This window comes from Plantactinospora sp. A48 (assembly GCF_055793945.1).
The window spans coordinates 57,672-99,572 of record NZ_JBTIXF010000019.1 but is presented as its reverse complement, the minus strand read 5'-3'; the positions used below and the strand labels follow the sequence as shown (position 1 = coordinate 99,572).

Sequence of the window (41,901 nt, the reverse complement as noted above, 5' to 3'; positions counted from 1 at the left end):
CACTCCCCAGAGGGGGTTTTTTGGGTGTGTGGGGGCTGGGAAGACCGGGACAGAAAGGAAAGGGACTTGAGAAAGAATTGACTCCCGGGAAGCGTAGACGGACCCCACCGGCGTTACCGCCCCGGTCCGTCGCGTTTACCGCACTCTCCGTGCTCCCGGGCGCCGGGAGCGGCGGGAGGGCGTCCGGCGGCACGGGAAAACGCGAGGTAGTTTTGGATCCGGCTCGGCGCGGCCGGTGAACGCATCGGACGGTTGTGCTCGGCCTCTGTGGTGGGGGCGTGACAATCTCCGGGGGAGCCGTCGTGGCAAAGGCACGGGCCGGTAGGCCGAAGACCGGACCGGCGGGCGACTCGAACGCCGGTCCGAGGAGCGGGTCGGGTGCGGTTCCGAACCAACGCGGCGCGACGCCGGCCGCCGGCGACAGGCCCGGCTCGGTCCGGCGCGGGATGCCGCGGTGGGCCCGGCTCTGCCTGATCTTCGGCATCCTCCTGGTGGTGGTCAGCGGCGGTGCCGTGGTGGGCTCGCGGGCCCTGGTCGCCCGGTACGAGGGCTCGGTGCGGCAGGCCGATCTCTTCGGTGATTCGGCCGCCGGCGCCACGCCCGCGCCGCACACCGACATCCGGGGTCCGGTGGACATCCTGCTGGTCGGCATCGACCCCAGGGCTGGTCAGGTGAACGAGCCACCCCGGTCGGACTCGATCATGGTGCTGCACGTGACCCGGTCGCTGGACCAGGCCTACCTGTTCTCCATCCCGCGCGATCTCGTGGTGGACATTCCCGCCTTCCCGAAGGCCGACTTCCGGGGCAGCCATGGCAAGATCAACGGCGCGATGGCGTACGGCAGCCGGGTGCCCGGCCAGGCCAGGCCCGATCCGGCCCGGGGCTTCGAACTGCTCTCCAAGACCGTCTCGGCGTACACCGGGATCAAACGGTTCGACGCCGGGGCGATCATCGACTTCGGCGGCTTCCAGCGGATCGTCGACGCCATGGGCGGGGTCGACATGTACATCGACACGAACGTCAAGTCCGAGCACCGTCAGCCGGACGGCAGCATGCGTACCCTGCTGCCGGGCGGCGGCCACTACACCGGCCCGCAGGCCACGTACCACAAGGGTCAGGCGCACCTGAAGGGTTGGCAGGCCCTCGACTACGTCCGGCAGCGGTACGGGCTGCCCAACGGCGACTACGACCGCCAGCGGCACCAGCAGCAGTTCGTCCGGGCCATGGTCAGCCAGGCGTTCAGCCGGGGGGTGGTGAGCAACCCCCTCAAGCTCGACGCCGTGCTCAGGGCCGCCGGTCAGTCGCTGATCTTCAGTGGCCGGGGCAACGACGTGGCCGAGTGGGCGCTGGCGCTGCACAGCCTCCGGTCCGACTCGATCGAGATGGTCAAGCTGCCGGGCGAGGGGGTCGGGAAGGGCGCGAGCTATCGCGGCGAGCGGCTGCTGCCGATCGCCCAGGACTTCTTCTCGGCCGTCCGCGCCGACCGGGTCGACGGGTTCCTGGCGAGCCATCCCGAGCTGATCAACAAGGCCCGGTGACGGGCCGGTCGACAAGGCCCGGTGACCGGCCGGTCGACAGGGTCCGGTGACCGGCCGGTCGCAGGGCCCGCTGACGGCCGGGCGAACAGGTGGCCGGATGGTGTCAACGAATGGGTACCCGTGGTGGTGTCAGCGGATTGCCCCTGGGTACCTGCCTTGGGTCACCGAGCCGAGGCCGACTAGACTCGGCCTCACCCCGCCGCTGTAAGGAGAGAGTGTGGCTAAGCAGCTTAACGTCGAGCTGGTATCCGTCGAGGAGAAGCTCTGGACGGGCGAGGCCGAGATGGTGGTAGCCCGGACGACCGAGGGTGAGATCGGCGTACTGCCCGGCCACGCGCCTCTGCTGGGTCTGCTGGCCGAGCCGAGTCAGGTGCGCATCAAGCGCGCGGGCGGGGAGCAGCTGGCTTACGAGGTCACCGGCGGATTCCTCTCGGTGACCGGTGAGGGTGTCACGGTCCTGGCCGAGAGCGCCAGCCCGGTCAGCCCGGCCACCTCCCGCTGATCGGGCGGCGGCAGTGGAGGTCGTAGAGGGAATCGGCATCGGGCTCGCCGTCCTGCTCGTCCTCCTGGTGGTGCTCTTCGTCCGGCGTGCGGTCGTGACCCGCTCCGGCGGGATCATCCGGCTGAGCGTCCGGGTCTCCACGATCCTCAACCAGCGTGGTTGGTCACCCGGCTTCGGCCGGTTCACCGACGACGAACTCCGTTGGTATCGCATGTTCAGTTTGGCCCTGCGGCCCAAACGGGTGTTGGCCCGGCACGGGCTCGCGGTGGAGAGCCGACGGCTCCCCGAGGGCCAGGAGCGGCTGTCGATGCCCCAGAACTGGGTGATCCTCCGCTGCACCAGCCACCACGCGCCGGTGGAGATCGCCATGGCGGATTCCACGGTCACCGGATTTCTCTCCTGGCTTGAGGCCGCCGCGCCCGGGACGGCCTCGCCACGCATGGTCCACCCACAGGACCGTCCGGCCGCCTGAGTCGTCGTCGGTCCCGGGACGGCCTCGCCACGTACGCCGCCACATCGGAGGCGGTGGTTGTCCGTCGACCTGATCACGGTCGTCACCGGGAATCCGCCCCTTGTCGTGACCCTGCATGCTGGGCGTCATGGCGACGTATCCATGCCCCTTCTGCGGCGCACCGGCGGAGTTGGAGTCGGGGTGCAGCGGTTGCGGGCGTCCGCCGTATCCGGACGCGGCGGAGGTGGTGGAACTCAACGCCCGCACCGTGGAGCTGTTCGCCGAGGTGCAGTCGGCACGCGGACGCCTCGATGAGGCCCAGCGCGGGTACGCGGCGGCCACGCAGCGGCTCAGCGCCGTCCAATCGCACCGAGACGCGCTGGCCGCCCGCGTCAAACAGGCCGTCGCCGCCAGCCGGTCCGCCAGCCAGCCAGCCGGCGGTCAGCCGGGAGCCGGGGGACCGGCGGGCCAGCCAACGGCACATCACCAGGCAGCCGGGCAGGCGGAGGCTGAGCCGCGGACCGTGCAGAACGTGCTCTTCGTGCTCGGCGGGTTGCTCCTGGGCAGCGCGGCGGTCGTGTTCGCGGCCGTGGCCTGGGCCAGCTTCGGGGTGCTCGGGCGGGCCGTGATCCTCGCGGGCGTCACCCTCGTGGCGCTCGCCGTGCCACCCGTGGCGCTCCGCCGGGGGCTGCGGGCCACCGCCGAAACATTCGCCGCGCTCGGGCTGCTGCTCGTGCTCCTCGACGGATACGCCGCGTGGTACGTCAACCTCGCTGGGCTGGCCGACGGGACGCGGCCCAGCACGTACGCCGGGGTGGTCTGCGCGGCCAGCGCGGCGATCGGCGCCGGATACGCGGTGGCGACCCGGTTGCGCGGGCCGCGGTTCGCCGCGCTCATCGCGGTCCAGCCCGTGCTGCCGCTGCTCGCCGTCGGTCACGGGTTCGGCCCGGCGGGCTGGGCACTCGTGTTCACCGTGCTCACGGCGGTGAACATCCGGCTCGCCCGTACCGTCGAGGTGTTCGGCTGGCTGCCGGCGGCCGGCGCGGCGCTCGCCGCCTGGTCCCTCACCCTGGTCGCCCTGGCCACCGCGCACGGCGTGGCGGCGGCGGGCCGGGCCAGCGCCACGCTGCTGCTGCTCGCGGCCGTCGGGGTGGTCGCCGGCCTCGCGTACCCCCGCACCACACAGCTCGGGGTCGGTGTCGCGGTCGCCATGACGGCCCTCGCCGGAATCCGGATGGGCGCCGAACTGCTGCCCCACCAGCGGTACCTCGCATTCGCCGCGGTAGCGGTGCTCGTCGCCGCCGCCACGCTGGTGCTGCCGGAGCGGGTCCGGCGCGGCGGTTGGATCGGGGCGCTGGTCGTCGCCGGGGCGCTCGCCGTGCCGGCCGTCGCGACCGCCGTCACCTCGGCCGGCGACGCGGTCGCGCACGCCCTGCCGGCCTGGCGGGCGCACCCGTCGGCGGTCACCGGCCGGCTGTACGGCTGGCAGGTCCCGGCCGCTGTGGCGGTGCTGGCCGGAGCGTTCGGCGTACTCGTCCGGCACCGGATGATCTGGTACGCCGCCGCGGTGCTGCTCGTGTTCACCGCGCCCGGCGCTGCCGCGACACCGCTGACCGTGGTGTCCATCGTGGACGGCCTGCTGCTCGTCGCGCTCACCGCGGTGACGCTGTGGCGGGACCGGACGGCGGCCCTGGCGTTGCCGATCGTCGCGCTGCACCTCGGGCTCGTCGGGCTGGTCACCCCGGCGGCCACCCTCGGGACGTCCACGGTACTGATCGTGCTGTCCGCCGCGATCGCGGTCCGCGCGCCGAGCGCCCACCTGCGCCTGCCGGCCACCGTCGTGGCCATGGCGTACGGGCCCGTCCCGGTCGCCGCCGCGTTCGGTCTCGCCGGGAACGGGGTACGTGCCGCCAACGCCCCGCTACCGCTGGTTGGCGCCCTGGTCGGCCTGGCCCTGTCGACGGCCGCCGGCACGCTGCCGCGCCAGCGAGGAGGCACCGCGAGCGCAGCCGACGCTGTCGCATCCTCTGGCACCGCCGATACCTCCGGCGCTGGCGGGAGTTGGCCGGGCGCGGGTGCCTTCGGCGTCGCCCTGGCCGGTGCTGGCGTGACGGTCGCCGCCGGCTGGGCAGCGGCGGCGGACGGCGGGCGGACGCCGTTCGGGGTGTTCGCCGCCGCCGCGCTGCTGTGCGCCTGGCTCGCCGCGAGCGCGACATCGAGGCGTCCGGCGCGGGTCGTCAACCCGGCGACGCTACCGGCGGTGGTGCCCGCCGTCTCAGCCCTGGTCGCCGTGGCGCCGGCGGTACAGATGCTGCTCTTCCAGCCGTACATGTGGATAACCTCGGTCTGGCACGGCGCTCCCACCCGCGTCGGCCTGGGCCCGGACGGCGACCGGTGGGCGTCCGAGGCCACCGCGTTCGGGCCCGGTCCGGCCGCGCTGGCGCTGGTCCTGCTCGCCGCTCTGGCAGTGCCGCTCGCCCGGCGGCTGGGAGTGCCGGTGTGGACGCTCGCCGGGCCCCCCGTGACGTTCGCCGCGGTGCTTGGCTGCGTGGCCATGGCGGCGCCGTGGCCGACGGTACCGGCGGTGACCCTCGCCGCGGGCCTCACGACCGCGCTCGTCACCGCGCTGCGTCCGACGACCGGCGCAGCCCGGCGGTGGGTCGACCCCGGGGCCGTGACCTGCTGGTTCACCTGCGGCTCAGGGCTCGCCGGCTGCCTGGCCACCCGCGCCGCGACCCTCTCGGCACTCGCCGCGATCGTCGTGGTGGCGGCGGTGATCGGGGTGGCCGGCCGGCGCCCCGGTTCGCGTACCGTCGGCTGGATCTGCGCATCCGTGGCCGCCGGATGGCTCGCGTTCGCCGCCGCCCGGGCCGCGGGCCTGCCGCTGCGCCCGACCGGGTACTGGGTGCTGCTCGCCGCCGCCGTCACGCTGGCGGCGGCCCGGCTCAGCCGCCAGTCGGCCCGGGCGGCGACCGGCACCCGCGCGGCCGAGGTCGTCGCGCACGCGACGGCCGCCGTCGCGCTGCTGCTGACCTTCGGCGACCTCGCCGCCATGGCCGGCATCTGCGCGCTCTGGGGGGTGGCCCTCGGGCTACGGGCGCTGACCGGTGAGCCGCGGTCCGCGTTCGCCGCCGTCGCGGCCGGCGCGGAGATCGTCGCGTACTGGCTGGTGCTCGCCGCACGGGACGTGGCGGTCCCGGAAGCGTACACCGCGCCGGCGGGTGCCCTCGCCGTCGCCGCCGGATGGTTCGTGGCCCGGCGCAACGACCGGTTGAGCAGTTGGATCGGGTACGGACCGGGACTGCTCACCGGGTTCGCGCCGAGCCTCGCGGTCGTCCTGGTGACACCCGGCGAGCCGGGCCGGCGGCTGCTCCTCGGCATCGTCGCGGTTCTCGTGGTCGTCGCCGGAGCGGTGTGGCGCCGGCAGGCGCCGGTGGTCGTCGGGGGCGCCACCCTGGTGGTGCTCGCCGTGCATGAGGTTGCCGTCTACTGGGACCTGCTGCCCCGGTGGGTGCCGCTGGCCATCGCCGGCCTGGTGCTGGTCGCGCTCGCCACCACGTACGAACGCCGCCGCCGCGACCTGATCCGACTGAAGGCCACGGTCAGCGCGATGCGGTGACCTCCAGGAGAAGGTGCCTCTCAGCCCTCGGCTGCGTCCAGCCGGGCGGCCGGGGTCCAGGCGACGAAGCGCTCGTAAAGGGTGCGGGCCCCGGGCATGGTCTCGGCGCTCAGCGCGTGGAAGTCGTGGGCGGCGTCGGTCGCCATCTCGTACATGAAGACGACCAGGCCCATCGGGTCGTCGTGGAACTGGGCGATGAGCAGCCTGCGCGCCTCCAGACAGGGCCACAGCCTGGCGTCCGCCTCACAGATCCAGATCGGCATCAGCGGGGCGTGCGGTCGCGGCTCAGGGCGTTGGGCCGGGTGCGGGCCACGCCGGCCGACTGGGTGCGGGCCGCGCCGGCCGACCGGGTGAGGGTTCCGGCGGTCCCTGGTTGGTTCGCTCACGCTCACAGCCCTCCTTCGGTGCTTCCGGTCTCCGCCGGGGCGCCGTGACGCGAGAACTCGACCGCGATGCGGCGGCGTCGGCCCGACGGATCCGGGCGAATTTCGTTAATAACAGCCTGTGATCGTCCCGCTACTTTGAAAAGACCTGTCGACGTCCGGGGGCGGCGCCGAGCAGGCCAGACACGTCGCTACGAGGGGCGTGGTCGACACGCCGGACGTCGTGGGGGGAGCTGAGCGGGACGTGGGAACAACCACCTGGGAAGTCATCTCGCGGGAACTGCGCGAGGCGCGTAACCGGGCCGGCCTCAGCCAGGAGGACCTGGCCAAGCGCATCAACTATTCGGGCTCGCACATCTCGGGCATCGAGACCGGCCAGCGGGAGCCGAGGCCCGAATATCTGGCGGCCGTGGATGAGGCCCTCGGCACGGGCGGGCTGTTCGTTCGGCTGCTGCGGGGTCTGTCGCACCTGGAGAGCACCCCGCCCTGGTTGCGGGAGTGGATCGACATCGAGCGCGAGGCCCGCCAGCTCCGCTGGTACGAGCCGGCGTATGTGCCGGGTGTGCTCCAGACCGAGGCTTACGCCCGGGCGACGCTGAGCACCGAGCCGTTGCCGGCCGAGGATATCGAGCGGCGGGTCTCGTCCCGGCTCGGTCGACAGGCACTGCTGACCCGGGAGCAGCCGGTCCAGCTCATCGCGGTGATCGACGTCATGGTGCTGCGCCGGTCGATCCACGGATGCCCCGGCACGATGACCGAGCAGCTCGAACACCTGATCAAGGCCGCCGAGCTACCGCAGGTGCAAATCCTTGTGGTGCCGGAGGACGCTGGCTCCTACCCTGGCCTACAGGGAGGCTTCATCCTCGCGACGCTGCCCGACGGCTCGATGACCGCCCACCTGGATCATCAGGTTCGCGCGCAGGTGGTGAACCGGCCCGATGATCTGGCCACCCTCCAGGCCAGGTGGGAGGCGATCAGGGGTGAGGCTCTCCCGCGCAGGCAGTCACTCGACCTGATCAAGAAGGCGGCGCAGACATGGACCTGACCGGCGTGAAGTGGCACAAGTCGACCCGCTCAGGTCCCAACGGCGGATCGTGCGTCGAGGTCGGCGACAACCTGCCCGGCGTGGTGTTCGTGCGCGACACCAAGGACCGCGCGGGCGGCACGCTCAGCTTCGGCCCCGGGGCGTGGCAGGGCTTCGTGAACCTCGCCAAGCAGATCGGCCCGCTGGGCTGATCCCGAGACGCTGATCGGCGACCCGGAACGGGCCCTCGGCATCGCGCCGGGGGCCCGGTTCGATCTCCGGCCAGTCCGCGTGATTGATCTCTGTTCAGTCCGCGGCGACCAGCTCCACCTCGTACCCCTGCCGGTCGGCCAGGTAGCCGGCGTAGTGCTCAGGCCCGCCGGCGTGCGGATGCCGGTCGGGGAACAGCAGCGACCAGCCGTGGTCCGGCGCCGCCGCCACCAGGCGGTCCACCGACGCCCGTGGGCCGGCGTGGAAGGCCAGGTGGTTCAGCCCCGGCGTCCGCCGGTCGTGCCGGAAGCCCGTGAGGGCGGGCGAGCATTCCAGCACCAGGTACGTCGCGTCGTTCCGCCACGAGCGGCCGGCCGGCCAGTCCTGGAACTGCTCCCAGCCCAGCTCGGACAGCAGCCAGCCCCAGTCCGTGATCGCCATGGCCAGATCGGGCACCCACACCTCGACATGGTGCAGTCCACGCGGGGTGGTCTGGCCCGGAGCGTCCGGCCGGGTGTCCGGCTGGCTCGCCAGGGCCGCCGGAGCAGCGCTGGCATCCGTCACCGGTTGGCCCCCGGGACCCATAACACATCACCGTTCGGGTTGGCGGCTCTTGCCAGGATGAACAGCAGATCCGAGAGGCGGTTGAGATACTTTGCCGGGACGGTGCTGGTCCGGTCCGGATCGCTGGCGATCAGCGCCCACGCCGACCGTTCCGCCCGCCGGGCAATGGTCCGGGCGACGTGCAGCAGCGCCGCGCCGGGGGTGCCGCCGGGAAGGATGAAGGAGTCCAGCTTGCCCAGTCGCGCGTTGTACTCGTCGCACCAACCCTCAAGCCGGTTCACGTACTCCTCGGTCACCCGCAGCGGCGGGTACGCCGGCTCGGGCTCCACCGGGTTGCCGAGGTCGGCGCCGACATCGAACAGGTCGTTCTGGATCGTGCCGAGGGTCGCGCGCAACTCGTCCGGGAGCTGCCCGAGGGCCAGCGCCACGCCGATCGCCGCGTTGCACTCGTCGACATCGGCGTACGCGGTGATCCTCGGGTCGGTCTTCGCGACCTCCTCGTTGTTGACCAGCCTGGTCGTGCCGGCGTCGCCGGTCCTGGTGTAAATGCGTGTGAGATGGACCGCCATGGAAAGCAGCCTACGTACCCCGGCGGCGTTCGTCGTGTCACGGTCCCGTCCGACCGGTGGTAAACCGCACCGGACCAGTCCCGGGAGGTGACCATACGATGGCCGACGTGGACGTGATCAGGGTCAGCGGCGGTGCCCGGCTGGACGGCGAGGTACATGTCGTGGGCGCCAAGAACTCGGCGCTCAAACTGATGGCGGCGGCGTTGCTGGCCCCCGGGCGTACCGTGATCACAAATGTGCCCCGGATCACCGATATCGCGATCATGGGCGAGGTGCTCCGCCGGCTCGGCTGCGACGTGACCTTCGGCGACGACGACCCGGCGGCGGACGTACCGGCCGGCGGCCTGGTGGCCGGCACCCTGGTGGCCGGCACCCTGTCCAGCGGCCTGGCGGTCCCGGCCGGCGGCCTGGTGGCCGGCACGCCGGCCGGCGAGCTGGCGGCCGACACCCCACCGGCCGCCGACCTGGCGGTCACGCCGGCCAGCGATGTGGCGGTGTCGCCCGCCCGCGAGATCGCGGCAACCGGCCCGGCCAGTGCTGGGACGCCGGTCGGACCGCCCCGGTCCCGCTCGGTCACCATCGATGTCCCGGACGCCCCCGGTACGGAGGCCGACTACGACCTGGTACGCCGGCTGCGCGCGTCGATCGCCGTACTCGGCCCGTTGCTGGCCCGTCGCGGGTACGTCCGGGTCGCCCACCCCGGTGGCGACGCGATCGGTTCCCGTGGCCTGGACATGCACGTGGCCGGGTTGGCCCGGATGGGCGCCGAGATATCCGGCGAGCACGGCTTCGTGGTGGCCTCGGCACCCAAGGGGCTGCGCGGCGCCACGATCTGGCTGGACTTCCCGAGCGTCGGGGCCACCGAGAACCTGGTCATGGCCGCGGTGCTGGCCGACGGCGTCACGGTGATCGACAACGCCGCCCGGGAACCGGAGATCGTCGACATCTGCATGATGCTGATCGGGATGGGCGCCCAGATCACCGGCGCCGGCACCTCGACCTTGCGAATCGAGGGCGTCGACGCGCTGCGACCGGTCCGGCACGCCTGCGTGGGGGACCGGATCGTCGCCGGCACCTGGGCGTTCGCCGCCGCGATGACCCGGGGGGACGTCACGGTCACCGGGGTGAGCCCGGAGTACCTGGAGATCGCCCTGGACAAGGTCGTCTCGGCCGGTGGTCTGGTGGAGAGCCGGGACGCCGCGTTCCGGGTCCGGATGGACCGCCGGCCGTCCGCGGTGGACGTGGTGACGCTGCCCTTCCCGGGCTTCGCGACCGACCTGTTGCCGATGGCGATCGGGCTGGCCTCGGTCAGCGAGGGGGCGTCGCTGATCACCGAGAACATCTTCGACGGGCGGTTCATGTTCGTGAACGAGATGGCCCGGTTGGGGGCGGAGATCCGGACCGACGGGCACCACGCCGTGGTGCGCGGTCGGGAGCGGTTGTCCGGTGCGCCGGTGCGGGCCACCGACATCCGGGCGGGAGCCGGGCTGGTGATCGCCGGACTCTGCGCGGACGGCATCACCGAGGTCTCGCACATCCACCACATCGACCGGGGTTATCCCGACTTCGTCTCCGACCTGCGCTGCCTCGGGGTGACTGTCGAACGCGCCCTGGCCCCCGAAGAACCCGCCTTCGCCTTCTGACCCGCCCGACCGTCTCGCGTTCCCAGCCCTGCGGGTGGCTGAAGGTTCGTTCAGGGCGGCCGGCTAAGGTGCGGTGAGGGCAGTCCGTACGGTGAGGGAGAGAGCAGATGGCGGGTCGGCTGGTGGTCATCGGTGCGGGTCTGATGGGTTCCGGGATCGCCCAGGTGGCGGCCCAGGCCGGCTGGCAGGTCACACTGCGCGACCTGGATGACTCGGCCACCGCCCGGGGGATCGACGGGATCCGGAAGTCGCTGGAGAAGTTCGCGGCCAAGGGCACGATCGACGCCGCCGACGTGTCGGCCGCGCTCGACCGGATCACCCCGACGACCGACCTGGAGGCCGCGGCCGACGCCGACGTGGTGGTCGAGGCCGTCTTCGAGCGGCTGGACGTGAAGCAAGAGGTCTTCCGGGCGCTGGACCAGATCTGCAAGCCCGGCGCGGTGCTCGCCACCAACACCTCGGCCATCCCGGTGACCCAGATCGCCGCCGTGACCCAGCGGCCGGAGTCGGTGGTGGGAACGCACTTCTTCTCGCCGGTGCCGATGATGAAGCTCTGCGAGCTGGTCCGTGGCTACAAGACCAGTGACGAGACGCTGGCCACCGCCCGCACGTTCGCCGAGGAGATCGGCAAGACCGTGGTCGTGGTCAACCGGGACATCGCCGGCTTCGTCACCACCCGGCTGATCGCCGCGCTGGTGGTCGAGGCGGTCAAACTGGTGGAGTCCGGCGTGATCTCGCCGGAGGATCTGGACACCGCCTGCAAGCTGGGCTTCGGGCACGCCATGGGCCCGCTGGCCACGACCGACCTGACCGGGGCGGACGTGCTGCTGCACGCCACGAAGAACATCTACACCGACACCGGTGACGAGAAGTTCTTCCCGCCCGAACTGCTCCAGCGGATGGTCACGGCGGGCGACCTCGGCCGCAAGACCGGCAAGGGTTTCTACTCGTACTGACCCCGTCAGGGCGACGCCCAGGAACGCACGCCGGGTCGGTGAGACGGCGTCGTCCGTCGTCCGTCGTCCGTCGTCCGTCGTCCGTCGTCCGTTGGCCGTTGGCCGTCGGGTTACTGTGGGTGACAATGTTGGTGGGCGTCAGGTCAATCACACTCGGTAACGACCCGAGAGGTTCGTCCATCGCACTGCTCTTCGCTTTGCAATGCTTCCCTCCAGGCGACACCGATGCCAGGCTGCGGTGATGCTGATTGCCGGTTTCCTTCGGGTCGCAGTGGGGGTTACGCGCTGTGCCTGTCGCTTGGGGGGAAGCATTGCAAAGGCGGCGAAGGTACTGTGGGCTGAGGCGGCCGGTGCTCACCTTCCGTGAGCGGATATCCGGATGATGGGCCAGTGAGCCGGCGCAGGCTTGTGGACAACGCGCTGGGCCCGGACCATCGGGCGGACCAGCCGGGCATGGCCGCGTAGACCGGCCGAGGTTGGCCGCCTGGATCAGACGGGTGTGGCCGCGCGGGTCAGGCGGGTGTGGCCGCGTGGGTCAGGCGGGTGTGGCCGCCATCCGGGTGGCTGCCCGGATCAGGTGACCGCCGGTGCGTCCCAGCTCCGTCCGGCGTGCAGTGGGGTGCTCGGGCCGGTCACCGGCCTTGAGCTGCGTCGGATCGACCTCGCCAGCCTTGAGCTGCGTCGGATCGACCTCGCCGGCCTTGAGTCGCGTCGGATCGGCAGCGCCCGGGAGGAAGTACCGGGTGGCGATGTCGATCGGTGCCAGGTCCGTGATCTCGGTGAAGCCGAGCTGTCCGAGTTCCTCGCTGATCTCCTGGGCGGTGAAGTAGCACTGCCACGGCTCACCGATCGCGGCGACTCGCCGGCTGCTCTCCTCGTGCGACCGTCGGTGCTCGGGCGGCAGTGTCGACGGCGGGTCGGAGTAGTCGAAGACCACTGTGGCGCCGCCCGGCAGGCTCCCGACGTACCGGAGGGTGGCCAGGGCGGCCACGCGGGTGAGGTACGGCACCACGCCGAGCCAGGTGAAGAAGGCCGGACGGTACGGGTCGAACCCGGCCGCGCCGAGTTGATCGGCGAGGAGATCCCGTTCGAAGTCGACCGGGACGAAGCTGAGCGACGGCGGCGGGGTGATGCCCGTTTCGGCCAGCCGCCGCCGTTTCCACTCCTGGGTGGCTGGATGATCCACCTCGAAGACCCGCAGCCCGGCGGCGGCGTGCGGGTTGCGGTAGGCGAAGGTGTCGAGGCCGGCGCCGAGCACCACGAGCTGGCGGGTTCCGGCGGTGACCGCCGCCGCCAGCGAGTCCTCGGCGAACCGGCTGCGCGCCGCGATGAACCGCCCCCGCACCTGACGGCTCAACGAACTGGCCGCCCACTGCTCGGCCAGTTCGGCCGGCTGCGCGCCGAAGATCCGCACGGCCAGCGGGTCGGCGAAGACGCCTCCGCCGTCGACCACCTGGTGCGCGGCCCGGTACCACGCCGCCGCGAACGCCGTCCGGCTCGGCTGCCCAGCTTCCATGCTGAGCGACGGTAGTCGCCCGGTGCCGGGCACCTTCTCCCGGCCCTCGGGGCGACCACCCCGATATGCCCGCACCCGCAGAAAGCGCGCAATTGATCTGCCATCAGTTACGCGACCAGTCAGCCTATCGGCGTTGTGCCGAAATCCGTCGATCCAGTCTTGTCTCCGCAATTTTCTAGATTTACGCCGAAGGCGCCGACCCTGATCGTTCTCTGGATGGAGTTTCCAAATCCCGCCGGCCGCGTGACGGAAAGCCGACTGCATTCTCTTGTAACTCAGCCGACATATCGCCGTGGTCAAATTCCGTTATGACATTCCCCGCTCCGGGAAGGGCGACGCCGAGCGTCTGTCGACCGATCTTGGCGACGATTTCGGTGGTCACAATGGCTGTATCCATGGCAGCTACCCCCGCTGCCGCCCAGGGTCCAGCCGCCGCGCCCGTAACTATGCCCGAATGTGCATGGTCGTCGAAATACGGGGTGACTGGCCTAAATGCCTATTGGCCGGACTCCGCCGCCACCTACTGGTCGACCGTCTATCCGGTGACACCCGGCCTGAAGATTCGACTCTCCGGGGTCTTCCCGGACGCCCGCTACTCATCCTTCAGCGTCTACGACGAAAAGCCCGCCCCCTTCGTCAGTGGCGGAGTCAGTTCCAACGTTCCCGACTACCGCATCACGCCCGACGTGGGCAATGCCAATCCGTGGCAGGTCGTCGGGCAGCCGGGTGGCCGGTTCACCATCACGATCAGCCCGGAGCTGACCACGGACGCGGACGAGCTCAACAAGCTGCCGCAGTCCCGCGAGGACGCCCTGCCCGGCGCGAAGGCATCAGTGATCTTCCGGGTGTATCTGCCCACCGGCGGCGACTCGACAGTGGTCCTGCCGACCGTGACGCTGATCCAGAACGGGGTGTCGAAGACCCTGTCCACCTGCTCCTCCGGACTCGCCGCCAATACCCCGGAGCCCCTCGCCGATCGACCGGACCGTCCCGACCAACCGGATCGCCCTGATCGACCGGATCACCCCGATCGACCCGGTCGCCCCGGTCCGGCCGATGTCGGCGCCAAGCTCTTCATGCGTACGTCGGAGGTGGACAACCTGGCCCCGAACCCGGACAACGCCTATCTGGGCGCCTGGCTCACCCCACCGGGCGCGGATCGGGTGATCGTGATCCGTGGCCGGGGGCCCCGGGCCGCATCCGGCACCCATCCGAGTGTCTGGCCGGCGAAGCGCACCGACGTCCGCTACTGGTCGCTCTGCACAAACCTGGGCGGCCAGGCCAAGCCGGTGGTGATCAACCGGTTCCCCGAGGGGCCGCCGAGCTATGGATGCCGGTACGACGACGAGGCCCAACTCGACTGGCGGGGCAACTACGCCTACGTCATCGGCACGGAGGCGCAGCGGTCGACAATCGAGTCCGTGGGGACAGCCACCTTCCTGCCGTTCTCCACCACGTACCCGACGGCGCCGCACCTGGTCCTGCTCCGGAACCTGCTGCCGACGGAGGGGTTCGCGGAGGCCGTGCAGAACGTGCCGAAGGACAGTCCCGCGGAGACCGCCGCGGAGATCATGGGGCCGTACTACCCGATCGTGACGGTCTGTCCGCTGGCCGCTCTCGTCGCGGAGGGGCCGCGACACTGCGCATCCTGATCGATCCGCTCCGACCGGTCCGGGCGGGGGTTGGCGCGTACCGCGTGCCAGCCCTCGCCGGCGGGAGTCCCGGCGCGCGGTCAGCCGTCGCGCTTGGTGGTCCAGCGGAAGGTGAGCAGGCAGAGCACCAGGCCGATGACGCACCAGGCGGCCAGCACCAGCGCCACCCGGCCCAGTTCGAACGAGCCGGCCGGTTCCCGGGCGGCGAACGTGTCCGGCAGGAAGACAGCGCGCAGCCCCTGGCACATCCACTTGAGCGGAAAGAGCGCGGCGACCTGCTGCATCCAGCGGGGGAGATCGGTGAAGACGAAGAACACCCCGGAGATGAACTGGAGTACCAGCGTCACCGGGGTGACCACGGCCGAACCGCTGCGGGCGGTCCGGGCCAGCGACGAGATGGCGATGCCGCACAGGGTGCAGGCGGTGACGCCGAGCACGGCGACCCAGGCGAACGTCAGCCACCGCCCGACCTCGGTCGGCAGCGACAGACCGAACAGCCCCGCCGAGGCGGCCAGCAGCAGCGCCGTCTCGGCGACGCCGATGACGACCACCATGATGATCTTGCCGGCGAAGTACACCCATTTCGGCATGGGGGTGCCACGCAGCCGCTTGAGCACGCCACGGTCCCGTTCGATCGGGATCCAGATGCCGAGGTTCTGGAAGCTGACGGTCATCAGCCCGCTCGCGATCATCCCGGTGACGAAGTACTGGGTGAACCTCACCCCCGGCGCGATCTGCCCGTCGAAGATCGACGCGAAGATCAGGATCATGATGATCGGGAAGCCCAGCGTGAAGACCACCGATTCCCGGCTGCGCAGGAACTGCCGCAGTTCGAGCCTGCCCTGCCGCAGTGCCAGACCGGCTGGACCGATCCGGCGGTTCGCCGAGGTCGGGGTCGCGGTCCGGACCGTGTCCGTGGTCGTGCTCATCGGTGTCCGATCATCCGCAGGTAGACGTCCTCCAGTGTGGGGCGGGTGACGGTCAGCCCGGGGACCTCGCCGCCGAACCGCGTGGCCAGCTCCGCCACCAGCGCCGTCGGCGTCGCGCTCTCCGCCCGCTCCCAGCCACCTTCCGGGGTACGCCAGGAGACGGTGGCCAGCGCCTCCTGCCGGTTGCCGAGCCGGCTCGGCGGCGCCACCTCGATCAACTGTCCGCCCGCGATCACCCCCACCCGGTCGGCGAGGTTCTCCGCCTCGTCCAGGTAGTGGGTGGTGAGCACGATCGTGGTGCCGGCGGCCGAGAGGTCGCGGATCAACTCCCAGAACTCCCGCCGGGCCTCCGGGTCGAAGCCGGTGGTGGGCTCGTCCAGGAACAGCAGTTCGGGTCGACCGATGATGCCGAGCGCCACGTCCAGCCGCCGCCGTTGCCCGCCGGACAGCGAGTGGGTACGCGCCCGGGCCTTGCCGGTCAGCCCCACCCGCTCGATCACCCTGTCCGGGTCGTCCGCGTCCGGGTAGAAGCCGGCGAAGTGCTCGACCACCTCGCGGACGGTCAGCTCGTCGAACTCGCCGGTGCCCTGGAGCACGATGCCCACCCTGGAGCGCCAGTGCGCGGTGGGGGTCGGGGCGGTGCGCGCGGAACGGGTCCGTGAGCCGCGTGGCGGCCGGAGGGTGGATTCCGGGTCGACGCCGAGCACCCGGACGTCTCCGGCGTCGCGCCGCCGGTAGCCCTCCAGGATCTCCACCGTGGTGGTCTTGCCGGCACCGTTCGGCCCGAGCAGGGCGAACACCTCGCCCCGGTGAACCTCCAGGTCGAGGCCGTCCACCGCGACGGTTCCGCCGTACGACTTGCGCAGGCCGCGTACGTCGATGGCGACTTCGCTGTCCATGCCCCAACTATGCGTCCCGGCCGCCGCCGGGCGCCGGGAGGGGGGGCCCCCGTCACCCCCCCTCCCGTGGGTCCCGCCGCCTTCCCCTTCGCCGGCGGCCCCGCCCCGGCGCGCTTCCCGAACGCCTGGGCCGGGAGCGCGGTGGTCGCCGCGTCGCGCCCGCCGCACCACCACCGCTGGTGCTGCCGCCGGCACTGCCCGCACCACCACCGCTGGTGCTGCCGCCGGCACTGCCGCGGCGACCACCGCGTTGACTACAGATTCCGCCGTACGACGGCGGGCGGCAGTCGCCGATCCGTCCCGGTCGGTTTCCGGACGGTCCATCCGCCGACCGTGGGCCTGCTGTGCGGTTTTTCACCGGCTCATGTGACTCGTCGGTAACTTAGACTCCGGCAATGGACGACACGAGCGCCGGCCGGTTGCCCGAGCGGGACCGCCCGTGGGTGATGCGGACGTACGCCGGGCACTCCTCGGCCGCCGCGACCAACGCGCTGTTCCGGCGCAACCTGGCCAAGGGGCAGACCGGCCTCTCGGTGGCCTTCGACCTGCCCACCCAGACCGGGTACGACCCCGACCACGAACTGGCGGCCGGCGAGGTGGGCCGGGTCGGGGTGCCGATCTCGCACCTGGGCGACATGCGGGCGCTGTTCGACCAGATCCCGCTGGCCGAGGCCAACACCTCGATGACGATCAACGCGACAGCCATGTGGCTGCTCGCCCTGTACGTGGTGGCCGCCGAGGAACAGGGCGCCGCCCCGCGGGCCTTGGCCGGCACGACCCAGAACGACATCATCAAGGAGTACCTGTCCCGGGGGACGTACATCTTCCCGCCCGCGCCGTCGCTGCGGCTGACCACCGACACCATCGCGTGGACCGTGGTGAACGCGCCCCGGTGGAACCCGGTCAACATCTGCTCGTACCACCTCCAGGAGGCCGGCGCCACGCCCGTGCAGGAGGTCGGCTTCGCCCTGGCCACCGCGGTCGCGGTGCTGGACGCGGTACGGGACTCCGGGCAGGTGCCGGCGGAGCGGATCGGCGAGGTGGTGCGGCGGGTCTCCTTCTTCGTCAACGCCGGGGTGCGGTTCGTCGAGGAACTGGCGAAGATGCGGGCCTTCGTCGCGCTGTGGGACGAGATCACCGCGACCCGCTACGGGGTCAGCGACCCGACGGCCCGGCGGTTCCGCTACGGGGTGCAGGTCAACTCGCTGGGTCTGACCGAGGCGCAACCGGAGAACAACGTCCAGCGCATCGTGCTGGAGATGTTGGGCGTGACGCTCTCCCGGGACGCCCGCGCCCGTGCCGTGCAGCTACCGGCCTGGAACGAGGCGCTGGGCCTGCCCCGACCCTGGGACCAGCAGTGGTCGCTGCGCATCCAGCAGGTCCTCGCGTACGAGTCGGACCTGCTGGAATATCCCGACCTGTTCGACGGCTCGCACGTGGTCGGCGCGCTCGTCGCCGACCTCGTGACCGGGGCCCGGGACGAGCTGGACCGGATCCTGAAGCTGGGTGGCGTGGTCGCCGCCGTCGAGTCCGGTTACCTCAAGAGCGCTCTGGTGGCCTCACTGGCCCGGCGGCGCGGCCGGCTGGAGTCCGGCGCCGACGTGGTCGTCGGGGTCAACAGGTTCGTCGAGACCGAGCCGTCACCGCTGACCGAGGCCGGCGCCGAGGCGGTCGAGCGGGTCGATCCGGCGGTGGAGGCGGCGGCCGTGGCGGCCGTACGGGACTGGCGGGCCGGTCGGGATCCGGACGCGGTGTCGGCGGCGCTGGCCCGGTTGCGCGCCGAGGCCGGTACGGACGCCAACCTGATGGACGCCACCCTGGCCTGCGTGCGCGCCGGGGTGACCACCGGCGAGTGGGCCGGTGCCCTGCGCGAGGTGTTCGGCGAGTACCGGGCGCCAACCGGGCTGGGCGCGGCCGGCGGGAGCGCCGTGGACCGTTCGCCGGTCGCCGACCGGTCGCTCGCCGAGGTCCGTGACCGGGCCGCCCGGACCGCTGCCGAGTTGGGCGCCGGCAAGCTGCGCCTGCTGGTCGGCAAGCCGGGGCTGGACGGGCACTCCAACGGCGCCGAACAGATCGCCGTACGCGCCCGGGACGCCGGCTTCGAGGTGATCTACCAGGGGATCCGGCTGACCCCGGCGCAGATCGTGGCGGCGGCGGTGCAGGAGGACGTGGATCTGGTCGGGCTCTCCGTGCTGTCCGGATCGCACCTGGCGGCCGTACCGGCGGTGTTGTCCGGGCTGCGCGCGGCCGGCCGGTCGGACCTGCCGGTGGTGGTCGGCGGGATCATCCCGGCCGGCGACGCCGCCCAGTTGCGGGCGGCCGGCGTGGCCCAGGTGTTCACGCCCAGGGATTTCGCGCTCAGCGGCATCGTCGACGAGCTGGTGACAGTGGTCCGCGAGGCCAACGGCCTGGCCTGACCCGCGGCCTGGCCTGACCCGCGGCCTGCCCTGATCCGCGGCCTGGCCTGACCCCGCCAGCAGGTTCGACGGGGGAGTCAGACCAGCTGCACCGGCGCGTACGTCAGGCAGTCGGCGGCGTCCAGGTCGGGGCCGATGGTGATCTCCGATGCGCGGCAGACCAGCCCCTCGTTGTGTTCGCAGTCGTCCCGCTTGCAGGCCCCGACCTGGGCTGTCGCACCGATCCCGCCCTTGGTCGGCAGGTCGGCGTAGGTCTCGCAGTGTGCCCGGTCGCTGCTGCCCACCGTGATGGCGAAGGCGTGACAGCCCTGCTGGTTGTAGGCGCAGCTGCGGACGGCACAGTCGCGCACCCGCGGCATCTCGGATTCCCTTGCCATCCCGCCGACCTCCACCCGTCGTAGCTCGTACCTCCATGGTATGAGTGTTTTGCGGGGTTTATGCCGAATCTGACCGGACTGGCGTCCAGAGGATGACGTCTCCGGCGGGCGACGGCCACCCGGGGGCGTCGCTGTGCCGGTCGCCGTCGCCCAGCGGGGCCGAGTCAGACCCGCGCCGCCGCGCGGGAGTCGGGTCAGACCCGGTAGCCGGCGGCGCGGGCGGCCAGGCGTTCCCGGCGGCGATCGCGGCGTCGGCGCAGCAACCACACGACGAAGGCCACCATGGCAACCAGGAAGACCAGTACGAGTATCGGCAGGACGATCGCCACCAGCGACATCACGATGCTCGTGAAGTCCTCGGCGGTGCTGGCCACCGGGGCCCCGACGCCGGCGGTGGTCGCGTTGATCACCGGTCGGGCCGCGGCCTTGACACCGTGTACCCCGAACGCGATCAGCACGCCCACCGCGATCGGTACCCACTGTTTCGAGCCGAAGAACTGGCCGGGGTCGCTCACGGTCACGGTCTGCGACTCGGAGCCGGCCCCGAACGCCAGTCCGCCGGCCGTGGGCCGCACCACCGTCTGCACGATGTCGTTGACGTGGTCCACCACGGGTACCTTGTCGGCCACCACCTCGACCGCGAGCAGCGCGGCCAGGATCGCGATGACCCAGCCGTTGCCGAGCCACTGCCAGCCGCCCGGCAGGTCGATCAGATCGGTGTACCGGGACAGCAGTCCCATCAGGAGCAGCGGGATGTAGGCGTTGAGTCCGGCCGAGGCGGCCAGGCCGGTACCGGTGAGGGCTTCGAGCACGAATCCAGGATGGCACCGACGCGCCAGTCCCGCCCGTCGGCGGCCGGCCGGGAGGCTCGACTACCCTGCTGGGGTGCGGTTGGTGATAGCGCGGTGCTCGGTGGACTATGTCGGACGGCTCTCGGCGCATCTGCCGCCGGCCACCCGACTGCTGATGGTGAAGGCCGACGGATCGGTCTCCATCCATGCCGACGATCGGGCGTACAAGCCGCTGAACTGGATGAGCCCGCCGTGCCGGCTCGAAGAGGCGCCCGGCGTCTGGCGCGTGGTCAACAAGGCCGGCGAGGAGTTGCGGATCGCCCTGGAAGAGGTCTTCCAGGACACGTCGTACGAGCTGGGGGTCGACCCCGGCCTGCGTAAGGACGGCGTCGAGGCGCACCTGCAGGAGTTGCTGGCGGCGAACCCCGAGACGTTGGGCGAGGGTTTCACCCTGATCCGGCGCGAGTACATGACCGCGATCGGACCGGTCGATCTACTGTGCCGGGACGGTTCGGCGGGCACCGTTGCGGTCGAGGTGAAGCGGCGGGGCGAGATCGACGGGGTCGAGCAGCTCACCCGGTACCTCGAACTGCTCAACCGCGATCCGCTGCTCGCCCCCGTGGCCGGGGTGTTCGCCGCCCAGGAGATCAAGCCACAGGCCCGGGTGCTGGCCCGGGACCGGGGGATCCGCTGCGTCGTCGTGAACTACGACCGGCTGCGCGGCATCGAGCGCGACGAACTCACCCTCTTCTGACCCCACCTCCGGATCACCCTGGTTGTCTTTTGGGGTGTTCACTGGGCCTTTGTCGGTATCTGCCCGGCGCTCAGCGGCATGCGCTCCGACGGTTCGGGTAGACGGTGGGCGACCCTGCCGCTGCCCGAAAGGAAGGGCCCCCTGTTATCGCATTTCGTATAGGAAGGGCCCCTTCTTAACGCCCTGACGGCTCGACGCTCGGCGGCTCGATGCCTTGACGGCTCGACGCATCGAGGGGCTCGACGGCTCGATGACTCAACGACGGTTTGCTCAGGGAGGACGCCATGGCCAGCTCGCCGACGGCCAACTCACCGATGCCCGAAGCGCGACGGTCCACAGCCGACACCATCATGCTCATCCACGGCCTCTGGATGACTCCGCGCAGTTGGGAGAACTGGGCCGACCGGTACTCCCGGGCCGGTTTCCGGGTGCTCACCCCGGCCTGGCCCGGGATGGAGGCCGAGGTCGAAGAGTTGCGGCGAGATCCGGCGCCGATCGCCGAGTTGACCGCGAACCGCGTGATCGACCACTACGACCGGCTGATCCGCGAGTTGGACCGGCCACCGATCCTGATGGGCCACTCATTCGGCGGGGCGTTCGTCCAGGTACTGCTGGACCGCGGGCTGGGCGCCGCCGGTGTGGCCATCGACCCGGCGTCCGTGCGCGGGGTCGCGCGACTGCCGGTCAGTACGCTCCGGTCCGCCTTCCCGATCCTGCGCAGCCCGGCGAACCGGCACCGGGCCGTACCGGTGACGCCCGAGCAGTTCCACTACACCTTCACCAACACGCTGGACGAGTCCGGCTCGCGTGCGGCGTACGACAGGTACGCCGTACCCGGTTCGGGTGGAGTGTTGTTCGGCGGCGCGCTCGCCAACCTGGAGCGGCACAGTCCGCTCAAGGTGGACTTCGGGAACAACGGGCGGGCCCCGTTGCTGCTGCTGGCGGGCGGCGTCGACCACGTGGCGCCCGCCTCGACCACCCGGGCGGTGGCCAAGCGGCACCGCAAGTCCACGGCGGTGACCGGGTTCCACGAGTTCCCTGGCCGGTCACACTTCACGCTGGGACAGCCCGGCTGGGAAGAGGTGGCCGACTACGCGCTGGAGTGGGCCATCGAGGCCACCTCACCGCACCTGGTCCTGGCCGACTGACCACGACCAACACCGGCCAACTGACCACGACCAACGCGGACCGACTGACCACGACCAACGCCGGCCAACTGACGGTAACTGCGACCGACGCGGGCCGACTGCCCGCGACCAACGCGGGCCGACTGACCACGACCGACGCAGATCTTGGAATTTCGCTACCTCTCCAGGGGGAGCGGAATTCCAAGATCCGAATGGGATCGCCGCGCCGGCCGACAGTGCCGGGTGGCGGCGGGTCAGTCGGGGGACGGCGGGTCGGCCGGGTGGCGGCGGGTCAGTCGGGTGGCGGCGGGTCAGTCGGGTGACGCGGGTGGCGGCTGGCCAGGGGTGGTGGCGGGTCAGGCGGTGACAGCGGGTCGGGCGGTGGTGGCGGCGCCGCGGACGGCGATGAGTGACTTGGGCAGCCCGGCCAGCCGTTCCACCAGGATCCGCGAGCGCGGGAAGTAGTGCCGCATCTGGGCGTGGCCGACCAACTCGGTCCAGAGCACGTCGTGGACGGCGTTGCTCCGCTCCCGGGCCGGGGTGTGGCCCAGCGGCCAGCGGCGGGCGAGCGCGACCCGGACCGGCACCGGCAGGAACTGCATGCCGGGGACGATCCAGTGTGGCTCGACGGGAAAATACCGGTACGGCGTCTGGATCCAGTGCGCGTCCGCGAGGGTGTGTACGGTCTCCGCGAACCGCAGCCGCCGTTCGTGGCCGCCGACATGCTCCAGTACGGAGTTCGAGAAGACGAGATCGTACCGGCGTACGGCGAGGTGTGGTGGCAGGTCGCAGGCGTCCGCCTGGTCCACCTCGGCCCAGTCCGGTACGGGTCCGCCGGCCGGTTCGAGATTGATCAGGTGCAGCCGTTTGGGGCGGACGGGCGCGCGTCGCCAACTGTCCACCCGGCCGCCCAGGTCGAGTACCGACATCTGGTCGAGGTCGGGAAAGCAGCGGACCAGCCAGCCCGCCCGCCGGTCACGGTGCCGCGCTCCCCAGGAGTTGGCGCCGTCGACCAGGCGGAATCGCAGTGAGTGCAGGTCCATTCAACGCAGGGTAATGTAACCCCGACCACGCCGGTATACCGACATGCATGATTTGACGGAATAGCTCACCTATTGCGGCACTGGCCCCAGGTCGCCGGTCTGCCGGGCCGCCAGGTCCCCTGAGCCGCCGATGCGACGAGCTGCGGGTCCGCCGGGCCGCCGATGCGAAGGGCCGCCGGTCACCGGCCGTACAGCCGCTTGACTATCGCGGCGATCCGGGCGACCTGGGCGGGGGTCCGCTCGAAGGTCATGGCGGGCAGCAGCGACGGGCCGCGACGCCGGCTTATCGCCTTGGCCCGGCCGAATTCCCGCAGCCCGTCGTCGCCGTGGATGCGGCCGAACCCGGAGTCGCCCACGCCACCGAACGGCAGCGTGGACATCCCGACGAAGGTCAGGGTCGAGTTGACGGCCGCCATGCCCGAGCGCAGCCGTCGGGCGATCGCCACCGCGCGCCGCCGGCCGAACACCGAGCCACCCAGCCCGTACGGCAGGGCGTTGGCCAGGGCGACGGCCTCGTCCGCGTCCCGGACCTTGCGTACCGTGAGCGTCGGCCCGAACGTCTCCTCCCGGACCGCCGCCGAGTCCTCCGGTACGTCGACCAGCACTGTCGGATGCACGTACGGCGGTCGTACCGCGTCGGGTCCGCCCAGCACGGCGCGTCCGCCCCGGGACACGGCGTCCTCGATGTGCCGGCGGATCGTGTCGAGCTGGGCCGGCATGGTGATCGGGCCGAGGTCCGTGCCGTCGTCGCCCACGGTGAGCCGGCTGGCCTTGGCCACGACCCGGTCCAGGAAGCCGTCGTACACCGATTCGACCGCGTAGACCCGTTCGATCCCGATGCAGGTCTGGCCGGCGTTGGTGAACGCACCCCAGACGCACGCCTCGGCCGCGGCGTCCAGGTCGGCGTCCGCGTCGACGATCATCGCGTCCTTGCCGCCGGCCTCCAGCAGCACCGGGGTCAGCGTCTCCGCGCAGGCCGCCATCACCTTCTTGGCGGTGGCGGTCGAGCCGGTGAAGGCGACCTTGCCGACCCCGGACCGGCACAACTCGGCGCCCACCGCGCCGAGTCCGTGCACCACCTGGAGTACGGGCTGGTCGGGCACGGCCTCGGCGAACGAGTCCGCCAGCCACTGTCCGACGGCCGGGGTGTACTCGCTGGGCTTGTGTACCACGGCGTTGCCGGCGGCGAGCGCGTACGCGATCGAACCCATCGGGGTGAGGACCGGATAGTTCCACGGTCCGATCACGCCCACCACGCCGTACGGCTGGTACTCCAGATATCCGGAGAACTCCGCGACCATCAGTCGGGACCGGACCCGGCGGGGGCCGAGCACCCGGTGGGCGTTCCGGGCGGCCCAGTCGACGTGTTCGATGGCCGAGATGATTTCGACCACGGCGTCGGCGACCGGTTTGCCCCCCTCCAGGTGGCACAGTTCGGCCAGTTCGTCGATCCGGTTCGCCAGCAGCGACCGCCAGCGCAGCAGTCCGGCCTTCCGGTCGGCGAAGCCCAGCCCGGCCCACCAGCCGGCCGCGGTCCGGGCCCGCCCGACCGTGGCGGCGATGTCGGCCGTCCCCGCCACCGGGAAACGTCCGGCCAATGCCCCGGTGGCCGGGTTCGTCGACACCAGCTCGCCGTTCTCGATCACCGGTACGCCGGGGGTCCGCACTGCCGTCATGGCGGGAGTGTAGTCCCGGCCGTTACCCGTCGGTAGGGGGTTGGTGTCGGGGTTGCGGTCGTGGATTTTGCGGCTCGCCCGCCGTGGATTTTGCGGTTCGTCGGGAGTCGATTTTGCGGGTGCTGGGGAGGGATTCCACCGGTGTTCACCTCGGAGTTTCATGTTTGTCGACGCCGGTTCGCCGGATGCGGGGATCGCCTACCGGGTGGAGAAAGTCCGTCCTAGGAGCCGGTAGAGAAGGCGGCCGATCGTTGGCAGGCTGGCAACGAGTCGGTGGTGCGGGCACCGATGACGGGATGTGATCGCATGAGCAACGAACCTGACCTGTTGCCGGTGTTGACGGTGATCAGCGGTGGGTGGCAGGGCGTCAGCTTCCGGCTGCGGTCGGGCAGCTGGTTGCTGGGCCGTGGTGAGGACGCAGACCTGTCGCTGGAGGATCCGAAGGTCAGCCGGGAGCACGCCCGGGTGACCGTCGCCGACGGCGAGGTGGTGTTGACCGATCTCGGCTCCACCAACGGCACCTGGCGAAACGACGAGCGGATCACCGGGCCCACGGTGCTGCGGGACGGCGACCGGCTCCGGATGGGTCACCTGCGGCTGCGGTTCTTCGACCCCGCGATGGCCACCACCGATCCGGTCGGAACGCCGCTGTTCCTGCCGGCCCGATCACTGCCCGGTGTCGGCGCGTCGCTCGGGGCGCGGTCCGACGGGTCGTTCGGGGCGCGGTCCGACGGGTCGCCCGGGGAGCTGCCCGACAACTCCCGCCGGGGGCTGTCCGGCGGGGCGCTCGGGGCGCTGGTGGCGCCGACCCAGGAGTTGGACCAGGCCGTCCGGGTCACCGGCACCCGGGTCGCCGTCCTGATCGCCGGTTGCGCGGCGCTGGTCGGCGGGTTGGCGGTCGCGCACCAGATCCTGGGCTGACCGGATCTGAGGGCGGCCGGGTCTGAGGGCGGCCGGGTCTGAGGGCGGCCGGATCTGAGGACGACCGGATCTGAGGACGACCGGGCCGGAGGGCGGCCGGCGGTCGCGGTGAGATAACCCACCGCACCTCGACAACGGAGTGTCACATGGCAGACTCGCGCGCATAACCTTAGCGGCCGTTCACCGGCCGTCCCGACTTGAGTGGGAGGTCGGCCGTGGCTCGCGAGTTCGCCAGCGTCGGGGTCGTCGGACTGGGCACGATGGGCGCCGGCATCGTCGAGGTGTTCGCGCGCAGCGGGATCGACGTACTCGCCGTGGAGGTGTCGGAGGCTGCCCTGGAGCGGGGGCGGGTCACCCTCACCGGCTCGTGCGACCGGGCCGTGGCCAGGGGCAAGCTCTCGGCCGAGGACCGGGACGCGCTGATGTCCCGGGTCCGGTTCGCGGTCGGCCTGCCCGCGCTGGAGGCGGTGGACCTGGTCGTCGAGGCGGTCCCCGAGCACCTCGACCTCAAGCAGCGGATCTTCGGCGAGCTGGACCGGGTCTGCAAGCCGGACGCCATTCTGGCCACCAACACCTCATCGCTGAGCGTCACCGAAATCTCGGTGGCCACCTCCCGGCCGAACCAGGTCATCGGGATCCACTTCTTCAACCCGGCACCGGTGATGAAGCTGGTCGAGGTGGTCCGCACCGTGGTCACCGCGCCCGAGGTGGTGGCCGACGTCGAGGCGTTGTGCGCGCGGCTCGGCAAGGTCGACGTGACCATCACCGACCGCGCCGGGTTCATCGCCAACGCGCTGCTGTTCGGCTATCTCAACCACGCCGTGGCGATGTACGAGGCCCGGTACGCCAGCCGGGAGGACATCGACGCGGCCATGAAGCTCGGCTGCGGACTGCCGATGGGCCCGCTCGCGCTGATGGACCTGATCGGCGTGGACACCGCGTACGAGATCCTGGACACCATGTACCGGCGCGGTGGCCGGGATCGCCGGCACGCCCCCGTACCGCTGATCAAGCAGATGGTCACGGCGGGCCTGTTGGGTCGCAAGTCCGGGCGCGGCTTCTACACCTACGAGCGGCCGGGATCGCCGAAGGTCGTACCGGACGACCAGACCCCGGCCCCGACGGAGGCCGCGGCGGCCGACGGCACCGCCACCAGGGTCGGGCACGGCGCCGCCGCAGCGCCCGGCCGCGCCGTCACCAAGGTCGGTGTCGTGGGGGCGGGCACCATGGCCACCGGCATCATCGAGGTCTTCGCCCGAGCCGGGTACGAGGTGATCTCGGTGACCCGGGGCGCGGAGAAGTCGGCGGCGGTCTGCGAGGCGGTGAAGACCTCGCTCAACAAGGGCGTGGTCCGGGGCCGGCTCGCCGAGGCCGACCGGGACGCCGCGCTGGGCCGGATCACCTGGTCGGCCACGCTCGACCACCTGGCCGACACGGATCTGGTGGTGGAGGCCGTGGTCGAGGAGTTGAGCGTGAAGAAGGCGCTCTTCGCCAGCCTCGACGAGATCTGCAAGCCGGGCGTGGTGCTGGCGACCACCACCTCCTCGCTGCCGGTGGTGGACATCGCGATGGCCACCCAGCGACCGGCCGACGTGGTGGGCCTGCACTTCTTCAACCCCGCCCCGGTGATGCCGCTGGTCGAGGTGGTGCGGACGATCCGCACCTCGGCCGAGACCGTCGCCACCGCCCGGGGGATCTGCGCCACGCTGGGCAAGACGGCTGTGGTGTGCGCGGACCGGTCCGGGTTCGTCGTCAACGCGCTGCTGTTCCCGTACCTCAACGACGCGGTGAGGATGCTGGAGGCGTCGTACTCGACCGCCGACGACATCGATCACGCGATGAAGCTGGGCTGCGGCTACCCGATGGGGCCGTTCGAACTGCTCGACGTGGTGGGTCTGGACGTCGCGTTGGCCATCCAGCGCGAGCTGTACCTGGAGTTGCGCGAGCCCGGGTTCGCGCCCGCTCCGCTGCTGGAGCACCTGGTGACGGCCGGCTACCTCGGCCGCAAGACCGGCCGGGGCTTCCGCGACCACACCCACCGCTGACAGCGTGAGGAAGGGTGGTCAGCCGGCGGGGCCGATGGTGACGGCGGCGCGGCTGGTCCGGCCCTGCGTGGTGATCTGGTAGACGAGCCGGTCGTTACGGCCCGCTCCGCCGCGCGGCGTGTAGCCGATGGCACCGGAGGAGGTCACCCGGGCTGTGCCGTGCGTCGGGGCGGTACTGATGGTCACCCGGGTCTCCGGTCCGATGTAGTCGTTGGCCAGCACCGAGATGGTGGTCGAGCCGGTGCGTTTCGCCGTGACCCGGTCGGGGACCGCCCGGGGCGCCGGGACGAAGCTGCCGGTGCCGGTGTTGACGAAATACTGTCGGGCGCCGGTCCGGCGGTCGGTGGTGAGTACGTCGGGGAACCGGTCACCATTCGCGTTCACCACCTGACTGGTCCAGGCCGTCTCACCGGACTCGTCCCGTTGCAGGCTCTGGGTGGCGCCGCTGTCCAACAGCACGACCACGCCGGTGGCGCTGCTGTCGAAGTAGCTGAGCAGGGTGTCCTGGGCGGCGTTGTGGTTGAGGTCGCGGACCACCAGTTGGGTCGGCTGGGCGGCGAACCGCTGGGGACCGGGGACGAAGGTGCCGGTGCCGGTACTGAGGTACGTCTGATAGCCCTCGCCCTGGTCGGTCCACTCGTACACGTCCCCCCGGCCGTCGCCGTTGAAGTCGGCGTTGCCCAGGAAGGAGGGCTGCCAGATCGCCCGCGCGGTGCCGACCACCTTGAACAGCCGCAGGGTCACCAGGTCGTGGTCGATTCCCGGCGGTGCGCCGGCGAACCAGGCCAGGACGATCTCGTCGGCCCCCTTGCCGTCGATCTGGGCCGCGGTGCCCAGGTCCGGGCAGTACTGGCCGGGGGCCAGGTTCAGATAGTGGTACGTCCGGGTGGACCCGACGGCTGTCGAAACGGTGATCCGGCAGTCGACCGAGACCCCGGCCGTCGAGCCGAGGGTGGCGGTGTCGCTGACACCGTCGCCGTCGAAGTCGCCCCTGATCGCGTCGTCGCGCCCACCGGCCCGGGCCGGCGCCGCGGACAGCGTCAGGACCAGGAGGCCGGTCACGGCCGTGCCGAGCAGAGCCCTGGCCGCCGCGCCGACGGCGCCTCCTGCGCGCATGGCCGCCCACCTTTCCCGGGTACGACCGCCGCGCGGGCACCGTACGCCGGGTGGACGTCGCGCGCCGTTGAGGCTGGTCAACTGGTCAATAACCGTTAAAAGCATTAAATGAGGCTAACTGCCGATTGTGGCTTCGGCGTCAACGTGCCCAGCATCCGACAGTGCTGGTGGGCGGCGTGGTTAAGAGGGGACCCTTCCTATACGAAAAGCGATAAGAGGGGGCCCTTCCTTGCAGCTCAGGGGGTGAAGGTGATGGTGACGGCGGCGCTGCTGGACCAACCCTGTTCGGCGATCCGGTAGACGAGCCGGTCGTGCCCGGCGTGATCGGCCCGTGGCGTGTAGACGATGGTGCCGGCGGAGGTGAGCGTCGACGTACCCTCGCTGGGTGGGGTGGTGATGGTGATGGTGTAGCCCGGAACCACGTAGTCGTTGGTCAGGATCGGGATCACCGTCCGGCGGGCGTCGGAAATCCACACCCGGTCCTGCACTGCCCGGGGGGTCGCGACGAAGGTGCCGGCACCGGTGTTGAGGAAGTACCGTGGCTGACCGGTCCGCCGGTTCACGGTGAGTACGTCCAGCCGGGCGTCGCCGTTGGCGTCCACCACCCGGGAGGTCCAGGTCGTCCCCCCGAACGGGTCGGACTCCAGCGTCCGGACCTCGCCGTTGGCCAACGCCACGACCACCCCGCTGGAGAAGTCGGCGCAGTTCTCGATGTAGCTGATCAGCGTGCCCAGCGTGCCGTCGCCGACGAAGTCCCGCAGCGTCAACTGCCGGGGCGTGCCGCAGTACCGCTCCGGACCGGGCACGAAGGCGCCGGTGCCGGTGCTGAGGAACGTCTGGTACCCGTCACCCTGGTCGGTCCACTCGTAGAGGTCCTGCAGGTGGTCGCCGTTGATGTCGGCGTGCCCGATGAAGCTCGGTTGCCAGATGGCAGTGGAGGTGGCGATCAGTTTGAACAGCCGCAGGGTCAGCAGGTTCTCCTCGATCCCCGGCGGCGGGCCGGCGAACCAGCTCAGCATGATCTCGTCCAGTCCGGAGTGGTCGATCTCGCCGGCCGTACCCAGGTCGGGACAGTTGGGTTCGTCGGTTGACAGCACCAGGTAGGTGTAGGTGCGGACCGGCCCGGTGCCACCGGGCCGGACGTGGAGCTGGCAGTTGATCGAGCTGTCGACCACCAGGTCCAGGGTGGCGACGTCGGCGATGTCGTCCCCGTCGAAGTCGCCGATGATCGGCTCGCCCGGTCCACCGGCGCGGGCCGGTACACCGGGACCCACCGTGCAGACCAGCAATGTCGCGGCGGCCAGCGCGGCGGCGAGTATCCGACTCTTCCCCATGGTCCTGTCCTCTCTGTCGCGCCTGTTGGCCCGACGGGATGACCGGGGAGGGCCTGGCCGGCGCGGGCCTGGCCCTCTCATCGGTCACCCGGTGATTCGGAGGCTGACGGTGGCGTTGCTGCTGTGTCCGTCGAGGGTCAGCCGGTAGGTGAACGAGTCGGTGGTGCCGTGCACCGGTCGTGGGTCGTAGACGATGGTGCCGCTGGAGGTGACCTGGGCGGTGCCGTAGCGCGGCGCCCGCGTGACACTGACCCGGGTGCCGCTCGTGGTGTAGTCGTTGGCCAGCACGTTGAGCGCGGTCCGCCGGTTACCGGGCACCACCGCCGAATCGGGTACCGCCAGCGGCGCGGCCACGAACCGGCCGGTGCCGGTGTTGATGAAGTACCGGCGGGCGCCGGTGCTCCGGTTGACGGTGAGTACGTCCGGACGAGCGTCGCCGTCGGCGTAGACCACCTGGGACGTCCAGGTCGTCTCCCCGGACGGATCGACCTGCAACCGCTGGACCGCACCGTTGTCCCAGGCCACCACCACGCCGCTGGAGAAGTCGGCGCAGTTGTCGATGTAGCTGATCAGCGCGTCCGCCCGACCGTTGTGATTGAGGTCCCGGACGGTGAGCTGGGTGGGTGTGGCGCAGTACCGCTCGGGGCCGGGGACGAAGGTGCCGGCGCCGGTGCTGAGGAAGGTCTGGTATCCGTCGCCCTGGTCGGTCCACTGGTAGACGTCCTGCCGTCCGTCGGCGGTGAAGTCCGCGTGCCCGATGAAGCTGGGCTGCCAGATCGCCGCGGACGTGCCGACGACCTGGTAGAACCGCAGCGTCAGCAGGTTCTCGGTGACCGACGGCGGGGGGCCGTCGAACCAGGTCACCACCAGTTCGTCGATCCCGGACCCGTCCACGTCGGCGGCCGTACCCATGTTCGGGCAGACCGGCTCGGGGACGGTGTGCGGCAACACCAGGTAGGTGAACTCCCGGGTCGGCTGGCCCGGGGCGGTGACTGTTGCCCGGCAGTCGATGGAGTCTCCGACGAACGAGTCCAGGGCCACGACGTCGGGTACGCCGTCGCCGTTGAAGTCGCCGGGGATCGGCACACCCGGTCCGCCGGCCACGGCCGGGCCGGCCCAGGCCAGCGATGCCACGACCGTGGTGATGATCAGGGTGACGATTGTGCTGAGGAACCAACCGGGGCCGGTTCGCGAGGATTGTCTGCACATGGCGCTCCCTCCATGTGTCGCAGTGCTGCCCGAAATGGGCGGTGCCCGGGTGGCCGGTCGCCACGCCGTCCGGCCGTGCCGGTCGGCCAGGCGGGTGGCGCCGGTCACCCGGTGATCCGGAGGCTGACGGTGGCGTCGCTGATGCGCCCGTCGAGGGTCAGCCGGTAGGTGAACGAGTCGGTGGTGCCGTGGACCGGCCGGGGCCCGTACACGATGGTGCCGCTGGAGGTGACCTGGGCGGTGCCGTACCGGGGTGGGGTGACGACGCTGATCCGGGTGTCCGTGGTGACGTAGTCGTTGGCCAGCACGTTGATGGCGGTGCGTCGAGTGCCCGGCACGGTGGCCGAGTCGTTCGTCGCCTGCGGAGCCAGGACGAACCGGGTGCCGGCGTTGACGAAGTAGTGGGTGACGCCCGTCAGCACGTTCACGGTGCGGATGTCCGGGAACCGATCGCCGTTGGCGTCGACCACCGACGCGGCCCAGACGGTGATGCCGGTCTGGTCGTGCTCCAGCAGCTGGTACGAGCCGTCGTCGCGGACCACCACCACCCCGCTGGACCGGTCAGCGCACTCCAGGAGGTACGAGATGAGCGCGTCCTGCGCCCCGCTGCCGTCGAAGTCCCGCAGCAGTACCGTGTTCGGGGCGGCACACCAGCGTTCGGGCCCGGGGCGCAGCACCCCGTTGCCGGTGTTGACGTAGGTCTGGTAGCCCTGGCCCTGGTCGCTGATCATGTAGACGTCCCGGTAGCCCTCGCCGGTGAAGTCCGCGGTGCCCTGCCAACTCGGCTGGAAGACCGTCTCGGTCAGCCCGTAGTCCGGTTGGAAGGTGAAGTCGGTGAGCACCAACAGCGAATACGGCACCGTGTGCGGCGGACCGGCGAACCAGGAGACGGCCAACTCGTCCCGGCCGTCGCGGTTCAGGTCGAGCGTCACCCCGATGTCCGGGCAGTTCACAATGGCACCGCCCTCGCTGCCGGGGCGCAGGTAGACGTACGCGATGGGAATGCCGAGGATTCCGTCCGGGGCGCCGTACTGCACGATGACCGAGCAGAGTGTGGTGCCGACCAGCCCGAGGTAGGCCACGTCCGGGTACGGGTCGTTGTTGTACCGGCCGCGGATCGGGTCACCCCGGCCGTGCGCCCCGGGAGGCCGGACGCCGGGTGGCGGTGGGTCCTCGGGGACCGTGGCGGTCCGACGGGCCGCGCTTTCCCGCTCGGCGCGGGCCTCGGCGGCCCGGGCCTGGGCGTCCACCAGCGCCTCCCGGGCCTGTGCGGGGGAGAGCCGGTGCGGCCCGGGGGGAGGAGCCGGCAGCGGAATCGCTCCGGGTGGCAGGGCGGCGGACCGGATGGTCAGACCCGGGGCCGGCCGGTCCGACGCGGGTCCGTCCGACGCGGGTCCGTCCGACGGGGGTCCGGCCGACACCGGCCGGACCGGGGCCGCCGTGGTCGACACGGCGGCCAGCACCGCTACCAGAATGGCGGCGAACTGGGCCTTTGCAAGGCTGGACATGGCGGTCTGCCGATCAGCCGCGGTTGCGGATCGAGACGGCGGCGCTGCTGTGCCGGCCCTCTTCGGTCAGCCGGTACACCAGCCGATCGTCGGGACCGTGGGCGGAGCTGGGCCGATAGGCGATGCGGCCGTCACTGGTCACCTGTGCCGTGCCGTACCGGGGCGCGGTGATGATGCTGACCCGGGCGTTGCTGCTGGCGTAGTCATTGGCCAGCACACTGATCACGATCTTCTGGCCCAACGTGGTCACCCCGTCGTAGACCGCGACCGGGGCGAGCACGAGGCCCTGATTGCCCTTGCCGATGAAGTAGCGCACCTGGCCGTTGCTCTGGTTGTCGGTGCGAACGTCGATGATCCGGTCGGCGTTGGCGTACACGAACCGTGCCTTCCAGGTCGCCGCACCCAGTTCGAGATGTTGGGTGTGGCCGTTGTCGAAGATCAGCACCACCCCGTTGGTGCGATTCGTGCAACCCCCGCGGTAGGCGAGCAGGGCGTCCATGGCGTCGTTCCGGTCGACATCCCACAGTTGCAGCGCGGGGGTGGCGGCGGAGCACCAGGCTTCCGGCGAGGGCAGCAGCTCGGAACCGCTGATCACATAGGGGGTGTAGCCGCCCATCCCGAGCCCGTACGGCGTCGGGGTCGCGCCGGGGGTGAAGACCGCCGTGTCCAGCAGGGTGGGGGCGCTGATCGGCGAGGTGAAGGTGCCGATCGGCATGAAGCCGTGGGGGAGGTCGTCGAGGATGAGCCGGTTGTAGCTCAGGCCCGGCGGCGCGCCCCGGCTCCAGCCGATCCACAGCTCGGGGGCTCCCTCGCTGTCGAAGTCGAACGCGGTTCCGATGTCGGGGCAGACATCGGCGCCGCCGGTCGGCACCGGCCGGAGATAGACGTACACCAAGGGTGGGACGAAGACGTCGACGGGATGGCCCAGTTGCAGGATCACGGAGCAGTAGTTGGGGTTGACCGCCCCCAGGATCACCTGGTCAACCCTGCCATCCATGTTGAAGTCCCCCCTGATCGGCTCGCTGGGCCCACCTCCGAGGGCGGGTGACGGGGTGGTCGCGCAGATCACGGTGCCGAGCACCGCGAGCAGGGCGATGGCGCGAATGCGGCGTGTCATGGCATTGCCCCTTCCTGAGGGCCTCCGCCAGAGCCGAGGCGGATGTTCTGACCGTAAGCCAGCACGAACATCATTCGATATGACTGACTTTGATCTGACACGCTGCGATTAGTAAATTTCATCCGGATCTTGGCGTCGCGCAGGTCATGGTCGGGAACTCAACGCTGGCGCCGTACCCTGGGAAGGTGAGTCCGCGTCGCAACCGCCCCCGCCGCGATCCCACGCCGGAGCTGGACGGCGAGCGGGCCCGTCACGGTGACCACGGCGTCCAGGCGTGGCGGGACGGCGAGTGGCTGGTACGCGGCATCTCCGGCGCGGCGGCGGTCAAGACGTACCGCTGTCCCGGTTGCGAACAGGAGATCCGACCCGGCGTGCCGCACGTGGTGGCCTGGCCCGCCGACGGCTGGGGCGACCCCGGCGACCGGCGACACTGGCACGGCGGCTGCTGGCGGGCCCGGGACCGGCGTGGCCCGGTCGTGCAGCGCTCCCGCAACGCCCCCCGCTACGGCTGAGATGTAAGGAAGGGCCCCTTCTTATCGTTTTCGGTATAGGAAGGGCCCCTTATTTACACTTGATCGGTGACTGCCATCCGCGCCTCCTCGATCCTGCCCGGCCGCCGTACCGACATCGAGCTGCACACCGCCGACGGACTGCGCCTGGTGGGTGAGCTGGCGCTGCCCGCCGACCGGGACCCGGCCGCCACGATCATCTGCCTGCATCCGCTACCCACGCACGGCGGGATGATGGACAGCCACATCTTCCGCAAGGCCGCCTGGCGGCTGCCGGCCCTGGCCGACCTGGCGGTGCTGCGGTTCAACACCCGGGGCACCACCAGCGTCCGGGGGACCAGCGAGGGCGAGTTCGACAACGCCGTGGGAGAGCGGTACGACGTCGCGGCCGCGATCGAGTACGCCGAGTTCGCCGAACTGCCCAACATCTGGCTGCTCGGCTGGTCGTTCGGCACCGACCTGACGATCAGGTACGGCTGCGACCCGGCCGTACGCGGCGCCATCCTGCTCTCCCCGCCGCTACGCTTCAGCACCCTCGACGACCTGGCCACCTGGGCCGAGTCGGGCAAGCCGCTCACCGCGCTCATCCCCGAGTACGACGACTACCTGCGCCCGGACGCCGCCCGGGAGCGCTTCGCGGCGGTGCCGCAGGCCGAGGTGGTGCCGATGGCCGGCGCCAAGCACCTGTGGGTCGGCGACGCCGAGAACGTCCTCGACGAGGTGGTCCGGCGGGTCAACCCGGCCGTGCCGGTGCCGCTGCCCCGGGACTGGGACGGCCCGATGGAGACCGGCGACGCCAGCGCGTACGCCGACCGGACCGTGGCGTCCTTCGCCGGTCGCCCGGTGCCCGGCCCGGTCCCGGCGGCGGGCGACGAGCCGGACTAGGGGCCCTGGCTGCTGATACGAGCGAAGCTCGTCTTCTGTGTATAGCCGAATTACCGGATATGTCAGATCAAAGACTTATGCCATAGAAGATCCGTCAAATCAGTAGATTGTTGCTTATACATCTACTTATGAGGAGGCGTCATGAGACGCCAACCAATCGTGTTACTTGCCGTCTTGACGATGGCCGCCGCGCTCGGCGCCGTCGCCATGGCGACACCTGCCTTGGCCGAAGGCAGAAATGAGCCCTTCTACGGTGACTTGAACGCCGACGGTTACCCAGAAAAGATCACGCTGAGTTACGCTGCGCGGACCCAGTGCGCGACGATCATTGAACCGGGTCTCGCCGACGGCGGTTTCGGCCCCCCGGTGGTGCATCTCTACCCGGTGCCCGGTGTGGATGGCGCCAGCCAGTGCCCGGACGTGGGCATCGCCCTGGACCTGGGCTGGGACGGTTCCATCCAACTCGTGCTCGCCTTCTTCAGCGGGCGCCCACCGGGGGTCTCCTACGACCTGCTCGTGCTCACCGACTTCGTCCCGGCGGCCACCATTGACAAAGCGTTGCCATACCCCAGCTTTCTGGGATCGCAGGACTTCAATGGTGATCATCACCTCGACCTCTACGTTCGGGGCGACGAGGGCACCGGGTTTGTCACCTTCCTCAACACCGCGGCCGGCACCCTGATCAACGGCCCGATCCGCTGGTGCTCCGGGATACCCCAGTTGTTCTTTCGCGACTTCAATCACAACGGGGCGATGGACGTCACCATCGCCTACAGCCACGAGTGCACCAGCGACGACAGCGGCGTGGTGGCGATCCTCGATGACGGCACGGTGCAGCGCCTACAGACCGATCCGGGCGGTGACGTCGACTGGCGTACCGACATCATCGACGCCAGCGGCGACGGCACCCTTGACATCATCACCATGAACCTGGACGCCGGCGGGCAGCAGAACACCTTCATCAACGACGGCTTTGGCTTCTTCACCCTCGCCCCGGTGGCCAACGACGATCGGGTCGCCATCCAGGACGGTCGCCGCACCGCCATCCCGGTACTCGCCAACGACATCGCCAGCGACATCGCGAAACTCACCATCGTGACCCCACCCCGCTACGGCCGGATCAAACTCACCTCCAGCCGCACGGTGATCTACACCCCCCTGCACAAACACGGACGTACCGACCGGTTCGTCTACCGCCTCGCGCAGGACCGCCTCAGCGACGACGCCGCCGTCGGCATCCGCTTCACCGAGTGACCTCCTCAGCCTGAAGCTCGCCCGCAATTCGCGCTGACCGGCGCGCGGGGGCGTGGGCGTTAAGCGGGGGCCCTTGCTATCCGAAAAGCGATAACAAGGTGCCCTTCCTTACCTCTCGGCCCAGCGGCTGGACTCGTCCCGGGCCCAGCCGGCGCGGGTGGCCGGTCGGCGCGCGGTCAGCTCGGCCAGCACCGTGAGCACGGCGTAGCAGGCGCCGGCCGGCAGCAGCCAGGGCCGCCGTAGCACCACGTCGGTCAGCCATGATCCCCCGCGCATCGGCGCCACCTGCCGGCCGGTGGTGCGCAGCATCGCGTTGCCGGCCCGCACCCGGCCCAGCCGGCGGAGCAGGTCCCGGGTGCGCCGGGGGGTGGCCACCACCGCCCTGGTGTGCCGCAGCTCGAACTTCTCGCTGGGCAGGAAGAGCGAGTCCAGATAGAGGTCGTCGGCGACCACGTCGGGAAAGATGTCGAAGCGGCCCCGACCGAGCGCCGACACCGCGATGGCCCCCCGGCCGAACAGCGAGCCCCGGAATGCGGGAAGCCGGCCGTTGATCGCGTAGTACGCCCGGACCAGCAGGGGCCGACCGGACGTGTCGAGCACCCGCCGGGGCGCCGCGGCCAGCACCCGGGGCCGGCCACCGGCACCCGGCCCGGCATCGGCCGGCCGGCCGTCGACCACCGTGAACAGTTCCCGGGCGTCGGCGGTGCTCAGCACGACGTCGGCGTCCAGGTACAGCCGGGGAAACCGGGTGGCCACCGCGTCACCCGCGTTGAGGGCCGCCGGCTTGCTCGCCACCGTCAGCTCGACCACCGTCACCCCGGGGACCGACCGGGCCACCGAGGCGGTGTCGTCGGAACAGCCGTTGGCCACCACGACCACCTCGAACTCGCCCGGCGCGGCGTCGGCGAGCAGGGCGCGCAGCGTACCGCCGATCCGGGCCGACTCGTCGTGGGCGGCGATCACCACGCTGCTCACCAGGGTGCCCGCCCGGTCAGCGCCCGGCGCAGCCGGCGGCTCAGGTTGTGCCGCCGGAACCGCCAGCCGTAGTAGTCGGCCAGGTCCAGCGAGGCGGCCTGGACCACCCGCGCCGAGTGGGTGAGCTGCGCGGTCCAGTCGGCGATCGTGGTGGCGCCCACGGCACGGGCCGACAGCGGCCACCGGGCGCGCAGGTCGGCGTCGCTGTGGTAGATCGTGTTGGGACTGCGCGGGTCGTCCATGTGATCCTCCCGGATGAACGGGTGGTACCAGCCGTTGATCCAGCCGGCTCGGGCCGCCCGGATGCACCACCGGGTGAACGACTCGTCCGGCCGGATCGGGCCGAGCTGCCCCACCACCTCCCGTTTGAGCAGGTAGCCGCTGCCCTGCACCCAGTGGTTGCGCAGCAGCGTGTGTCCGTACGGGTAGTCGGCCAGCTTCCGCGCGACCAGCCCGGCGTCGACGTCGGAGTCGGGGAACCGCCAGGCGCCGATCACGCCGAACTGCGCCACGTCCTCGTGCGCCCGGGACAGCCGCTCCAGCCAGCCGGGTTCCTCCAGGCAGTCGTCGTCGACCTTGCCCAGACAGGCGCCGGTCGCCTCCCGCCACAGCCAGTTCGTCGGCTCGCGCAACCCCGGGTTCGCCGGGTCGTGATGGAAGCGGTGCAGTCTCGGATGCCCCCGGTACGCCCCGACCACCGCCAGCGTCTCGGCGTGGTTGCCGTTGTGCCACACCCAGACCCGGCCGTCCGGCGGGCAGGTTTCCAACAGCCGGGGCAGGGACAGCCGGACGTACTCCGGCCGGTTGTACGTGACCATCAGGATGTCGATGCCGCTCATCTGGTACCTCTGGTCTGGTTGAGTCGTTCCGCTCGGGTCATCCGCCACAGCGCGCCGGACAGTCCCAGCAGCAGGTGGACGGTGATGAAGTAGGTGGTGAAGTACAGGGCGTCGAAGGTGAACGCGCTGGCCGCGGCCACGGCGACGGCGACCGCGAGGACCACCGCCAGGTCCCGGTCCCGGGCGGAGCGGGTGTACCGGCGGACCCGGCCGGCGACGACGATCCCGCTGCCGAACAGCACAACCAGGCCGGCGACGCCGACGATCCCGGTGGTGACCAGGGTCTGCAACCACTGGTTGTCGAGCAGTTGGTACAGCTCGGGCAGCCAGGTGCCGGTGCCCCGGCCGAACCACGGCCGCTCCCGGATGAACGGCGCGACGTAGGCGTAGTCCTCCACCCGACCCTGCACGCTGGGATCCCGCTCACCGGCGAAGAGCAGGGCGCGCAGGGTGGACAGCAGCCCGGGGCGGGCGGCCTGGATCAGGGCCGTCAGGAACACCCCCGCGATCAGGACGTTGCCCGTGGTCCGCAGCGGCCAGCAGATCCCGAGCAGCAGGATCGCGGCGGCCAGCGCGAGGACGCCGGTCCGGGACAGCGAGATGGGGATGACGCCGGCCTGGAGCAGGGCCAGGGCGGCGAAGACCTGGCGGTCGCGGCGCAGCGGGGAGAACCGGGCCAGGTGGATCGACACCACCAGCCCGATCACCATCAGCACGCTGAACTCGATGTAGTGCCCGGCCGTACCGGCGACCCGGAACAGCCCGGCACCACCCCGGTCCACGAAGCCCACCAGGTCCCGCTGGAAGACCAGCAGCGGCGGCAGCCGGATCCACACCGTGAAGTCGCGGTGCAGGACGAACTGGGCCAGCGCGATGAGCGCCATGTATCCGCAGCCCCAGCAGAGCCAGCGGAGCACCCGGTCGATCCGGTCCCGGGTCAGCAACCCGTCGGCGGCACAGAGCAGCACGCCGGCACCGCCGAGGGCCATCAGGATGCTGCGGTCGGCGCCGTTGGACTCCAGTACCGGCATCCCCCGGCCCTGCGCCGCGAGGTAGGAGGCGCCGATCGTGATCAGGTAGCCGACCAGGGCCCACCGCATCGGCTGCCGCCCCCGGACGCTCAGCTGCGGGTGCAGCCGGGTCAGCGCCCACCAGACGAACAGGGCTATCGCCAGCAGGGCGCAGGGACGGCCCAACGCGGCCAGCGGCGGGAAGATCAGCCGAGCCGGCAGCAGGTAGCAGAGCAGGAGCAGCACGATCAGCGGGCCGGAGGCGTCCGGTGCCCGTCGTACCGTCGGAATGTGACCGTCGTAGACGGTGCCCGACCGGTGGGTGTCCGGGCCGGTCGGGTGACCGTCCGCCGGGAGCGTCGCCGGGTCGCCGGCCGGGTGACCGTGCGCCGGGTGGCTCGTCGCGGCCTCGGTCGGGGTGGCCGGTGCCGGCCCCAGGTCAACCGGCATCCCGGCCCGCCCGGCGGACCGTGGTGAGCACGACCGTGTCGTCCGGCGCGGGGGACGGGCTGCCCCAGCCCGGCGATCCGGGCTCGGCCGGGTGACCCTGCGGCCCGGGCCCGGCCGGCGGGGCGGCTCCGGCGGGTACCGGTGGCCGGGGCGGCATGGGCTGCGGCGGTGCCGGCGCGGGCGGTGCCGGCGCCGGGATGGGCGGCGCGGGCGCCGGGGGAGCCGGGATGGGCGGCGCGCTTCCGGCGACCCCCGTGTCCGGCCCGGAGATGGCCCGGACCCCTCCGGCGTGCCGGCGGGCTCCCCGCCGGGCGGCGCGGTGCCGGAGGGCGCCGTCCACCATCGCCGCGCAACTGGCCGCCCCCAGCAGGCCGATGACCACCAGTACGATCTGCGCCCGCAGCACGTTGGACCGCGACTGGGTGACGTCCAGGCCGGCGTCGAGCACCTTGGTGCTGATCTGTTCGCCGGGTCGGGGCCGGTACTCCTCCTGCCGGCTCGCCACCTCGGCGTCGATCAACCGGGTCACCGTGCTGACCGTGGCCAGCGCCTGGGCCTCGGTCTGGGCGGTGACGTCGATGGTGAGGATCGAGGTACGGGTAACCGCGTCGACCTTGTAGTCGGGCGTGCCGCCGGCGGTCGCCACCCGGTCCCGGGCCGGACGCGCGGAGATGGATATCTGTACGGCCTGGGCCATCTGTTCCTCGCCGATCGTCAGCCACGGGTTCCCCGGTCGCGGGGTGGTGCCCCGGGCGGGTTCCGCTACGGGTGTGGTGGGCGGCACCAGGACGACCGCCGCGCTCGTCTTGTATTCCGGGTGTATCCGTTGGCCGACCCCGACGGCGCCGGCCAGGGCGACCAGCAGCACCGGAACCGTGACGTACCACCGCCGCAGCATGAGCTTCAGCAGGTCGAGCAGGTCCATCCAGGAACCCTTTCGGTGAGCGGGAGAGGAAGGGGGAGCAGCGGGACCGGTCAGCGCGGCGGACCGGCCGTACCGGTTTCGGTGGGCCGGCGTGCGGCCACGGTGGGGTCGGCGGCGGCGCGCTGGTGGGGCGGGCCGGCCGGCGGGGCGAGCAGTCGGCGCCACAGGTCCAGGTAGACCACGGCCTGGTGATCCCAGGCGAGGTGGTGCCGGAACCGGCGCCGGGCGACCTCCCGCATCGCCGCCCGCGTCTCGTCATCATCGAGCAGCCGATGCAGCGCCGCGGCCAGTTCGTCCGGGGAGCCGGTCGGGACGTACAGCGCGGCGCCGGCGGCGGTACGCCGGGTCTCCAGCAGGTCGACGGCGACCACCGGCAGCCCGCGAGCCAGGTATTCGACGGTCTTCGCCATGGTGGACAGCTCGGCCATCCGGCTGGGCGGGTCGGGCTGGATGCCGATCGAGGCCGACCGCAGCAACCCGTCCACGGCCTCGGGCTCCAACCAACCCGTGAACCGGACCACCTGGTCGAGACCGTGCCGGGTGGCCAGCCGGTGCAGCTCCGGCAGGCTCTCCCCGTCGCCGGCGATGACCAGCCGCCAGTCCGCCGTACCCCGCAGCCGGGCCAGTCCCTCGGCGGCCAGGACGGCCGCCGCCACATGGTCCTGCGGGTTGATCACCCCGAGGTAGACGATGAGGTGCCGGTCCGCCCGGTGCGGCGGGAGCGCCTCCGCCGGGGCCTCCGCCTCGGCCAGCCACGGGCCGTTGCGGACCACCACGACCCGGTCGGGATCGCAGCCGCCCCGCCGGATCGCCAGATCCCGGTACGACTCGTTGGTCGCGACGACGGCGGTGGCGCAGCGCCAGGAGAGCCATTCGAAGGCCAGCAGCAGGCGCAGCACGAGCGGCTGGGGGTGCTCGGTCTTGCACTCGTACAGCTCGGGGTTGAGATCGTGGTGGTCGAAGACGAACGGCCGGCCCAACGCCCGCATCAGCAGCGCGAGCACCCAGAACACGTCCGGCGGGTTGCAGGTCTGTACCGCGTCCACCCGGTCGGTCAGCAGGAGAACGAGCAGCCGGGCGGTCACCGCCAGCAGCGCCCAGGCGAACTCGGCGGCGAACGAGAGCACGCCGGAGCCGGCGAACGGCTGCCGGAAGGGGCGGATC

The 41,901-nt window shown here is 71.2% G+C and carries 37 protein-coding genes (1 of these 37 cut by a window edge); 17 read left to right on the top strand and 20 right to left on the bottom strand.

Annotation, left to right across the window (positions count from 1 at the left end; all coding sequences use genetic code 11):
• Window positions 1–446: 446 nt before the first annotated feature.
• The 4 genes from ACXN5W_RS13200 (at window position 447) to ACXN5W_RS13185 (ending at window position 6,110) form a co-directional block, all read left to right on the top strand.
• Window positions 447–1,538 (top strand): LCP family protein, encoded by a 1,092-nt coding sequence (locus ACXN5W_RS13200; RefSeq protein ID WP_473158532.1) that lies wholly within the window; start codon window positions 447–449, stop codon window positions 1,536–1,538.
• A 217-nt stretch (window positions 1,539–1,755) separates the two neighbouring features.
• The gene (locus tag ACXN5W_RS13195) at window positions 1,756–2,040 is read left to right on the top strand and encodes a F0F1 ATP synthase subunit epsilon (RefSeq protein ID WP_473158525.1); all 285 of its coding nucleotides are present in this window, start codon (window positions 1,756–1,758) and stop codon (window positions 2,038–2,040) included.
• Between the two features lie 13 nt (window positions 2,041–2,053).
• The gene (locus tag ACXN5W_RS13190; RefSeq protein ID WP_473158524.1) at window positions 2,054–2,512 is read left to right on the top strand and encodes a DUF2550 domain-containing protein; all 459 of its coding nucleotides are present in this window, start codon (window positions 2,054–2,056) and stop codon (window positions 2,510–2,512) included.
• Between the two features lie 127 nt (window positions 2,513–2,639).
• Window positions 2,640–6,110 carry an SCO7613 C-terminal domain-containing membrane protein gene (locus tag ACXN5W_RS13185; RefSeq protein ID WP_473158523.1) on the top strand — a complete coding sequence of 1,157 codons (3,471 nt, stop codon included), beginning with the start codon at window positions 2,640–2,642 and terminating at the stop codon, window positions 6,108–6,110.
• A 20-nt stretch (window positions 6,111–6,130) separates the two neighbouring features.
• Here ACXN5W_RS13185 and ACXN5W_RS13180 read toward each other — a convergent pair whose 3' ends face one another.
• Complete coding sequence (locus tag ACXN5W_RS13180) at window positions 6,131–6,373, bottom strand: hypothetical protein (protein ID WP_473158522.1); 243 nt, start codon at window positions 6,371–6,373, stop codon at window positions 6,131–6,133.
• A 364-nt stretch (window positions 6,374–6,737) separates the two neighbouring features.
• Between ACXN5W_RS13180 and ACXN5W_RS13175 the strand changes: the two genes are divergently transcribed.
• A complete protein-coding gene (locus ACXN5W_RS13175) occupies window positions 6,738–7,538 on the top strand; it encodes a helix-turn-helix domain-containing protein (RefSeq protein ID WP_473158521.1) in 801 nt (266 codons plus the stop codon).
• A complete protein-coding gene (locus tag ACXN5W_RS13170; protein WP_473158531.1) occupies window positions 7,535–7,729 on the top strand; it encodes a DUF397 domain-containing protein in 195 nt (64 codons plus the stop codon). The genes ACXN5W_RS13175 and ACXN5W_RS13170 overlap by 4 nt, the downstream gene beginning before the upstream one ends.
• Before the next feature lie 94 nt (window positions 7,730–7,823).
• Here ACXN5W_RS13170 and ACXN5W_RS13165 read toward each other — a convergent pair whose 3' ends face one another.
• Together ACXN5W_RS13165 and ACXN5W_RS13160 are read right to left on the bottom strand one after the other, a co-directional pair.
• Window positions 7,824–8,261, bottom strand: a complete 438-nt coding sequence (locus ACXN5W_RS13165; protein WP_473158530.1) for a VOC family protein — start codon at window positions 8,259–8,261, stop codon at window positions 7,824–7,826.
• Window positions 8,262–8,287: 26 nt separating this feature from the next.
• Complete coding sequence (locus ACXN5W_RS13160; protein WP_473158520.1) at window positions 8,288–8,860, bottom strand: cob(I)yrinic acid a,c-diamide adenosyltransferase; 573 nt, start codon at window positions 8,858–8,860, stop codon at window positions 8,288–8,290.
• A gap of 98 nt (window positions 8,861–8,958) precedes the next feature.
• Between ACXN5W_RS13160 and murA the strand changes: the two genes are divergently transcribed.
• Window positions 8,959–10,503, top strand: a complete 1,545-nt coding sequence (murA, locus tag ACXN5W_RS13155; protein ID WP_473158519.1) for a UDP-N-acetylglucosamine 1-carboxyvinyltransferase — start codon at window positions 8,959–8,961, stop codon at window positions 10,501–10,503.
• Window positions 10,504–10,610: 107 nt separating this feature from the next.
• Window positions 10,611–11,459 (top strand): 3-hydroxyacyl-CoA dehydrogenase family protein, encoded by an 849-nt coding sequence (locus ACXN5W_RS13150; protein WP_473158518.1) that lies wholly within the window; start codon window positions 10,611–10,613, stop codon window positions 11,457–11,459.
• Window positions 11,460–11,994: 535 nt separating this feature from the next.
• Here the strand turns inward: ACXN5W_RS13150 and ACXN5W_RS13145 are convergent.
• Window positions 11,995–12,975: a class I SAM-dependent methyltransferase gene (locus ACXN5W_RS13145; RefSeq protein ID WP_473158517.1), complete on the bottom strand. Its 981-nt coding sequence runs from the start codon at window positions 12,973–12,975 to the stop codon at window positions 11,995–11,997.
• Between the two features lie 542 nt (window positions 12,976–13,517).
• Between ACXN5W_RS13145 and ACXN5W_RS13140 the strand changes: the two genes are divergently transcribed.
• Window positions 13,518–14,627: a hypothetical protein gene (locus tag ACXN5W_RS13140; protein ID WP_473158516.1), complete on the top strand. Its 1,110-nt coding sequence runs from the start codon at window positions 13,518–13,520 to the stop codon at window positions 14,625–14,627.
• 80 nt (window positions 14,628–14,707) lie between these two features.
• Here the strand turns inward: ACXN5W_RS13140 and ACXN5W_RS13135 are convergent, their stop codons facing one another.
• Window positions 14,708–15,556, bottom strand: a complete 849-nt coding sequence (locus ACXN5W_RS13135) for an ABC transporter permease (RefSeq protein WP_473158515.1) — start codon at window positions 15,554–15,556, stop codon at window positions 14,708–14,710.
• Entirely contained in the window at window positions 15,553–16,455 is a 903-nt protein-coding gene (locus ACXN5W_RS13130) for an ABC transporter ATP-binding protein (RefSeq protein WP_473158514.1), read from the bottom strand. The genes ACXN5W_RS13135 and ACXN5W_RS13130 overlap by 4 nt, the downstream gene beginning before the upstream one ends.
• Before the next feature lie 395 nt (window positions 16,456–16,850).
• Between ACXN5W_RS13130 and ACXN5W_RS13125 the strand changes: the two genes are divergently transcribed.
• Window positions 16,851–18,872 (top strand): protein meaA, encoded by a 2,022-nt coding sequence (locus tag ACXN5W_RS13125; RefSeq protein ID WP_473158513.1) that lies wholly within the window; start codon window positions 16,851–16,853, stop codon window positions 18,870–18,872.
• A gap of 77 nt (window positions 18,873–18,949) precedes the next feature.
• Here ACXN5W_RS13125 and ACXN5W_RS13120 read toward each other — a convergent pair whose 3' ends face one another.
• Together ACXN5W_RS13120 and ACXN5W_RS13115 are read right to left on the bottom strand one after the other, a co-directional pair.
• On the bottom strand, window positions 18,950–19,249 hold the full coding sequence (locus ACXN5W_RS13120; RefSeq protein ID WP_473158512.1) for a DUF1540 domain-containing protein: 300 nt from the start codon (window positions 19,247–19,249) through the stop codon (window positions 18,950–18,952).
• 194 nt (window positions 19,250–19,443) lie between these two features.
• Window positions 19,444–20,061 carry a DUF4126 domain-containing protein gene (locus ACXN5W_RS13115; RefSeq protein ID WP_473158511.1) on the bottom strand — a complete coding sequence of 206 codons (618 nt, stop codon included), beginning with the start codon at window positions 20,059–20,061 and terminating at the stop codon, window positions 19,444–19,446.
• Between the two features lie 73 nt (window positions 20,062–20,134).
• Here ACXN5W_RS13115 and nucS point away from each other — a divergent pair, with 73 nt between their 5' ends.
• Window positions 20,135–20,794, top strand: coding sequence for an endonuclease NucS (gene nucS / locus ACXN5W_RS13110; RefSeq protein WP_473158510.1), 660 nt, complete (start codon window positions 20,135–20,137; stop codon window positions 20,792–20,794).
• A 284-nt stretch (window positions 20,795–21,078) separates the two neighbouring features.
• On the top strand, window positions 21,079–21,942 hold the full coding sequence (locus tag ACXN5W_RS13105; RefSeq protein ID WP_473158509.1) for an alpha/beta hydrolase: 864 nt from the start codon (window positions 21,079–21,081) through the stop codon (window positions 21,940–21,942).
• 335 nt (window positions 21,943–22,277) lie between these two features.
• Here ACXN5W_RS13105 and ACXN5W_RS13100 read toward each other — a convergent pair whose 3' ends face one another.
• Window positions 22,278–22,964, bottom strand: a complete 687-nt coding sequence (locus ACXN5W_RS13100; RefSeq protein ID WP_473158508.1) for a class I SAM-dependent methyltransferase — start codon at window positions 22,962–22,964, stop codon at window positions 22,278–22,280.
• Window positions 22,965–23,143: 179 nt separating this feature from the next.
• On the bottom strand, window positions 23,144–24,640 hold the full coding sequence (locus ACXN5W_RS13095) for an aldehyde dehydrogenase family protein (protein ID WP_473158507.1): 1,497 nt from the start codon (window positions 24,638–24,640) through the stop codon (window positions 23,144–23,146).
• Between the two features lie 306 nt (window positions 24,641–24,946).
• Between ACXN5W_RS13095 and ACXN5W_RS13090 the strand changes: the two genes are divergently transcribed.
• Together ACXN5W_RS13090 and ACXN5W_RS13085 are read left to right on the top strand one after the other, a co-directional pair.
• Window positions 24,947–25,561, top strand: coding sequence for an FHA domain-containing protein (locus ACXN5W_RS13090; protein ID WP_473158506.1), 615 nt, complete (start codon window positions 24,947–24,949; stop codon window positions 25,559–25,561).
• A 215-nt stretch (window positions 25,562–25,776) separates the two neighbouring features.
• Entirely contained in the window at window positions 25,777–27,606 is a 1,830-nt protein-coding gene (locus ACXN5W_RS13085; RefSeq protein WP_473158505.1) for a 3-hydroxyacyl-CoA dehydrogenase family protein, read from the top strand.
• An 18-nt stretch (window positions 27,607–27,624) separates the two neighbouring features.
• Here the strand turns inward: ACXN5W_RS13085 and ACXN5W_RS13080 are convergent, their stop codons facing one another.
• From ACXN5W_RS13080 to ACXN5W_RS13060, 5 genes are all read right to left on the bottom strand, one after another.
• Window positions 27,625–28,722 (bottom strand): Ig-like domain-containing protein, encoded by a 1,098-nt coding sequence (locus ACXN5W_RS13080; RefSeq protein ID WP_473158504.1) that lies wholly within the window; start codon window positions 28,720–28,722, stop codon window positions 27,625–27,627.
• Between the two features lie 236 nt (window positions 28,723–28,958).
• Complete coding sequence (locus ACXN5W_RS13075) at window positions 28,959–30,056, bottom strand: Ig-like domain-containing protein (RefSeq protein WP_473158503.1); 1,098 nt, start codon at window positions 30,054–30,056, stop codon at window positions 28,959–28,961.
• Between the two features lie 84 nt (window positions 30,057–30,140).
• The gene (locus ACXN5W_RS13070; RefSeq protein WP_473158502.1) at window positions 30,141–31,265 is read right to left on the bottom strand and encodes an Ig-like domain-containing protein; all 1,125 of its coding nucleotides are present in this window, start codon (window positions 31,263–31,265) and stop codon (window positions 30,141–30,143) included.
• A gap of 104 nt (window positions 31,266–31,369) precedes the next feature.
• Window positions 31,370–32,773, bottom strand: coding sequence for an Ig-like domain-containing protein (locus tag ACXN5W_RS13065; protein WP_473158501.1), 1,404 nt, complete (start codon window positions 32,771–32,773; stop codon window positions 31,370–31,372).
• A gap of 13 nt (window positions 32,774–32,786) precedes the next feature.
• A complete protein-coding gene (locus ACXN5W_RS13060) occupies window positions 32,787–33,890 on the bottom strand; it encodes an Ig-like domain-containing protein (RefSeq protein ID WP_473158500.1) in 1,104 nt (367 codons plus the stop codon).
• Window positions 33,891–34,120: 230 nt separating this feature from the next.
• Between ACXN5W_RS13060 and ACXN5W_RS13055 the strand changes: the two genes are divergently transcribed.
• From ACXN5W_RS13055 to ACXN5W_RS13045, 3 genes are all read left to right on the top strand, one after another.
• Window positions 34,121–34,402, top strand: coding sequence for a hypothetical protein (locus tag ACXN5W_RS13055; RefSeq protein ID WP_473158529.1), 282 nt, complete (start codon window positions 34,121–34,123; stop codon window positions 34,400–34,402).
• A 66-nt stretch (window positions 34,403–34,468) separates the two neighbouring features.
• Window positions 34,469–35,284, top strand: a complete 816-nt coding sequence (locus ACXN5W_RS13050; protein WP_473158499.1) for an alpha/beta hydrolase — start codon at window positions 34,469–34,471, stop codon at window positions 35,282–35,284.
• Between the two features lie 180 nt (window positions 35,285–35,464).
• On the top strand, window positions 35,465–36,538 hold the full coding sequence (locus ACXN5W_RS13045; protein WP_473158498.1) for an Ig-like domain-containing protein: 1,074 nt from the start codon (window positions 35,465–35,467) through the stop codon (window positions 36,536–36,538).
• A 108-nt stretch (window positions 36,539–36,646) separates the two neighbouring features.
• On the opposite strand, the gene ACXN5W_RS13040 is transcribed toward ACXN5W_RS13045, so the two are convergent.
• The 5 genes in view from ACXN5W_RS13040 to ACXN5W_RS13020 are tightly spaced (at most 50 nt apart) and all read right to left on the bottom strand, a layout consistent with a single transcriptional unit that may run on beyond the window.
• Window positions 36,647–37,513 (bottom strand): glycosyltransferase, encoded by an 867-nt coding sequence (locus ACXN5W_RS13040; protein WP_473158497.1) that lies wholly within the window; start codon window positions 37,511–37,513, stop codon window positions 36,647–36,649.
• On the bottom strand, window positions 37,510–38,352 hold the full coding sequence (locus ACXN5W_RS13035; protein WP_473158496.1) for a glycosyltransferase family 2 protein: 843 nt from the start codon (window positions 38,350–38,352) through the stop codon (window positions 37,510–37,512). The genes ACXN5W_RS13040 and ACXN5W_RS13035 overlap by 4 nt, the downstream gene beginning before the upstream one ends.
• Window positions 38,349–39,812: an O-antigen ligase family protein gene (locus ACXN5W_RS13030; RefSeq protein ID WP_473158495.1), complete on the bottom strand. Its 1,464-nt coding sequence runs from the start codon at window positions 39,810–39,812 to the stop codon at window positions 38,349–38,351. Before ACXN5W_RS13030 ends, ACXN5W_RS13035 begins: the two co-directional genes overlap by 4 nt.
• Window positions 39,802–40,737, bottom strand: a complete 936-nt coding sequence (locus ACXN5W_RS13025; RefSeq protein ID WP_473158494.1) for a hypothetical protein — start codon at window positions 40,735–40,737, stop codon at window positions 39,802–39,804. The genes ACXN5W_RS13030 and ACXN5W_RS13025 overlap by 11 nt, the downstream gene beginning before the upstream one ends.
• Window positions 40,738–40,787: 50 nt before the next feature.
• A protein-coding gene (locus ACXN5W_RS13020; RefSeq protein WP_473158493.1) for a glycosyltransferase family 4 protein crosses the window boundary here: on the bottom strand, window positions 40,788–41,901 show its 3' portion. Its footprint extends 173 nt past the window's final position; only the last 1,114 of its 1,287 coding nucleotides appear in the window; its start codon lies beyond the right edge, outside the window — the gene reads right to left on this strand; the stop codon is at window positions 40,788–40,790.

What these genes read in the sequence shown, in the direction of transcription:
- ACXN5W_RS13200 (WP_473158532.1), top strand. Translation starts at nt 447, where the DNA reads ATGCCGCGGTGGGCCCGGCTCTGCCTGATCTTCGGCATCCTCCTGGTG.
- ACXN5W_RS13160 (WP_473158520.1), bottom strand. Translation starts at nt 8,860, where the DNA reads ATGGCGGTCCATCTCACACGCATTTACACCAGGACCGGCGACGCCGGC.
- ACXN5W_RS13035 (WP_473158496.1), bottom strand. Translation starts at nt 38,352, where the DNA reads ATGAGCGGCATCGACATCCTGATGGTCACGTACAACCGGCCGGAGTAC.
- ACXN5W_RS13145 (WP_473158517.1), bottom strand. Translation starts at nt 12,975, where the DNA reads ATGGAAGCTGGGCAGCCGAGCCGGACGGCGTTCGCGGCGGCGTGGTAC.
- ACXN5W_RS13105 (WP_473158509.1), top strand. Translation starts at nt 21,079, where the DNA reads ATGGCCAGCTCGCCGACGGCCAACTCACCGATGCCCGAAGCGCGACGG.
- ACXN5W_RS13025 (WP_473158494.1), bottom strand. Translation starts at nt 40,737, where the DNA reads ATGGACCTGCTCGACCTGCTGAAGCTCATGCTGCGGCGGTGGTACGTC.
- ACXN5W_RS13095 (WP_473158507.1), bottom strand. Translation starts at nt 24,640, where the DNA reads ATGACGGCAGTGCGGACCCCCGGCGTACCGGTGATCGAGAACGGCGAG.
- ACXN5W_RS13135 (WP_473158515.1), bottom strand. Translation starts at nt 15,556, where the DNA reads ATGAGCACGACCACGGACACGGTCCGGACCGCGACCCCGACCTCGGCG.
- ACXN5W_RS13090 (WP_473158506.1), top strand. Translation starts at nt 24,947, where the DNA reads ATGAGCAACGAACCTGACCTGTTGCCGGTGTTGACGGTGATCAGCGGT.
- ACXN5W_RS13030 (WP_473158495.1), bottom strand. Translation starts at nt 39,812, where the DNA reads ATGCCGGTTGACCTGGGGCCGGCACCGGCCACCCCGACCGAGGCCGCG.
- ACXN5W_RS13180 (WP_473158522.1), bottom strand. Translation starts at nt 6,373, where the DNA reads ATGCCGATCTGGATCTGTGAGGCGGACGCCAGGCTGTGGCCCTGTCTG.
- ACXN5W_RS13045 (WP_473158498.1), top strand. Translation starts at nt 35,465, where the DNA reads ATGGCCGCCGCGCTCGGCGCCGTCGCCATGGCGACACCTGCCTTGGCC.
- ACXN5W_RS13075 (WP_473158503.1), bottom strand. Translation starts at nt 30,056, where the DNA reads ATGGGGAAGAGTCGGATACTCGCCGCCGCGCTGGCCGCCGCGACATTG.
- ACXN5W_RS13065 (WP_473158501.1), bottom strand. Translation starts at nt 32,773, where the DNA reads ATGTCCAGCCTTGCAAAGGCCCAGTTCGCCGCCATTCTGGTAGCGGTG.
- ACXN5W_RS13100 (WP_473158508.1), bottom strand. Translation starts at nt 22,964, where the DNA reads ATGGACCTGCACTCACTGCGATTCCGCCTGGTCGACGGCGCCAACTCC.
- murA (WP_473158519.1), top strand. Translation starts at nt 8,959, where the DNA reads ATGGCCGACGTGGACGTGATCAGGGTCAGCGGCGGTGCCCGGCTGGAC.
- ACXN5W_RS13185 (WP_473158523.1), top strand. Translation starts at nt 2,640, where the DNA reads ATGGCGACGTATCCATGCCCCTTCTGCGGCGCACCGGCGGAGTTGGAG.
- ACXN5W_RS13150 (WP_473158518.1), top strand. Translation starts at nt 10,611, where the DNA reads ATGGCGGGTCGGCTGGTGGTCATCGGTGCGGGTCTGATGGGTTCCGGG.
- ACXN5W_RS13060 (WP_473158500.1), bottom strand. Translation starts at nt 33,890, where the DNA reads ATGACACGCCGCATTCGCGCCATCGCCCTGCTCGCGGTGCTCGGCACC.
- ACXN5W_RS13120 (WP_473158512.1), bottom strand. Translation starts at nt 19,249, where the DNA reads ATGGCAAGGGAATCCGAGATGCCGCGGGTGCGCGACTGTGCCGTCCGC.
- ACXN5W_RS13125 (WP_473158513.1), top strand. Translation starts at nt 16,851, where the DNA reads ATGGACGACACGAGCGCCGGCCGGTTGCCCGAGCGGGACCGCCCGTGG.
- ACXN5W_RS13130 (WP_473158514.1), bottom strand. Translation starts at nt 16,455, where the DNA reads ATGGACAGCGAAGTCGCCATCGACGTACGCGGCCTGCGCAAGTCGTAC.
- ACXN5W_RS13070 (WP_473158502.1), bottom strand. Translation starts at nt 31,265, where the DNA reads ATGTGCAGACAATCCTCGCGAACCGGCCCCGGTTGGTTCCTCAGCACA.
- ACXN5W_RS13080 (WP_473158504.1), bottom strand. Translation starts at nt 28,722, where the DNA reads ATGCGCGCAGGAGGCGCCGTCGGCGCGGCGGCCAGGGCTCTGCTCGGC.